At 73.8% G+C, this 54,443-nt stretch carries 56 protein-coding genes (1 of these 56 only partly in view); 34 read left to right on the forward strand and 22 right to left on the reverse strand.

All coding sequences use genetic code 11. The features are described from left to right. On the reverse strand, positions 1 to 784 hold the 5' portion of the coding sequence (gene ilvA, locus AMK24_RS02540; protein ID WP_073764515.1) for a threonine ammonia-lyase. The gene continues 446 nt to the left of window position 1, outside the view; the window shows 784 of its 1,230 coding nt (coding positions 1-784); it begins with the start codon at positions 782 to 784; the stop codon falls past the left edge of the window. A gap of 156 nt (positions 785 to 940) precedes the next feature. Between ilvA and AMK24_RS02545 the strand changes: the two genes are divergently transcribed. From AMK24_RS02545 to AMK24_RS02590, 10 genes are all read left to right on the forward strand, one after another. Beyond that, on the forward strand, positions 941 to 1,468 hold the full coding sequence (locus AMK24_RS02545; protein ID WP_073764517.1) for a MarR family winged helix-turn-helix transcriptional regulator: 528 nt from the start codon (positions 941 to 943) through the stop codon (positions 1,466 to 1,468). Between the two features lie 211 nt (positions 1,469 to 1,679). Next, on the forward strand, positions 1,680 to 2,531 hold the full coding sequence (locus AMK24_RS02550; RefSeq protein WP_073764519.1) for an STAS domain-containing protein: 852 nt from the start codon (positions 1,680 to 1,682) through the stop codon (positions 2,529 to 2,531). Beyond that, the gene (locus tag AMK24_RS02555) at positions 2,528 to 2,902 is read left to right on the forward strand and encodes an STAS domain-containing protein (RefSeq protein WP_073764521.1); all 375 of its coding nucleotides are present in this window, start codon (positions 2,528 to 2,530) and stop codon (positions 2,900 to 2,902) included. The genes AMK24_RS02550 and AMK24_RS02555 overlap by 4 nt, the downstream gene beginning before the upstream one ends. Continuing rightward, a complete protein-coding gene (locus tag AMK24_RS02560) occupies positions 2,899 to 3,321 on the forward strand; it encodes an ATP-binding protein (protein WP_073764523.1) in 423 nt (140 codons plus the stop codon). The genes AMK24_RS02555 and AMK24_RS02560 overlap by 4 nt, the downstream gene beginning before the upstream one ends. Positions 3,322 to 3,524: 203 nt before the next feature. Further along, positions 3,525 to 4,646, forward strand: a complete 1,122-nt coding sequence (locus AMK24_RS02565; protein WP_242434933.1) for an ATP-binding SpoIIE family protein phosphatase — start codon at positions 3,525 to 3,527, stop codon at positions 4,644 to 4,646. Then, complete coding sequence (locus AMK24_RS02570) at positions 4,643 to 6,031, forward strand: sensor histidine kinase (RefSeq protein WP_073764525.1); 1,389 nt, start codon at positions 4,643 to 4,645, stop codon at positions 6,029 to 6,031. The genes AMK24_RS02565 and AMK24_RS02570 overlap by 4 nt, the downstream gene beginning before the upstream one ends. Positions 6,032 to 6,033: 2 nt before the next feature. After that, the gene (locus AMK24_RS02575) at positions 6,034 to 7,644 is read left to right on the forward strand and encodes a fused response regulator/phosphatase (RefSeq protein ID WP_073764527.1); all 1,611 of its coding nucleotides are present in this window, start codon (positions 6,034 to 6,036) and stop codon (positions 7,642 to 7,644) included. Positions 7,645 to 7,752: 108 nt separating this feature from the next. Beyond that, the gene (locus AMK24_RS02580; RefSeq protein ID WP_073765615.1) at positions 7,753 to 8,286 is read left to right on the forward strand and encodes a sigma factor-like helix-turn-helix DNA-binding protein; all 534 of its coding nucleotides are present in this window, start codon (positions 7,753 to 7,755) and stop codon (positions 8,284 to 8,286) included. Then, on the forward strand, positions 8,283 to 8,540 hold the full coding sequence (locus AMK24_RS02585; protein WP_073764529.1) for a hypothetical protein: 258 nt from the start codon (positions 8,283 to 8,285) through the stop codon (positions 8,538 to 8,540). Before AMK24_RS02580 ends, AMK24_RS02585 begins: the two co-directional genes overlap by 4 nt. A 70-nt stretch (positions 8,541 to 8,610) precedes the next feature. Next, complete coding sequence (locus AMK24_RS02590) at positions 8,611 to 8,802, forward strand: DUF1059 domain-containing protein (RefSeq protein WP_073764531.1); 192 nt, start codon at positions 8,611 to 8,613, stop codon at positions 8,800 to 8,802. Positions 8,803 to 8,872: 70 nt separating this feature from the next. Here the strand turns inward: AMK24_RS02590 and AMK24_RS02595 are convergent, their stop codons facing one another. Further along, entirely contained in the window at positions 8,873 to 10,018 is a 1,146-nt protein-coding gene (locus AMK24_RS02595) for a cystathionine gamma-synthase (RefSeq protein ID WP_073764533.1), read from the reverse strand. Between the two features lie 233 nt (positions 10,019 to 10,251). Here AMK24_RS02595 and AMK24_RS02600 point away from each other — a divergent pair, with 233 nt between their 5' ends. Beyond that, on the forward strand, positions 10,252 to 11,355 hold the full coding sequence (locus AMK24_RS02600; protein WP_073764535.1) for a hypothetical protein: 1,104 nt from the start codon (positions 10,252 to 10,254) through the stop codon (positions 11,353 to 11,355). Positions 11,356 to 11,451: 96 nt separating this feature from the next. Further along, positions 11,452 to 12,117 (forward strand): peptide-methionine (S)-S-oxide reductase MsrA, encoded by a 666-nt coding sequence (gene msrA, locus AMK24_RS02605; RefSeq protein WP_073764537.1) that lies wholly within the window; start codon positions 11,452 to 11,454, stop codon positions 12,115 to 12,117. Here the strand turns inward: msrA and AMK24_RS02610 are convergent. Next, on the reverse strand, positions 12,054 to 12,863 hold the full coding sequence (locus AMK24_RS02610) for a TetR/AcrR family transcriptional regulator (RefSeq protein ID WP_079190397.1): 810 nt from the start codon (positions 12,861 to 12,863) through the stop codon (positions 12,054 to 12,056). The genes msrA and AMK24_RS02610 overlap by 64 nt on opposite strands. Positions 12,864 to 13,041: 178 nt before the next feature. Between AMK24_RS02610 and AMK24_RS02615 the strand changes: the two genes are divergently transcribed. Continuing rightward, positions 13,042 to 13,956 (forward strand): alpha/beta fold hydrolase, encoded by a 915-nt coding sequence (locus AMK24_RS02615; RefSeq protein WP_073764539.1) that lies wholly within the window; start codon positions 13,042 to 13,044, stop codon positions 13,954 to 13,956. Between the two features lie 9 nt (positions 13,957 to 13,965). On the opposite strand, the gene AMK24_RS02620 is transcribed toward AMK24_RS02615, so the two are convergent. Beyond that, complete coding sequence (locus AMK24_RS02620; RefSeq protein ID WP_073764541.1) at positions 13,966 to 14,388, reverse strand: helix-turn-helix domain-containing protein; 423 nt, start codon at positions 14,386 to 14,388, stop codon at positions 13,966 to 13,968. A 257-nt stretch (positions 14,389 to 14,645) separates the two neighbouring features. Beyond that, entirely contained in the window at positions 14,646 to 16,031 is a 1,386-nt protein-coding gene (gdhA, locus tag AMK24_RS02625; RefSeq protein ID WP_073764543.1) for an NADP-specific glutamate dehydrogenase, read from the reverse strand. A gap of 785 nt (positions 16,032 to 16,816) precedes the next feature. On the opposite strand from gdhA, the gene AMK24_RS02630 reads away from it, so the two are divergent. Beyond that, on the forward strand, positions 16,817 to 17,266 hold the full coding sequence (locus AMK24_RS02630) for an RDD family protein (protein ID WP_073764545.1): 450 nt from the start codon (positions 16,817 to 16,819) through the stop codon (positions 17,264 to 17,266). 40 nt (positions 17,267 to 17,306) lie between these two features. On the opposite strand, the gene AMK24_RS02635 is transcribed toward AMK24_RS02630, so the two are convergent. The 4 genes from AMK24_RS02635 to AMK24_RS02650 form a co-directional block, all read right to left on the reverse strand. Continuing rightward, complete coding sequence (locus AMK24_RS02635; protein ID WP_242434892.1) at positions 17,307 to 17,615, reverse strand: hypothetical protein; 309 nt, start codon at positions 17,613 to 17,615, stop codon at positions 17,307 to 17,309. A 149-nt stretch (positions 17,616 to 17,764) separates the two neighbouring features. After that, on the reverse strand, positions 17,765 to 18,145 hold the full coding sequence (locus AMK24_RS02640; protein WP_073764547.1) for a DUF1330 domain-containing protein: 381 nt from the start codon (positions 18,143 to 18,145) through the stop codon (positions 17,765 to 17,767). A 218-nt stretch (positions 18,146 to 18,363) separates the two neighbouring features. Next, a complete protein-coding gene (locus tag AMK24_RS02645; protein ID WP_073764548.1) occupies positions 18,364 to 19,626 on the reverse strand; it encodes a L,D-transpeptidase in 1,263 nt (420 codons plus the stop codon). A gap of 236 nt (positions 19,627 to 19,862) precedes the next feature. Further along, the gene (locus AMK24_RS02650) at positions 19,863 to 20,312 is read right to left on the reverse strand and encodes a hypothetical protein (protein ID WP_242434893.1); all 450 of its coding nucleotides are present in this window, start codon (positions 20,310 to 20,312) and stop codon (positions 19,863 to 19,865) included. A gap of 107 nt (positions 20,313 to 20,419) precedes the next feature. Between AMK24_RS02650 and AMK24_RS02655 the strand changes: the two genes are divergently transcribed. Next, a complete protein-coding gene (locus AMK24_RS02655; RefSeq protein WP_073764550.1) occupies positions 20,420 to 20,716 on the forward strand; it encodes a hypothetical protein in 297 nt (98 codons plus the stop codon). A 71-nt stretch (positions 20,717 to 20,787) separates the two neighbouring features. Here the strand turns inward: AMK24_RS02655 and hutH are convergent, their stop codons facing one another. The 5 genes from hutH to AMK24_RS02680 form a co-directional block, all read right to left on the reverse strand. Then, positions 20,788 to 22,338 carry a histidine ammonia-lyase gene (gene hutH, locus AMK24_RS02660; RefSeq protein WP_073764552.1) on the reverse strand — a complete coding sequence of 517 codons (1,551 nt, stop codon included), beginning with the start codon at positions 22,336 to 22,338 and terminating at the stop codon, positions 20,788 to 20,790. A 247-nt stretch (positions 22,339 to 22,585) separates the two neighbouring features. Further along, entirely contained in the window at positions 22,586 to 23,740 is a 1,155-nt protein-coding gene (locus AMK24_RS02665; RefSeq protein WP_073764554.1) for a GGDEF domain-containing protein, read from the reverse strand. 104 nt (positions 23,741 to 23,844) lie between these two features. Further along, positions 23,845 to 24,657, reverse strand: a complete 813-nt coding sequence (locus tag AMK24_RS02670; protein ID WP_073764556.1) for an enoyl-CoA hydratase/isomerase family protein — start codon at positions 24,655 to 24,657, stop codon at positions 23,845 to 23,847. A gap of 189 nt (positions 24,658 to 24,846) precedes the next feature. After that, entirely contained in the window at positions 24,847 to 26,046 is a 1,200-nt protein-coding gene (locus AMK24_RS02675; protein ID WP_073764558.1) for an adenylate/guanylate cyclase domain-containing protein, read from the reverse strand. A 223-nt stretch (positions 26,047 to 26,269) separates the two neighbouring features. Next, positions 26,270 to 27,139, reverse strand: coding sequence for a biotin--[acetyl-CoA-carboxylase] ligase (locus AMK24_RS02680; RefSeq protein WP_073764560.1), 870 nt, complete (start codon positions 27,137 to 27,139; stop codon positions 26,270 to 26,272). 235 nt (positions 27,140 to 27,374) lie between these two features. Here AMK24_RS02680 and AMK24_RS02685 point away from each other — a divergent pair, with 235 nt between their 5' ends. The 4 genes from AMK24_RS02685 (at position 27,375) to AMK24_RS02695 (ending at position 30,080) form a co-directional block, all read left to right on the forward strand. Next, positions 27,375 to 28,955, forward strand: a complete 1,581-nt coding sequence (locus AMK24_RS02685; protein WP_073764562.1) for an acyl-CoA carboxylase subunit beta — start codon at positions 27,375 to 27,377, stop codon at positions 28,953 to 28,955. Positions 28,956 to 29,012: 57 nt separating this feature from the next. Next, positions 29,013 to 29,219, forward strand: a complete 207-nt coding sequence (locus AMK24_RS02690; protein WP_073764564.1) for an acyl-CoA carboxylase subunit epsilon — start codon at positions 29,013 to 29,015, stop codon at positions 29,217 to 29,219. Positions 29,220 to 29,313: 94 nt separating this feature from the next. Next, positions 29,314 to 29,442, forward strand: coding sequence for a morphogenic membrane protein MmpB (mmpB, locus tag AMK24_RS35115; protein ID WP_267488448.1), 129 nt, complete (start codon positions 29,314 to 29,316; stop codon positions 29,440 to 29,442). 26 nt (positions 29,443 to 29,468) lie between these two features. After that, positions 29,469 to 30,080 carry a Maf family protein gene (locus AMK24_RS02695; protein ID WP_079190398.1) on the forward strand — a complete coding sequence of 204 codons (612 nt, stop codon included), beginning with the start codon at positions 29,469 to 29,471 and terminating at the stop codon, positions 30,078 to 30,080. Positions 30,081 to 30,124: 44 nt separating this feature from the next. Here AMK24_RS02695 and AMK24_RS02700 read toward each other — a convergent pair whose 3' ends face one another. Further along, positions 30,125 to 30,562: a hypothetical protein gene (locus AMK24_RS02700; RefSeq protein WP_073764568.1), complete on the reverse strand. Its 438-nt coding sequence runs from the start codon at positions 30,560 to 30,562 to the stop codon at positions 30,125 to 30,127. A gap of 353 nt (positions 30,563 to 30,915) precedes the next feature. Here AMK24_RS02700 and AMK24_RS02705 point away from each other — a divergent pair, with 353 nt between their 5' ends. The 3 genes from AMK24_RS02705 (at position 30,916) to AMK24_RS02715 (ending at position 35,112) form a co-directional block, all read left to right on the forward strand. Further along, entirely contained in the window at positions 30,916 to 32,670 is a 1,755-nt protein-coding gene (locus AMK24_RS02705) for an acetyl/propionyl/methylcrotonyl-CoA carboxylase subunit alpha (RefSeq protein WP_073764570.1), read from the forward strand. 259 nt (positions 32,671 to 32,929) lie between these two features. Then, entirely contained in the window at positions 32,930 to 33,472 is a 543-nt protein-coding gene (locus tag AMK24_RS02710) for a TetR/AcrR family transcriptional regulator (RefSeq protein ID WP_443333903.1), read from the forward strand. A gap of 221 nt (positions 33,473 to 33,693) precedes the next feature. After that, positions 33,694 to 35,112, forward strand: coding sequence for a hypothetical protein (locus tag AMK24_RS02715; RefSeq protein ID WP_206780343.1), 1,419 nt, complete (start codon positions 33,694 to 33,696; stop codon positions 35,110 to 35,112). Between the two features lie 19 nt (positions 35,113 to 35,131). Here AMK24_RS02715 and AMK24_RS02720 read toward each other — a convergent pair whose 3' ends face one another. Together AMK24_RS02720 and AMK24_RS02725 are read right to left on the reverse strand one after the other, a co-directional pair. Further along, the gene (locus AMK24_RS02720; protein ID WP_073764576.1) at positions 35,132 to 36,103 is read right to left on the reverse strand and encodes a DeoR/GlpR family DNA-binding transcription regulator; all 972 of its coding nucleotides are present in this window, start codon (positions 36,101 to 36,103) and stop codon (positions 35,132 to 35,134) included. 186 nt (positions 36,104 to 36,289) lie between these two features. Then, a complete protein-coding gene (locus AMK24_RS02725; RefSeq protein WP_073764578.1) occupies positions 36,290 to 37,729 on the reverse strand; it encodes an NAD(P)H-quinone dehydrogenase in 1,440 nt (479 codons plus the stop codon). 296 nt (positions 37,730 to 38,025) lie between these two features. On the opposite strand from AMK24_RS02725, the gene AMK24_RS02730 reads away from it, so the two are divergent. The 3 genes from AMK24_RS02730 (at position 38,026) to AMK24_RS02740 (ending at position 41,514) form a co-directional block, all read left to right on the forward strand. Continuing rightward, positions 38,026 to 38,463 (forward strand): gamma-glutamylcyclotransferase, encoded by a 438-nt coding sequence (locus tag AMK24_RS02730; RefSeq protein ID WP_073764580.1) that lies wholly within the window; start codon positions 38,026 to 38,028, stop codon positions 38,461 to 38,463. A 268-nt stretch (positions 38,464 to 38,731) separates the two neighbouring features. After that, entirely contained in the window at positions 38,732 to 39,556 is an 825-nt protein-coding gene (locus AMK24_RS02735) for a purine-nucleoside phosphorylase (protein WP_073764582.1), read from the forward strand. Positions 39,557 to 39,873: 317 nt separating this feature from the next. Then, positions 39,874 to 41,514 carry a phospho-sugar mutase gene (locus AMK24_RS02740; protein ID WP_073764584.1) on the forward strand — a complete coding sequence of 547 codons (1,641 nt, stop codon included), beginning with the start codon at positions 39,874 to 39,876 and terminating at the stop codon, positions 41,512 to 41,514. A gap of 113 nt (positions 41,515 to 41,627) precedes the next feature. On the opposite strand, the gene AMK24_RS02745 is transcribed toward AMK24_RS02740, so the two are convergent. Then, positions 41,628 to 42,266, reverse strand: coding sequence for a PH domain-containing protein (locus tag AMK24_RS02745; RefSeq protein ID WP_073764586.1), 639 nt, complete (start codon positions 42,264 to 42,266; stop codon positions 41,628 to 41,630). Positions 42,267 to 42,491: 225 nt separating this feature from the next. On the opposite strand from AMK24_RS02745, the gene deoC reads away from it, so the two are divergent. The 3 genes from deoC to AMK24_RS02760 are packed head-to-tail and all read left to right on the forward strand — an operon-like array spanning position 42,492 to position 45,866. After that, positions 42,492 to 43,478: a deoxyribose-phosphate aldolase gene (gene deoC, locus AMK24_RS02750; protein ID WP_079190435.1), complete on the forward strand. Its 987-nt coding sequence runs from the start codon at positions 42,492 to 42,494 to the stop codon at positions 43,476 to 43,478. Positions 43,479 to 43,483: 5 nt separating this feature from the next. Then, positions 43,484 to 44,920 (forward strand): aldehyde dehydrogenase family protein, encoded by a 1,437-nt coding sequence (locus AMK24_RS02755; protein ID WP_073764588.1) that lies wholly within the window; start codon positions 43,484 to 43,486, stop codon positions 44,918 to 44,920. Further along, positions 44,913 to 45,866, forward strand: coding sequence for an aldehyde dehydrogenase family protein (locus AMK24_RS02760; RefSeq protein ID WP_073764590.1), 954 nt, complete (start codon positions 44,913 to 44,915; stop codon positions 45,864 to 45,866). The genes AMK24_RS02755 and AMK24_RS02760 overlap by 8 nt, the downstream gene beginning before the upstream one ends. Positions 45,867 to 45,979: 113 nt before the next feature. Here AMK24_RS02760 and AMK24_RS02765 read toward each other — a convergent pair whose 3' ends face one another. Continuing rightward, complete coding sequence (locus AMK24_RS02765; protein ID WP_073764592.1) at positions 45,980 to 46,399, reverse strand: hypothetical protein; 420 nt, start codon at positions 46,397 to 46,399, stop codon at positions 45,980 to 45,982. 62 nt (positions 46,400 to 46,461) lie between these two features. Between AMK24_RS02765 and AMK24_RS02770 the strand changes: the two genes are divergently transcribed. Further along, positions 46,462 to 47,172: a uridine kinase family protein gene (locus AMK24_RS02770; protein ID WP_073764594.1), complete on the forward strand. Its 711-nt coding sequence runs from the start codon at positions 46,462 to 46,464 to the stop codon at positions 47,170 to 47,172. A 287-nt stretch (positions 47,173 to 47,459) separates the two neighbouring features. Here the strand turns inward: AMK24_RS02770 and AMK24_RS02775 are convergent, their stop codons facing one another. Then, on the reverse strand, positions 47,460 to 48,236 hold the full coding sequence (locus tag AMK24_RS02775; RefSeq protein WP_073764596.1) for a SigE family RNA polymerase sigma factor: 777 nt from the start codon (positions 48,234 to 48,236) through the stop codon (positions 47,460 to 47,462). 181 nt (positions 48,237 to 48,417) lie between these two features. On the opposite strand from AMK24_RS02775, the gene afsQ1 reads away from it, so the two are divergent. From afsQ1 to AMK24_RS02800, 5 genes are all read left to right on the forward strand, one after another. Next, a complete protein-coding gene (gene afsQ1 / locus AMK24_RS02780) occupies positions 48,418 to 49,095 on the forward strand; it encodes a two-component system response regulator AfsQ1 (protein WP_006127084.1) in 678 nt (225 codons plus the stop codon). A gap of 53 nt (positions 49,096 to 49,148) precedes the next feature. Further along, positions 49,149 to 50,621 (forward strand): sensor histidine kinase, encoded by a 1,473-nt coding sequence (locus tag AMK24_RS02785; protein WP_242434936.1) that lies wholly within the window; start codon positions 49,149 to 49,151, stop codon positions 50,619 to 50,621. Then, positions 50,618 to 51,301 carry a hypothetical protein gene (locus AMK24_RS02790; protein ID WP_073764600.1) on the forward strand — a complete coding sequence of 228 codons (684 nt, stop codon included), beginning with the start codon at positions 50,618 to 50,620 and terminating at the stop codon, positions 51,299 to 51,301. The genes AMK24_RS02785 and AMK24_RS02790 overlap by 4 nt, the downstream gene beginning before the upstream one ends. A 261-nt stretch (positions 51,302 to 51,562) precedes the next feature. After that, entirely contained in the window at positions 51,563 to 52,135 is a 573-nt protein-coding gene (locus tag AMK24_RS02795) for a VanZ family protein (RefSeq protein WP_073764602.1), read from the forward strand. Positions 52,136 to 52,228: 93 nt separating this feature from the next. Next, positions 52,229 to 52,435 (forward strand): PspC domain-containing protein, encoded by a 207-nt coding sequence (locus tag AMK24_RS02800; protein ID WP_073764604.1) that lies wholly within the window; start codon positions 52,229 to 52,231, stop codon positions 52,433 to 52,435. Between the two features lie 135 nt (positions 52,436 to 52,570). Here AMK24_RS02800 and AMK24_RS02805 read toward each other — a convergent pair whose 3' ends face one another. Both AMK24_RS02805 and AMK24_RS02810 read right to left on the reverse strand, forming a co-directional pair. After that, entirely contained in the window at positions 52,571 to 52,867 is a 297-nt protein-coding gene (locus AMK24_RS02805) for a hypothetical protein (RefSeq protein ID WP_073764606.1), read from the reverse strand. 135 nt (positions 52,868 to 53,002) lie between these two features. Then, positions 53,003 to 54,157 (reverse strand): adenosine deaminase, encoded by a 1,155-nt coding sequence (locus AMK24_RS02810; protein WP_073764608.1) that lies wholly within the window; start codon positions 54,155 to 54,157, stop codon positions 53,003 to 53,005. Positions 54,158 to 54,443 lie beyond the last annotated feature (286 nt).

The following is a 54,443-nucleotide window of genomic DNA, read 5'->3' on the forward strand; positions in this document are numbered from 1 at the left end:
GGACCTCGTCGACCAGCTCCTGGATCAGCGGGAACGGTACGTCTCCGGGGCGGCCCACCTTGATGCCGTCGGCCATCGTGGCCGGGGAGTCGAGCGCGACGGGGTGTCCGGCGGCCAGTGAGGGCGGGTAGCAGGCGGCGCCCTCGGCCTGGACGCCGACGATCCGCACGTCGGGGCGCAGGGCCTTCACCGCGACGGCGACGCCCGCGGCGAACCCGCCGCCGCCGATGCCGACGACGATCGTGCGGACCTCGGGGCACTGCTCCAGGATCTCCAGTCCGACGGTGCCCTGGCCGGCGATGATGTCGGGGTGGTCGAAGGGGTGGATGAAGACCGCGCCGGTCTCCTCCGCGTACCGCTGGGCCGCTTCCAGGGTCTCGTCGACGACCTGGCCGCGCAGCCGCACCTCGGCCCCGTACTCCCGGGTCGCGGCGACCTTGGGCAGGGGCGCTCCGACCGGCATGAAGACCGTGGAGCGGACCCCGAGGAGGGAGGAGGCGAGCGCGACGCCCTGGGCGTGGTTCCCGGCGCTGGCGGCGACGACTCCGGCCGCCCGCTCCACCGGGGTGAGGCCGGAGATCCGGACGTAGGCGCCGCGCAGTTTGAAGGAGCCGGTGCGCTGGAGGTTCTCGCACTTGAGGTGGACCGGGGCGCCGACCAGGTCGGTCAGGTGGCGGCTGCCCTCCAGGGCGGTCGTCCGCGCCACCCCGGACAGCATTTTCTGCGCGCCCCTGACGTCGTCGAGAATCAGGGCCGGGTGGCGGGCGGTCGCGCGGAAGTCCATACCGCAAGTCTTGCAGCTCCGAGGGGGCACGGCGGACTGGTTCCATGGCGGCCTGCGGCGATGTCCGCAGGTTTGTGCGGCACTGGTACGCGTTGCCCCGGGGCCGCGTACTCTGTCCCCCACCCATCCGACTCCGCACGAAGAGAGCCCCCGGCCATGCCCCCACAGGACATGACGACTGCTGCGTCTCCTTCCGGGGGCGCCGTCCCCGAACACCCGGGCCCCGAGGGCCTGCTGGACTCGCTCCAGCACCAGGTGGCGGTCTTCGCCCGCCGTGCCGAGCAGACCCGTCTCGGCGGGGTCGGCCAGGTGCGCAACTCGATGGACCGGGCCGCGTACCTGCTGCTGAACCGGCTCGACCGGGAAGGGCCGATGGGCGTCAAGGCGCTGGCGGCCGGGATGGGCATCGACTCCTCGACGGTGACCCGGCAGGTCGCGCCGCTCGTCGACACCGGGCTGGTCAAGCGCACCTCGCACCCGGAGGACGGCCGGGCCGTCGTGCTCCAACTCTCGCCGCGCGGCCAGGCCCGCCTCGACGAGGTGCGGGCCTCGCGGCGCGAGCTGATGTCCCGGGTGACGGACGGCTGGACCGAGGAGGAGCGGAACACGTTCTGCGCCCTGCTCACCCGCTTCAACGGATCGCTCGCCGCCCGCCAGGCCGCGCACCAGCCGCCGGCGGACTGAACCGGGCGCGGGCGGCGTACGCACCGTCGGCACTGGTCGCTTACGCGCCGCTCGCGCGGGTCGCGTACGCGCCGCCCGGCAGCCGCCTCGCCCCTTCTGTCACACCCGTCACACCCGCCACCGGCCCCTGCCCGCTCTGCGCGGCGGGGGCCTTGCCGTACGCTTCCCGAAGTTGCCCGACGATAACTTTTTATAGGTAAAGGGGCGGGACGTGGCACAACAGGATGACCCGAAGGGTGCGGTGGAGCTGCTCTCCACCGACCAGGAGCGGGTGGCCGCGGAATGGATCGACGGCGTCAGCAGATCGCTCCAGGGCCGCATCAGCAAGGCCGAGGTCGACCGCGAGCTGCGTGAACTGTACGGCGCGCTCGTGGACGCACTGCGGGCGGGGGGTGAGGACACCCGGGGTGACGGCTTCTCCGAGGTGCGGGCGCTGCTGACCGAGCTGTCGCGCAACCGGGCCCGGCAGGGTTTCACCCCCAGCGAGACCGCGATCAGCGTGCTGGCGCTGAAGCAGGCCCTGGAGCCCGCGCTGCGCGGCGGCTCCGCCGAGGACACCATCGCGTACCTGCGGCTGGCCCGGGTCCTGGACGATCTGGCGCTGCTCACGATCGAGGCGTACACCCGTACCCGCGAGGAGATCATCAGCTCGCAGGCGTCCCAGCTGATGGAGCTGTCGACCCCCGTGGTCAAGCTCTGGGACGGGGTCATCGCCGTGCCGCTGGTGGGCACCCTGGACTCGGCGCGCACCCAGGTCGTGATGGAGAAGCTGCTCCAGGCGCTGGTGGACACCGGCTCCGAGCAGGCCATCATCGACATCACCGGGGTTCCCGCCGTCGACACCCAGGTCGCCCAGCACCTGCTCAAGACGGTCGTGGCGGCGCGGCTGATGGGCGCGGAGTGCACGGTCTCCGGCATCCGCCCGCAGATCGCGCAGACCATCGTGGCCCTGGGCATCGAGTTCGGCGACATCGTGACCAAGGGATCCCTCGCCGACGCCCTCCAGCACGCGCTGCGCCGGTCCGGCGTGGACCTCGTCTCCCGCCAGGACGCCGGCCGATGACCGAACGCGTACCGGTCCTGCGGATCGGCGACATCCTGCTGGTCTCGATCCAGGTGGATCTGGAGGACCAGACGGTCCTGGACCTCCAGGAGGACCTGGCGGAGCAGATCGTCGCCCGGTCGGCGCGCGGGGTCGTCATCGACATCACGGCGGTCGAGATCGTCGACTCCTTCGTCGGCCGCATGCTGGCCACGATCGCCTCCATCTCGCGCCTGCTGGACGCCGAGACCATCGTGGTCGGCATGCGTCCGGCCGTGGCCATCACCCTCGTCGAGCTGGGCCTCTCCCTGGGCGGTGTACGGACGGCGCTCGACCTGGAGAAGGGACTCGCGCTGCTGCGTCGCTCCGCGACCGGTGCGGAACTGACATGACCGCCCCCTGGGCCCCGGAGGCCCCGCCGCAGACGCAGCCGATCACCCAGAACGACGACGTCGTACGGTCCCGCCAGCAGGTCCGCACCTTGGCGCAGCAGTGCGGGCTGTCCCTGGTGGAGCAGACGAAATTCATCACGGCCGCCAGCGAGCTCGCCCGCAACACCCTGGTGTACGGCGGCGGCGGCGAGATGCGGGCCGGTCTGGTGGAGCGGCACGGGCGGCGCGGGGTCGCCGCGGTCTTCGCGGACTCCGGACCCGGTATCCCCGACATCGATCTGGCCCTGACCGACGGCTGGACCTCCGGCGGCGGCCTGGGCCTCGGGCTGAGCGGGGCGCGTCGGCTGGTCGACGAGTTCTTCCTGGACACCGAGGTGGACCGCGGCACCACGGTCACCATCGTCAAGTGGGCGCGATGAACGAGCCGCAGCGCCATCCGGACACGGCTTCCGAGTCGCAGCGCAGCCCGGGCCCGGCCTCCGGGCCGGAGCGCGACGCCGGGACCGCGACCGGAGCGGAGCGCCCTGCCGAAGCCGCATCCGGGCCGGACCGGGCCGGGGCCGTGAACGGGCCCGTCGTGATCGACTGCGAGGACGTGGCCTGGTTCCGGGACGCCGCCGAGATGCCTTCGGCGGCCCGGGGCGCGGCCGCCACCCTGGCCCGGCGGATCGGGCTGGACGGCTACCGGTCCTCCGAGGTCGCCCTGGCGGTCACCGAGGCCGCGACCAACCTCCAGCGGCACGCACGCGACGGGGCGCTGCTGCTGCGCGTCCTGCGGACGCCGGACCGGGCGGGCGTCGAGTTCGTCACCGTGGACACCGGCCCCGGCATCGCCGACGTCGAGGCCGCCCTGTCGGACGGGGTCTCCTCGGCCGGAACCCTCGGCATCGGGCTGGGCGCGGTCGCCCGGCTCGCCGACGCCTTCGACATCCACTCCCTGCCGGGCAAGGGCACCGTCATGGCCGCGCAGTTCTGGGCCCGCAAGGCCGGGGGCGAGCCCACCGGCGGGGCGCCCTCGGTCGCCTCCGGTCTGACCCGGCCCATCAGCGGGGAGACGAGCTGCGGCGACGCCTGGGCCGTACGCCTGGACGTGGGCGGCCCTGAAGCGCCCCGCTCCCCGTCCTCCGGCGCCGGCCGCGGTGGTACGTACGGGGCGCACTCCCCCGGCCTCTTCGGCAGCGGCCCCTCCACTCCCGGAACGCGTTCCTCCGCAGACTCCGGCCGGTCCTCGGCCTCCTCCGAGCCGGCCGTCCTGGTCATGCTCTGCGACGGCCTGGGCCACGGCCCCCTCGCCGCGCTCGCCGCCGAGGCCGCCGTGACGGCGTTCCGCCGGAGCCCCGCCCGCCACCCCGAGCCCCTGCTGCGGGACATCCACGGCGCGCTGCGCGGTACGCGCGGCGGAGCGGTCGCGGTGGCCAGGATCGAGCCGGCCCGGGGACGCGTCCTGTACTGCGGCATCGGCAACGTGAGCGGGGTCCTCCTCGGCCCCGACTCCCGCAACGGCCTGCTGTCGGCGCCGGGCATCGTCGGCTCGCAGATGCGCAGCCTGCGGACGTTCGAGCTGCCGTGGAAGCCCGGCGGCGCCCTGATCATGCACTCCGACGGGCTGACCGAGCGGTGGAACGCCGACGCCATGCCCGGACTGCTCCGGCACTCCCCGGCCGTGATGGCCGGGCAGCTGCTGCGCGAGGCCGGGGTCCGCCGCGACGACGCCGGCATCGTAGTCGTCAAGGGGGACTGGTGAGCCTCGGGGCCCCGGAACCGGCCGTCCTCGCGGCGTACGACCTGACCACGCCGCAGGACGTCTTCGCCCTGCGGCGGATCGGGCAGAGCGCGGCAAAGGCCCTCGGCATGGACCGCCAGGACCAGGTGCGCATCGCCACCGCGCTGAGCGAGCTGGGCCGCGACCGGTTGGGCTGCCGGGGGCTGACCGTCTCCTTCGCCCTGCCGCCGGGCCCGGAGCGCGTCCTCGCCGTCGTCTTCGGGTGGACGGGCGGTGCGGCGAAGGCGGCCCCCGACCTCGAACCGGCCTCCCGGCTCCTGCACCGCGTACGCCACGAGACCGGCGGCGGGCGGGAGCGGATCGTCGCCGAGCACCCGCTGCCGACGAGCTGGGTGGACAGTACGGACGCCCGGCGCGGGATCGTCGACGCGCTGCGCCGCCACACCTCGCCGACCCTCGCCGACGATCTGCGGGAGCAGACCCGCGACCTGATCACCGCCCTGGAGGAGACCCGGGCCCAGCGCGAGGAGATGCGCCGGCTCAACGAGGAGCTGGAGGAGACCAACCGCGGGGTCCTCGCCCTCTACACCGAGCTGTCGCAGGAGCTGGAGGAGACGAACAGCGGGGTCGTCGCCCTCCACGCCGAGCTGGAGGAGAAGTCGGCCCGGCTGCGCGAGACCAGCGAGGCCAAGACCCGGTTCTGGCGCAACATCAGCCATGAGCTGCGCACCCCGGTCAACGCGGTGGTGGCGCTGACCCGGCTGCTGCTGGCCCCGGGCTCCGCCCCGCTCACCGACGAACAGCGGCGGCAGCTCTCGCTGATCGACGCCTCCGGGCAGTCCCTGCTCTCGCTGGTCGGCGATCTGCTGGACGTGGCCAAGGCGGAGGCGGGTCAGTTGGAGATCAACGCCGCGCCGACCGATCTGCGGGCGCTGCTGGCCCAGTTGGGCGCGGTGATGCGGAACACGGGGGCGTCCGACGTCGCCCTGCTGATGCCGGAGCCCTCGGCGCTGCCGGTGGCCGTGACCGACGAGGCCCTGCTGACGCGCATCCTGCGCAATCTGCTGTCCAACGCCCTGAAGTTCACCGAGAAGGGCGAGGTCTCACTGGAGTTCCGGGTGGACGCGCCATGGATGGCCTTCACCGTCACGGACACCGGGGTGGGCATCCCCGAGGACGAACTGCCCAAGGTCTTCGAGGAGTTCTACCAGGTACGCGGACCGCTCCAGCGGGCCCACCGGGGCACCGGGCTCGGACTCCCCTACGCCCGGACCCTCACCGAACTCCTCGGCGGCACGCTGCGGCTGTCGAGCACCCCCGGAGCGGGCACCCGGGTGGAGGTCGAGCTTCCCTTCACGCCCGTACGCCCCACGTCCGCACCCGGCGCCCCGGAGAACACCCCGTGACCATGACCGTGCAGAGCGACAGCGCGCCGGGAACCGTCCTGGTGATCGACGACGACGAGACCAACCGCTACATCCTCACGAGCTGGCTCACGCGCGCCGGGCACACGGTGCTGGGCGCGGCCGACGGCTCCGCGGGGCTGGCCCTGCTGGAGGAGGCGGGCCGCTCGCTGCCGGAGGTGGCCGTCATCGACGTGCAGCTCCCCGACATGTCGGGCTTCGAGGTCTGCGAGCGGATCAAGACCGACCCGCGCACCACCTTCCTGCCGGTGGTCCACGTCTCGGCCGTCGCGGTCAACGCCGAGGACCACACGGAGGGGCTGAGCCGGGGCGCGGACGCCTATCTGGACCAGCCGATCGACCCGGACGAGTTCCTGGCGACGGTGACGGCCGCCCTGCGCTACACCCGGGCCCGCCGCCGGGCGGAGCGTCTGACCCTGCGGCTGGCCGCGCTCAACCGGGCCACCCTGGACGTCTACCGGGCCGTCGGCTTCGCCGACTTCTGCGCGGCGGCGACCGGCGGAGCGGCCTCGCTCATGTCCGGGCCGGCCACCGCGATCCTCCTCAGCCCCGACGGCCGGCCGGTGCACAGCCACGCGGCCGGCCCGGAGGCCGAACCGGCCACCCTGCCCGCGCTGGCGGAGCCGCTGGACCGGCTGGCCTCCCCGGCCCTCGGCGGCTCCACCGGCACCGAGGTCGTCACGGTCTCGCGGGAGCGCTGGAAGGCGCTGCTGCCGCTCGACCCGATCGACGACGACGTCGTCGTGGTGGTGACCCGGACGAAGCGCGACCGGCCGCCCGTCTGCGTCGCCGTCCCGGCCGCCGCGGCCCGTACCTCCGACGAACGCGATCTGCTCCAGCAGTTGGTGAACGCCTGCGCGCTGGCGCTGGAGGGGCTGCGCACCTTCAACGAGGAGCACGCCCTCGCGCTGGCCCTCCAGCGCACGTTCCTGCCGGACCGGCTGCCCGACGCCCCCGGCACGACGCTCGCCGTCCGCTACCGGCCGGCCTCCGACCACGCGGAGATCGGCGGCGACTTCTACGAGGCGCTGCAGACCCCGGCCGGGCTGCTGCTGGCTATCGGCGACGTGGCCGGGCACTCGCTGGTCGCGGCGACCGTCATGGGCGAGATCCGGCACGCGCTGCGCGCCTACGCCCTGGAGGGGCACCCGCCGCACCACGTCCTGGAGCGGCTGGACGCCCTGCTCTCGTACACCCGGCCGGGCCTCACCGTGACGCTCTGCCTGGTGCTGGTGGAGCCGGACGGGGGCCGGGTCCACATCGCCAACGCCGGTCACATCCCGCCGCTGCTGCTGGGCCCCGGTGGCGGGGGCGTCTACCTCGCCGACCACGGTCCGCTGCTGGGGCTGCGGCTCCCGCACCCCCCGGCCCACGCCCACCCCGTCGCCCCGGGCGCCCGGCTCCTGCTGATCACCGACGGGCTGGTGGAGGTGCGCAACCAGGACCTCGACCACAGCCTGACCGCGTTCCTCGACGCGGCGGTCTCCGGTCCCCGGGAGCTGGAGGACCTCTGCGACTTCCTCCTGGACTCGTTCGGCGAGGGCAAGGAGGACGACATCGCGCTGCTCGCGCTGCACCTGGACGAGACGGGTTAGGGCGCGGCCCTTCGACGGCGCCCCGCCGCAGGCGCGGGGCGCACGGCGTACGAACCGGTCGCGTCGCCCCTCTTGACCGCGCCCGGGGGACGGCGCTGCGATGTGGTGGTGAGCGATCGGGTTGAGCACCGCGACCGGCTCCGCGCCCTGGAGTTCGAGGCTTTCGTGGCGGGCGCGGGCGGCCGTCTGCTGCACACGGCGACGCTGCTCACCGGCGAACCGCCGCGGCCGTCCGGCGCGTATCCGCGGGCCGAGCGGCTGCTGCGCGCGGCGCTGGCGCGGACGTACGCGGACTGGGACCGGCTGCACGGCGGCGACCCCTACGACCTGGCCCGCCGGGAGCTGGTCCTCCGCTTCGCCCGGGAGGCCCGGCGCCATCAGCGGCCGCGCGGCGGGCTGCTGGAGCGGCTGTCCCCCCTCGAACGGCTGGTGCTGGTCCTGCGGATGTACGAGGAGGCCGGCGAGGAGCAGACGGCGGCGCTCCTGGGGCTGCCGGGCGACCGGGTCCGCGCGGTGTGCGCCCGCGCGGTGGCGGCGCTGCGGTCGGCCGGGCGGGGACGGGGCGCGGCGTCCGCAGCCGGGGGCGGCACGGAACGCCCCGCCCCCCGCGGTACGGCCCCGGGCCCCCGGGAGACGGCGTGAGCGAGGACCGCCGGGATCCGCGCGAGGAGCGGGTCCGCCGGATGCTGGACGGCCCGCACCCGGTGCTGCCGCCGGACCTGGCGGCACGGGCGGTCCGGCAGGGCGGCCGGCGGCTGCGGTGGCGCCGGGCGGTGGAGCGGACGGCGGCCTGGTCGCTGGCGGCGGTGCTCGTCGCGGTCCTCGTCTGGGCCGGTGTCGAACAGCCGTGGGCGACCGAGCCCGCCCAGGTGACTCCCCCGCTGGAGGGCTGGTGAGCCGTCGAGGCCCCGGGGCGGGCGGCCTACGCTGGAGGAGAAGGTCGTCGTACGAGCCGAGGAGGCCGTGGTGACCAGGAAGATCGCGGACTGCCGCAAGTATCCGAGCGAGACGGACTGCACGCTCACCATCGCCGGTGAGGAGAACGAGGTCGTCCGGGCCGCGAGCGAGCACGCGGCGTCGGTCCATGGACACCAGGACGGTCCCGAGCTGCGCGAACAGGTCAGGGGCATGCTGGAGGACGAGAGGGTGGGCGTCTGAACGTGGGAAGGGGCGTCCGCCGCGACCGACGGTCGCGGCGGACGCCCCTCCTGCGTGGGTTCCCCGGGGGTCAGCCCAGCGCCTGGGTGAGGTCGGCGAGCAGGTCGTCGCCGTTCTCGATGCCGACGGAGAGGCGGACCAGGTCGGCCGGGACCTCCAGCGGGGAGCCCGCGGCGGAGGCGTGCGTCATCCGGCCCGGGTGCTCCAGCAGGGACTCCACCCCGCCGAGGGACTCGCCGAGCGTGAACAGCTTCGCCCGGTTGCAGACCTCGACCGCCGCCTCCTCGCCGCCGGCGACGCGGAAGGAGACCATCCCGCCGAACGCCCTCATCTGCTTGGCGGCGACCTCGTGGCCGGGGTGCTCGGGCAGCCCCGGGTAGAGGACCCGGGAGACCTTGGGGTGCCGGGTCAGCAGGTCGGCGACCTTGGTCGCGTTCTCGGTGTGCCGGTCCATGCGGACGGCGAGCGTCTTGATGCCGCGCAGCACCAGCCAGGCGTCGAACGGTCCGGCGACCGCGCCCATGGCGTTCTGGTGGTACGCCAGCTCCTCGGCCAGCTCCGGGTCGTCGACGATCAGCGCGCCGCCGACGACGTCGGAGTGGCCGCCCATGTACTTGGTCGTGGAGTGCACGACGACGTCCGCGCCGAGCGCGAGGGGCTGCTGGAGGTAGGGCGAGGCGAACGTGTTGTCGACGACGAGGCGCGCCCCGGCCTCCCGGGCGACCTGGGCCACGGCGGCGATGTCGGTGATGCCGAGCAGCGGGTTGGACGGGGTCTCCACCCAGACCGCCTTGGTGCGCGGGGTGAGCGCGGCCCGTACGGCGGCCACGTCCGAGGTGTCGGCCACCGAGAACTCCACGCCCCACCGCGAGGCGACCTTCGCGAACAGCCGGAACGTGCCGCCGTACGCGTCGTTCGGGATGACCACGTGGTCGCCGGGGGTCAGCAGCGTCCGCAGGAGGCAGTCCTCGGCGGCGAGGCCGGAGGCGAAGGCGAGACCGCGACGGCCGCCTTCGAGGGCCGCGAGGTTCTCCTCCAGGGCGGTACGGGTGGGGTTGGCGCTCCGGCTGTACTCGTAGCCGGAGCGCAGTCCGCCGACGCCGTCCTGTTTGTACGTGGACACCTGGTAGATCGGCGGGACCACCGCACCGGTGAGGGGGTCGGCGGTGTTCCCCGCGTGGATGGCGAGGGTCTCGAAGCTGTGCTGGTCGCTCATGGCCCCGAGCGTAGTTCGTCGGGAGGGGGTGTCCGCCGATTCCGCGTGGATCGGGGGGTGGCGTCCCGTGCGGTGCGCCGCGGGGGGCCGGGGAGCCTCGCAGCGGAGCTCCTGGCAGGGCTTCTCGGCGCCGCCGCGAAGGGCCGCGCCGGGCGCCGCCCGTCCACGCGGGGCGGCCGGGCGCTCCCCCGGGGCGCTTACCGGCCACTCGCCGTTCCGGGGACAATGGGTCCATGGAGATTCTGTTGTTCCTGCTCGCGATGTGCATGCTCGCCGCCGTGATCGGCCCGTGGGTGATGCGCCGCCGGGGCGGTATCCGCCAGGTGGCCCCCGGTTCGCCGGACGCGGCCGACCCGGACGCGTACGGCTTCGCCCGCCAGGAGGAGCTGGACGTCCGGATGCCGGGCCCCGACCAGGACCTCCTCGACGTGCTCGCCGTGGTCCAGGGCACCCAGCAGTGGCGGGCGGCCTCCCAGCTGCTGGCGGGGACGCCGAAGGAGGGCGAGGTGCGCTGGCAGCGGGTGCAGGCGTTCGCGGGCGCGGCCTCGCTGGAGCTGGCGCAGCGGCCCGGGGTCGGCGGGGCGTGGCTGCGGGCCTGGCGTGCGGAGTCCCCGAAGGACGCGGGCGGCGCGGCGGTGCACGCGGAGTTCCTGGTGCAGCAGGCGTGGCGGTCGTCCGCGGCGGGGAGCGACGACTTCCGGATCATCCTGGAGGAGGCCCGTACGGTCTGCGGCGAGGCGGCCCTGCTGGCGCCGGGCGACCCCGTCCCGTACATCGTGGAGCTGGCGGTGGCCCGGGGCCTGGGCTACACCCCGGAGCAGTTCGACCGGCTCTGGGCCAAGATCATCGACCGAGCCCCCGCCCACATGGGGGCGCACATCGCGGCGCTGCACTACCACTGCGAGAAGTGGCACGGCTCGCGCAAGGACGCGGAGGCGTTCGCGACGGCCGCCGCCGCCCGCGCCCCGCAGGGCTCGCTGCTCGCCGCGCTGCCGCTGTTCGCGCTGTACGAGCATCTGCCGGAGGTCAACCTCGTGCAGGGCTTCTACCGCAGCCAGGTGGTGACCAAGGCGGTCGGGGGCGCGATGTTCGCGGTGCACGCGGCCCGCCCGGACGACCCGATGACGGCGCACGTGCGCCATCTGCTGGTGCTGTTCCTGGTGCACATGGAGCGCTGGTCGGAGGCGATGCACCAGCTGGTGCGCATCGACGGCCACGTGGGCGCGCTGCCGTGGACGGCGGAGCCGGATCCGGCGGCGCAGTACGCGGTCTACCGGGCGCTGGCGGTCGCGGGGTACGAGGCGAACGGCGGCAGTCCGGCGACGCTGCCGCACTGAGGCGCCGGGGGGCGACTCCCACGCTTCCGCTGCGGAATCCCGGCGGCCGCTCCCGTGTTGTACGTACCGAACCCCGACCCCGGAGGAGCCCCCCGCATGTTCCTGAACCGTCGCACCCCCGAGCTCCCCACCCCGGAGCAGGCCCTGCGCGGCCGTCCCGTCCCCGAGTTCACCGTCCCCTCCCGCCACACCGTCCTCGGCAACCCCCTGGTGGGCCCTTACCCGGAGGGGCTGGAGGTGGCGGACTTCGCGCTGGGCTGCTTCTGGGGCGCGGAGCGGAAGTTCTGGCAGACCGAGGGCGTGTGGACGACGCTCGTCGGCTACCAGGGCGGTTACACGGAGAACCCCACGTACGAGGAGACGTGCTCGGGCCTGACCGGGCACACGGAGGCGGTCCGCGTGGTCTTCGACCCGTCCGTCGTCACGTACGAGGAGCTGCTGAAGCTGTTCTGGGAGTCGCACGACCCGACCCAGGGCTTCCGCCAGGGCAACGACGTGGGCACCCAGTACCGCTCCGCGATCCACACCCACTCCCCCGCCCAGGCGGCGGCCGCCGAGGCGTCCCGCGAGGCGTACCAGAAGGTCCTGACGGCCTCGGGCCACCGGGAGATCACCACGGAGATCCTGCCCGCCCAGGACCGCCCGTTCTGGCCGGCGGAGGCGTACCACCAGCAGTACCTGGACAAGAACCCGGGCGGCTACTGCGGCATCGGCGGCACGGGCGTCTCCTGCCCGATCGGCGTGGCCCCGGCCGGGGGCTGATCCCCCGGGCGCCCCTGCGCCCCCTCTTCCGGCTCGGCCACCGCGTCGGCGCCCAGCACGGCCGGGAGCAGCCGCCGCAGCAGGCGTACGAACAGGGCGTCCCGATCGGCGGGAGAGGGCTGCGGCGGTGCGCCCGCCGCGGTGAGGGCGGCGAGCAGGTGCGGGTGGCGGCCCTCGGCGGCGGCCTCTGCCAGCCGGGCCGCCCGGGCGGAGGGGTCGGCGCCCGCCGGCAGGCCCTCGCGGCGGGCGAAGAGGGCGGCCAGGGCGCCGAGAAGGCCGATGGCCTCCAGTTTCCGGGCGGCGGACCCGGGGGCGGGGGCCAGGACGGCGAGCGCGTGGTCGAGGTAGTCGATCGCGTGCGGGCCCAGCGCCTCGCCCCGCCGGTCGTTCAGGTCGGCGAGCCACGGGTGCCGGACGTGTGCGGCCCGGGACTGGAGGGCCAGGCCGACGAGGCCCTCCAGCCAGTCGCCGCCGAGGGGCCCGGAGAGGTCCAGCTCGGCCGCGACCGCGTCCGCCATGAGGTCCAGCAGCTCGTCCCGGCTCCCCACGTAGCGGTAGAGCGAGGCGGGCCCCGTGCCCAGCCGCTGTGCGAGCGCGCGCATCGACACGGCCGCCAGCCCCTCCTCGTCCGCGAGAGCGACGGCGGCCGCGGTCAGTTGGGCGCGGCTGCGCTCGGGCGCGGGCCCGCGCGCCCCCCGCTCCGGACGTGACCAGACGGTCGCCGGCCGGGGCTCTCGATCGGCCATGGTCCGCCACCTTCCCTTCGGGGCCCCGTGGGGGTCCGGGTTCCGGCTGTAGTCTAATACTGCGAACATCGATCGCAGTATGAGTCCGCCGTAGGGGGTCGCCGCGTCCGACGGGCGCGCCGCCCACCGTGTTCCGACCGCCGTGGCCGATCACGGCTTCCCGCCGAAGGAGTCCGCCATGACCTGGACCGAACGCCGCTTCGCCCGCAACGGTGCGGTCGAGATCGCCCACGACCGGCTCCGGGAAGGCGCGGACGGCGAGCCGCTGCTCCTGGTGATGGGCCTCGCCGTCTCCCGGCACTGGTGGCCCGGGGAGCTGTGCACCGCCTTCGCCGACGCCGGGTTCGCCGTCGCCCGCTACGACCAGCGGGACGCGGGCGAGTCCACCCGGCTGCCGAAGCGCACCGTCCGGGGCAACCCCTTCGCCGCCCTGGCCGCCGGGCGGGGCGCCGCCTACGCGGCCGAGGACATGGCCGACGACGCGGTCGCCGTCATGGACGCGCTCGGCTGGGAGTCGGCGCACCTCTTCGGGCACTCGCTGGGCGGGGTCGTCGCCCAGCGCGTCGCCCTGCGCCACCCGGGCCGGGTGCGCACGCTCACCTCGTCCGCGGCGCTGCCCAGCGACGTCGGCGGGGTGGGCGCCTTTCGCCATCTGCGGCTCGGCACGCTCGCGAAGTTCGCCCGGATCAAGCCCGCCCGGGACCGGGAGGCGCGGATCGCGGCGGGGATCGCGGTGGCGCGGATCTGCGCGTCGCCCGGCTACCCGTTCGACGAGGCGGGGACGCTGGAGCGGATCGCCGCCGACGTGGACACCGGCATCGCGGACCCGGACGCCCAGTCCCGCCAGATCGGCGCGACTTGGCACGGCCCCTCCCTGGCCGCGCTGCGCGTGCCCGCACTGGTGCTGCACGGCACGGACGACCCGTTGCTCCGGCCCTCCGCCGGCCGGGCCACCGCCGCGGCGATCCCCGGCGCGCGGCTCGTCCTCCAGCCGGGCGTCGGCCACGACATCCCCCGCGAGCGGCACACCGCCGTCGCCGCCGAGGTGCGTGCGCTCGCGGACCGCGCCGCCCGGCCGGGCGGCCTCGCGTGAGGCCCCCGGTCAGGCCGCCAGCAGCACGCCGCCCATCGGACCCGCCGGGGCCCCGGACCGGTGTCCGCCCGACGCCCCGAGGGACCGGGTCCGGGTCCGGGCCGCGGTGAGCCGGACCAGCCGCTCCCCGGCCAGCGCCAGCACGTCGGCGAGCGTCAGGCCGAGCGCCTGGGCGGCGGCGGCCAGCACCTCGGAGGAGGCTTCCTTGCGGCCCCGCTCCACCTCGGAGAGGTAGGCCATGGAGATCCGGGAGGCGTCGGACACGTCCTTCAACGTCCGCCCCTGGGCCTTGCGTTCGCCGCGCAGCACCTGCCCCACGAGGTCCCGCCACAGCGGCTCCCGGGGCGGGGCGCCGCTCGGGCCCGGGGCGGCCGCCGTCGGGAGCGGGCGCAGGGGGATCACGCGGGCCTGGTTCGTCGCTCGGATGCTCACCGTCCCAGCCTAGGAGCGCGGCACCGTCCACGCACGGGCCCGGCGTTGCGCTCCGGGCGGATCTGCTGTCGGCGAAGTTCCGCGACAGGGGGCGGCGTTGGGGAACGGGGCGGGTCCAGCGGGGGGGGGCGGCCGGGCGGGCGTGCCGGGGCGTCACCCTCGCGCACCGGCCCCCTCCCCCGCGCGGGGGAGACCGCACGGGCGGCCCCGCCCCCGCGGGGCGGGGGTCGCCGGGGAGGCGCCTCCCCGGCCCGCGGTCAGATCAGCCCCTGCGCCAGCATCGCGTCCGCGACCAGCTCGAAGCCCGCGATGTTCGCGCCGACCACGTAGTTGCCGGGGCTTCCGTAGCGCTCGGCGGTCGTGTGGCAGGAGTCGTGGATGTGCCGCATGATCTCCGCGAGGCGCTCCTCCGTGTGGGCGAAGGTCCACGAGTCCCGGGAGGCGTTCTGCTGCATCTCCAGCGCGCTCGTCGCGACCCCGCCCGCGTTGGCCGCCTTGCCGGGGGCGAAGGCGACGCCCGCCTCCTGGAAGACGCGGACCGCCTCCGGGGTGGTGGGCATGTTGGCGCCCTCGGCGACCGCCTTGACCCCGTTGCGGACGAGGGCCAGCGCGTCGGGCTCGTGGAGTTCGTTCTGCGTGGCGCAGGGCAGGGCGACGTCGACCGGGACCGACCACACCCCCGTACCGGGGACGAACCGGGCGTGGGCGCCGCGCCGCTCCGCGTACTCCGAGATCCGGCCTCGGCCGGTCTCCTTGATCTCCTTCAGGAGGGCGAGGTCGACGCCCTTCTCGTCGACGACGTAGCCGCTGGAGTCCGAGCAGGTCACCACGGTCGCGCCGAGCTGCTGGGCCTTCTCGACGGCGTAGATCGCCACGTTGCCGGAACCGGAGACGGCGACGGTCTGGCCCTCCAGGGACTCGCCGCGGCTGCGCAGCATCTCCTGGGTGAACAGGACCGTGCCGTAACCGGTGGCCTCGGTACGGGCCTGGGCCCCTCCCCAGCCGAGGCCCTTGCCCGTGAGGACGCCGGACTCGTAGCGGTTGGTGATCCGCTTGTACTGGCCGAAGAGGTAGCCGATCTCGCGTCCGCCCACGCCGATGTCACCGGCCGGGACGTCGGTGTACTCGCCCAGGTGGCGGTGGAGTTCGGTCATGAAGGACTGGCAGAACCGCATGATCTCGGCGTCGGACCGGCCCTTGGGGTCGAAGTCCGAGCCGCCCTTGCCGCCGCCGATGGGCATGCCGGTGAGGGCGTTCTTGAAGATCTGCTCGAAGCCGAGGAACTTCACGATGCCGAGGTTGACCGAGGGGTGGAAGCGCAGGCCGCCCTTGTAGGGGCCGAGCAGGCTGGAGAACTCCACCCGGAAGCCGCGGTTGACGTGGATGTCGCCGGAGTCGTCCGACCACGGCACCCGGAAGATCAGCTGGCGCTCGGGCTCGCATATCCGCTCGATGACGCGCGCGTCGACGAACTCCGGACGGCGGGCCAGCACCGGCCCGAGCGTCTCCAGGACCTCGCGGACCGCCTGGTGGAACTCCCGTTCGCCCTGGTTGCGGCGCAGGATCTCGGCGTAGAGCGGCTCGATGAGGTGGGCCGCGTCAGGCGTGCGGGCGGAGTCGGGCGAGTGGGGGATGACCGGCATCTGATCAAGACCTTCCGTGGTCGGCTCGTGCGCTTCGGCGCCCCCGTCCCGGAGCGCCGCCGGTCCGCTTCCCCCGCCGGAGCCCCGCGGACCCCCGGGTCGGGAGGTCGTGGGGCCGTCGCCCGGCCGGGCGACGCGCTGGACCGTCGTACGGACCGATTCTCCAGGGATGCCCGATGATCTTCGAGGACCATCCACATGATGGCCATGATCAGCCGTTTTGCTCAGCGCCCGGACCCTCGCGCCGAACCCCTCGCCGGCCCCGCGCCGCTGTTCCGGGCGGCGCGCGCGGCTCGGGGCCGTCTCCCGGCAGCACGAGGCGCAGTGACGAAGATCACATGTCGGGGCGGCCCGGGAAAGGTCCCTGGGCGACGCGTGGGGCGCCCCTCCGGCACCCGGCGAGCCGCGGGAGGAAGATCGGCGGCGGCCCGGGCGGCCTCTCCGGGAGGCGAGGCGGGGCGTCCGCGAGGGAACGGGGAGATCCACGCCGAGGTACCGGGGTTACCCGTCGGGAACAGGGACACCCCGGCCGGTGATCCGTCATGATGGCCCCCATGTCGAAGCCACGGGGGCGTCGGAGGAGGCGGCCTCCTGATCAGGCGCGGGCGTCCGGGGCCGGGGGCGGCGCCGAGCGGCCCCGCCGGGGTCCGGCGCCCCGGCCGCCCTCCGAGGACCCGCCGTACGGGTACCCGCCCGCCCGGGCGTCCTTCCCGGCGTACGCCCGCTCCTCCCCGCACCCCGTGCGGGGCCTCCGGGAGCCGCGCGTCCCCAAGGACGCCGGGGACATGCGGCGCTGTCTGGCGGTGGGCCTGGACTGCTACCTGTGCCTGCTGGCCGTCGGGCTCCTGGTGCGGTCCTGCGTGGGCTCCGGCGGCACGGGCCGGGCGGTCGCCCTGCTGGCCGTCCAGTTGATCGCGCTGTCGTTCGCCAACCAGGTGCTGCTGACGATGGCCGTCCGGGCGAGCGCCGGAAAGCTGATCATGGGGGTCCGGGTGATCCGGCTGCCCGACGCCGGGCGGCCGGGCTTCCGTCCGCTGGTGCTGCGCTGGCTGTACGGACTGCTCTGGCTGCCGAGCCTGCCCTGGCGCCGCCTCAGGACTCCGGCGGCGGTCCGGCCCCCGGAGCGCACCCGCAAAGGCCCCGCCGAGCCGCACGGGGACCTGGCGGGGGTCCGCCAGGTCCGCCGCAGCGACCTGCGGTCCTACCGGGCGGCGGTGCGGGGGCGTACGGGGTGAGCCGGTTTCCGGCGTCCCCCGGGCCGGACGGGGGGCGTCCTCAGCGCCAGTCGCCGGTCGCCCAGGCCACCAGGCGGGGGCGGGGCGTGTACGGGTCGCACACGACGACCGCGTCGGTGGAGACGAAGTCGTGGGTGACGACCTGTCCGATGTCGCGGGCCGCCCGGGTGAGGCCGCCGGAGAGGTCGCCGGGTTCCCCGATCGTGACCGGGGCGGTGGAGGCGGCCGGCGGCTCCTCCTCTTCGCAGCCGACGTGGGGAAGGGGCTGGCCCAGGTACCAGCCGCCGGCGAAGACGGCGTACAGGACGGCGGTCGCGCCCAGGCGGCGCGGGGTTATCCAGTGAGGCACGTGCGGGAGTGTTCCACGACCCGGTTCCGGCGGGCGCTCCGGCTCCCCCGAGGCGCCGGCCGGGCCCGACGCGCCGTCCCGCCCGGACCGCCCGCCCGCGTGTGCCCGGGACGCGCGGCCCGACGGCCGGCCCGGGCCCCGGCACCTCCTCAGGAGCCGCCGCGCTCCTCCTGCCCGGCCGCGCGGTCCCGCGCGTTCCGCATCGCCGCCGCCGTGGCCGCGGCGTCGTACTCCGGGCCGACGCCCGGCACGATCACCACGTCGCCGACGAGGTGCCGGGTGCGCTGCGGAAGGATCTCCTGGTAGGCGGGGGACGCGTACCAGGCGCGGGCCTCCTCGACGCCGGGGAAGGCGACGACGACCAACCCGCCCGGCCACACCCCCTCCACCACCTCCACCTCGGAGCCGTGCACCAGGAAGCGGGCTCCGTAGGGCGTCATGGTGGCCTGGATGCGCTCGATGTAGCTCAGCACCTCGTCGTGGACGGGGCTGTCGGTGGGGCGCAGGTGGGCGATGGCGTACGCGGTCATGGGCCGGTCCTCCGGGCGCTCGGGGCGGGGCTTCGGTACACCCGTGATGCTGCCGGGCGGGGCGGAGGCCGTCGATTACCCGCGAGGTCATGGGGACGTGCCCGCGCACGCCGAAGGCGGCGGCCCCGGAGTGTTCCGGGGCCGCCGCCTTCGGGCGGGGACGGGGGTGGTGCGGAGAAGGGGGCGGGCCTGCGGGGGGGGTCAGGTCCGGGGGCGGATCAGGCCTGGGAGCCGGCCGTCCACTCGGCCCAGCTCATGTTCCAGCCGTTGAGGCCGTTGTCCGGGGTGATGGTCTTGTCCGGGGAGTTCTTGACGATGACCACGTCGCCGATGAGCGAGTTGTCGTAGAACCAGGCGCCGGGGGCGTTGGGGTCGTTCGCGCCCTTCACGTCGGCGAGGCCCACGCAGCCGTGGCTGGTGTTGGCGTTGCCGAAGATGCCCTTGCCCCAGTAGTTGCCGTGGATGAAGGTGCCCGAGGTGGACAGGCGCATGGCGTGCGGCACGTCCTTGATGTCGTACTCGCCCTTGCCGTCGTCATCGGTGAAGCCGACGGTGGCGCCGTTCATCCGGGTCTCCTTGTGCTTCTCGGAGATCACCATCTGCCCGTTGTACGTGGGGTTCTCGGGGGAGCCCGCGGAGATCGGGATCGTCTTGATCGTCTTGCCGTCGCGGGTGACCGTCATCTGCTTGGTCTTCGCGTCGACGGTGGAGACCTGGTTGCGGCCGATCTTGAAGGTCACGGTCTTCTGCTGGACGCCGAAGACGCCGTCCGCGCCCTCGACGCCGTCGAGGGCCAGCTTCAGGGTGACGGTGGAGCCGCCCTTCCAGTAGTCCTGCGGGCGGAAGTCCAGGCGCTGGGCGCTGAACCAGTGGCCGACGACCTCCTGGCCGCTGCTGGAGTTCACCGTGATGCCGGCCTGGACGGCCTTCTTGTCGGTGATCTCCTTGTTGAAGTTGATCGAGACGGGCATCCCGACGCCGACGGTGGAGCCGTCCTCGGGGGTGAAGTTCCCGATGAAGCTGTTGTCGGGCGAGACGGTGGTGAAGGAACTGTTCTCGTGGGCCTTGCGGCCCTTCGCGTCCTCCGCCGTGGCGTCGATCTTGTACGTGGTGGAGCGCTCCAGCTGGGCGGAGGGCTTCCAGCTCGTGCCGTCGGCGGAGAGCGCGCCCTCGACCGCGGTGCCGTCCTCCGTGGTCATGACGACCTCGGTCAGCTTGCCCTTGGCGACGGTGACCTGGGCCGCGTTGTTGATGCTGGCGTTGGTCGCGCCGTTCTTCGGCTTGATCGTTATCTGCGCCTCGGAGGCGTCCTCGGCCGCGGCCTTGTCCACCTCCTGCTGCGACGACTCCGAGCTGCCGGTGCTGGTCTTGCCGCCGTCGTCGTCGTTACAGGCCGAAAGCACCAGCACGCCACCGAGCAGTGCGGACACGGCCACCAGGCCCCTGCGCCGCTTGCTGTCCGTCATCACACGCTTCTCCATCGTCGCCGATTTCCCCAAAAACCCCGGACGGGAACGCCGGGCGGCCATTCCCCGTCAATGTTCCAAGAACACCCGGAAAGGGCGCTCCGTTCCACATCCACGACGGATGTGGGGAACACCACTCATCGACGCGTCCCCGGAAGCGGCGGTTCCCGCTGCCGGGAGCCGGTTTCCTCCGCCTCACGGTGCGGCCCCGGCCCGCCGGTGGGCGGGCCGGGGCCGGGTGTTCCCCCACGTCACGCCGGCTGCGCGGGGCCACCGTCCCGGTCGTCGTTCCTCCCATTGTGCGCGACCGTGTCGCCGTACCCCTCCTCTTCGTCCCCGTCCTCCGGCAGGAACAGGCCCTCCTCGCCGTCGTCCGCGTCGTCCCAGTCCTCCGCGTCGGGGTCGTACTCGATGCTCTCGCTGCTCCAGGACGCTTGGGCCAGTTCGACCCCGGGCACCTCGCTGACCAGGTCGAAGGGGTCGACCAGCGAGGCGAGCGCCTCTGCTCCGTCTGCCCGGACCGTGGCCTCGGCATGCATCCGCTCCTCGGCGGTATCGCCTCCGGCGGCCCCCGCGACGGGCTCCCCGTACTCGGCGGCGATGGATTCGAGGGCGGTACCGGTCAGGGCGTCGAGGTCGGTGACCTCCAACACCATCTCCACGCGAAGCCGAACAAACCTGGATGTCTCATCTGTGCTCATGGCCGGAGCGTACGGCCCTGCGAGGCCGCGACTTTCCACCGACCCGCTGCTTTGCTTAGCATCGGCCCACGGGGCTAACTCATGGTTGTCGCAAGGGGATCGAATCTGTGTCCGTCACTCGTCGCACGCTGCTGACCGCCACCGCCTCCGGCACGCTGCTGGCCGCTCTCTGGTTCGTCCCCTCGGCCAACGCGACCGGTGAGAACGCCGTCCAGGACGCCCCGGCCGCCACGTCCCGGCAGGCCGCCGGGGAGGCGGACGCCGCCTCCGGGATGCGCCTCGCCGACACCGGGCCGGGCCTGGACACCACCCCGTATCTCATCGGCGGTACGGCCCTGTTGGGCATCGGCGCGGGCTTCGTCACGTACTCGGTACGCCGGTCCGGGGCGCACCCGGCCCACTGAGGGCTGTCCCGGCACACGAAAGGGTTCCCGCGCCACGTGGTGCGGGAACCCTTCCGCGTACGCGAGGTCTCTCAGGCCAGCGGGCCGGTGACCGACTCCACGGCCGCGACCAGGAGCCCTTCCCGGACGAAGGCGTCGGCGGCGGCCAGGTCCGGCGCGAGGAAGCGGTCCGGCCCCGGGCCCTCGGCCCCGGCGGACCGCAGCGCGGCCACGGCGGCCTGCGAGGCGGGGGCGGGGACGAGCCCTTCGGCGGCCCGCAGTTCGACCGCGCGGGTCGCGGCGTACAGCTCGACGGCGACGATCCGGGTCAGGTTGTCCACGGCGGTGCGGAGCTTGCGCGCGGCGGACCAGCCCATGGAGACGTGGTCCTCCTGCATCGCGGAGGACGGGATGGAGTCGGCGGAGGCGGGGACCGCGAGCCGCTTCATCTCGCTGACCAGGGCGGCCTGGGTGTACTGGGCGATCATCAGGCCCGAGTCGACCCCGGCGTCGTCCGCGAGGAACGGCGGCAGCCCGTGCGAGCGGTTCTTGTCGAGCAGCCGGTCGGTGCGGCGTTCGCAGATCGAGCCGAGGTCGGCGGCGACGATGGCGAGGAAGTCCAGGACGTACGCGACGGGCGCGCCGTGGAAGTTGCCGTTGGACTCCACCCGGCCGTCGGGGAGGACCACCGGATTGTCGACGGAGGAGGCCAGTTCACGCCCGGCGACGACGGCCGCGTGGTCGAGGGTGTCGCGGCCCGCGCCGTTGACCTGGGGGGCGCAACGCACCGAGTAGGCGTCCTGGACCCGCGGCGCGTCGTCCTGGTGATGGCCCGTCAGTCCGGAACCGGCCAGCACCCGCAGCATGTTGGCCGCGCTGACGCCCTGGCCGGGGTGCGGGCGGATGGCGTGCAGCTCGGGGGCGAGGACCTTGTCCGTGCCGAGCAGCGCCTCCAGGGAGAGGGCGGCGGTGATGTCGGCCGAGGTGTAGAGGTTCTTCAGGTCGGCGAGGGCCATGACCAGCATGCCGAGCATGCCGTCCGTGCCGTTGAGGAGGGCCAGGCCCTCCTTCTCCCGCAGTTCGACCGGGGTGATGCCGTGGGCGGCGAGGAGTTCGCCCGCCGGCCGGACCGTGCCGTCGGGGCCCTCCGCGTCGCCCTCGCCCATCAGGGTGAGCGCGCAGTGCGAGAGCGGCGCGAGGTCGCCGGAGCAGCCGAGGGAGCCGTACTCGTGGACGACGGGGGTGATGCCCGCGTTCAGCACGTCGGCCATGGTCTGCGCGACCTCGGGGCGTACGCCGGTGTGACCGGAGGCGACGGTCTTCAGCCGGAGGAACATCAGCGCGCGCACGACCTCGCGCTCGACGCGGGGGCCCATGCCCGCCGCGTGCGAGCGGACGATGTTGCGCTGGAGCTGCGCCCGCAGTTCGGTGCTGATGTGGCGGCTGGCGAGGGCGCCGAAGCCGGTGGAGACGCCGTAGACCGGCTCGGGCTTGGCGGCGAGCGCGTCCACGATGAGGCGGGCGGCGGCCAGGGCGTCCACGGCGGCGGCGGAGAGTTCGACCCGGGCGTCGTGGCGGGCCACGGCGACGACGTCCTCGGCGGTGGTTCCGGACGTCCCCACCACGACAGTGTGCATATCCATATTCAGCAGCCTACGGATTGAAACCCTTCATGTCACTAGTGGTGCGGCGCAGGACCCCTTACCCACAGGGCCCTTACCTGCGGGGCGCCTTACGTGCGGGGTGCCTTACGTGCGGGGTGCCTGGCGGCGCGGGCCACCGGCCCTCCCGCCGCTCGCACCGCCGCGACGTCCGGGGCCCCGCGCCTCCGGGGCTCCGCGCCTCCGGGGCTCCGCGTCTCCGGGGCTCCAGGCGTCCCGCGTCCGCGCCTCACGGGCGGCTGCCGCGCAGCCTGCGCCGGTCGTGGGCGGGCTGCGGCGGGGAGTCCGCGAGCCGGACGACCTCGCCGTCCCGCCCGGCCACCACCGGCCCCGGGGAGCGGGCCGCCTTGGCCCGGTACTGCGCCGCGTCCGCGAGCCGGAACAGCCGGCGGGCCGACCGGACCGGGCCGATCGGGTCGCCGGTCGACGCGACCCCGCAGGCCACCCCCTCGCCCAGCTCGATCACCGCGGCCCGGTCGCACAGCTCGGTGGCCGCGCCCACCACGGCGTCCGCCGTCGGCCCGGCCGCCAGCAGGCAGAACTCGTCGCCGCCCAGCCGCGCCGCCAGCGCCTCCGGGAGCATCGCCCCGCACAGCGACAGCACCGAGCCGAAACGTTCTAGCAGACGGTCGCCGACGGCGTGGCCGAGGGTGTCGTTGACCGCCTTGAGGCCGTTCAGGTCGCAGACGACGAGGCTGACCACCGTGCCGTCGAGGCGGTGCCGCTCGACGGCCTCGTCGAGCCGGATGTCGACCGCGCGCCGGTTGGCCAGACCGGTCAACGGGTCGGTGAAGGCCAGTTTGCGCACCTCTTCGAGCCGTTCGGTCTGGGCGATCCCGGAGGCCACGACGGCGGCGAGCACGGTCGCGAAGTCCGCGTCGGCCCGGTCGAACACGGGCCGGCCGGCCGGGCGTGCCACGTACAGCTCGCCCCACGCCCGGCCGTGCAGCACGATCGGCGCGACCACGCAGCAGCCCCGGCCGCGCCGCCGCAGGGCTGCGACCCGCTGGTGGCAGTACGGGCGGGCGCCGCGGGCGGGACCGCCCGCACCGGGCTGCCCGTCCGCGGTCTCCACCCAGGCGTCGGGCTCGCCGCCGCCCGCCCAGCGCTCGTGCAGGAACTCGGTGATCTCCGGGAACTGGTGGACCGGGTACGCCTCCTCCTCGGGGAACTCCTCCTCCCCCTCGGCCCGTTGCCCCGCGTTCACCAGCACCCGCAGCCGGCCCCGCTCCCGCTCCCACACCGAGAGCGCGGCGAAACTGCCGTGCAGCGCCTCGCAGGCGCCCAGCGCGGCCGCCCGCCACGATTCCCGCGGCGTGTAGGCCGCGGCCATGGTCTGCGCCAGCGAAACCACGGCCCGCAGCCGTTCGTCGTCACCACCCATTTCTACAGCTTAGGTAGATTTGTTCTCTTTTGATCAGTTTGATGCGTCACCCATATCAACCGTTTCGCCACGAAATGATCACCCTCGGTGACGCACGCCCGTCGTCACTCACCGGGCCATTCCGGGCGCCGCTTCTCGTTGAACGCGGCCACCCCTTCCGCCCGGTCCCCGGAGAAGGCGACGGACCGCCAGGCCGCGTCCTCCACCTCCAGGCCGGCCCGCAGGTCCAGCCCCTGCCCCAGCCGGAGCGCCCGCTTGGCCGCGCGCAGGCCGACCGGTGAGTTGGCGGCGATCCGGCCGCCCAGCGCGAGGGCCTCCTCGCGGTCCCGGCCGGCCTCGACCAGCTCGTCGACCAGCCCCAGTCCACGCGCCTCGGCGGCCTCGACGCGACGGGCGCTGAACACCAGCTCGGCGGCGCGCGCCGCCCCCACCCGGCGCGGCAGCAACTGCGTTCCCCCGCCGCCCGGGATGACGCCCACGGACACCTCGGGCAGCCCGACCACGGCGGTGGTGTCGGCGACGATCACGTCGCAGGCCAGGGCGAGTTCGAAGCCGCCGCCGAGGGCGAAGCCGTGCACGGCGGCGATCACCGGCATCGGCAGCTCCAGGACCCCGGTGTAGGCGGCGCGGGCGGTGGGCCGCTGGCGGACGAGTTCCGCGTCGGTGAAGGAGTTGCGCTCCTTGAGGTCCGCGCCGACGCAGAAGGCCCGTTCGTGACTGGAGGTCAGCACGGTGGCCCGGACGTCCCGGTCGGCGCCGAGCGCGTCGCAGGCGGCGGCGATGGAGCGGGCCATGTCGGTGGAGACGGCGTTCATCGCCTTCGGCCGGTCCAGGACCAGCTCGGCGACGTGGTCCTGCCCCGCGTGCCGCCGTACGACGACGAACTCCCCGTACCGCTGCTCGGACGTGACGGTCATGGCTGCACCCCTGTCGGTCGACGGCGCCGGCGGTCGACGACCTCCGGCCGACGCCGCCCGCTGCCGTTAACGAGCGTTATCCGGCAGGAATCCTAGACAGGGCGGCCCGGCCGCCGACAGGGCGAGGCCGTAACGGCTGCGGGACGGCGTGGGGCCGGGGCGGATTCCCGCCACCCGGGAGGGACGGTCTCAGGAACCGGTCCGGCCGCGCCGGGCCAGCAGCCACGGCTCCACCACGCCGAGTCCGCGCACGGGCCGCTGCCACATCGGCTGGAGCCCGAAGCGGTAGGACGGCAGCGGCGGCTCCTCCGCCGGCTCGCGGCCCTCCTTCTCGGCGAGCCGGGCCCGCTCGGCGGCGGCCGCCGCGGCCTCGGCGGCCTGCGCCTCGGACTCCGGGGCGTCGCCGTGGCGGACCAGCTCCGCGGCGAACGCCCCGTCCACCAGGACGGCGTCCTTCGGAGCTATCGAGGTCAGCCGGCTGGCGAGGTTCACCGTGGTGCCGAAGACATCGCCCATCCGGGTGGTGACCGTGCCGAAGGCGATGCCGACGCGCAGGGCGGGCATCGTCTCGTCCTGGCCCATCGCCTCGATCAGCCGGAGCGCTATCTCGGCGGCCGTGCCCGCGTCGTCGGCGGCGAAGAGGACCTCGTCGCCGAGGGTCTTGATGAGCCGCCCGCCGTGCGCGGCGACCAGGTCGGCGGCGGTCGTCTCGAAGGACTCGACCAGCTCGCCCAGCTCCTCCTCCTCCAGCCGCCGGGTCAGCCGGGTGAAGCCCACCAGGTCCGCGAAGCCGACCGCGAGCCGCCGGTCGACCATCTCCTCGTCGTCCGCCGCCTGCACGACCCGCCCGGTGGCGGCGGCGAGCTGGCGCCGCCACACGTAGACGAGGAACTCCTGGAGCTCGGGGAGCAACAGCTCGACCAGCGGATACGTGACCTCGGTACGGGTCATGCCCGGCTCGGGCGGTTCGGTCAGGCCCTCCAGGAACGAGTCGATCTGCCACTCGGCCAGCCGGGCGGTGGTCTGGCCGGTGGAGCGGGCGACCTGGATCGCCATCGGCTCGCTGAGCAGCCCCGCCTCGACGAGACCGGCCAGCCGCCGCAGGGCGAGCACGTCGGCCTCGGTGAGCGCCTTGGCCTGCCCGATGTCCGCGAACCCCATGGCCCGCCAGAACCGGGAGGCCAGATCCATGGAGACCCCGGCGGTGCGGGCCGCCTGGAAGGGCGTGTACTGCCGGTCGGCCCCCAGGATCAGCGCTTCGAGGCGGATGGCGAGGGGGTCGTCGGTCGGTTCCACCGTGTGGTCGACCTCGTGGTGGGGCGTGGCGTGGACCGAGGAGTCCGTCCCGGGCTCCTCGCCCGCGCCGGACGTCGTGTCGCCGACGGTCACCAGCCGCCTCCTGCCCGTTCCCTGCGCACTTCCCTGCCGATCTCTCTTCGGATCGCCTCAACGATACGGCAGGTGTGCCCTGGCTCACGTCCTTGGCCGCCCGTCCCCGGTGCGTCGCGCGTGACATCCGTGACATCGGGGCGTACGCGTTGTCCGGCCCGCGCGCCCCCTGCGCCGCTCCCCCGCACCGCCCCGGCTTCCGCGCTCCCGCGCCGCGCCCCCGTCAGGTCAGGCCGCCCGCCACGCCCCGCAGGTGGACGATGTCGCCGGCCGAGACCGGCTGCTGGAGCCCGTCCTCGGTGGAGAGGACGAGCCGGCCGTCCCCGTCGATCGCGACCGCCTCGCCGACCAGGGCGCCACCGCCCGGCAGCTCGGCCCGCACGGTCCGGTCGAGGGTCGCGCACCCCGCCGCGTACGCGGCCTGCAACCCGCTCGCGGCCGCGTCCCCACCGGTCTCCCGCCACGCCCCGTACCAGTGCTCCAGCGAGCGCAGGACGGCGCGCAGCAGCGTCTCGCGGTCGGTGGAGACGGCTCCGGCGAGCACGAGCGACCCGGCGGTGGGGGCGGGCAGCTCGTCGGCGCGCAGCGAGACGTTGATCCCCATGCCGACGACGATGCCGTCCCCGGCGAACTCGGCGAGGATGCCGCCCGTCTTGCGCTCCTCGCCGGCCACGGAGACCAGCAGGTCGTTGGGCCACTTCAGCGACATGTCGACCCCGGCGGACTTCGCGAGCCCGGTGGCGGCGGCCACCCCGGCCAGCAGCGGCACCCACCCCCACCGCTCCACGGGGACGTCGCCGGGCTCCAGGTACACCGAGAGGAACAGTCCGGAGCGGGGCGGGGCCGTCCAGGTCCGCTCCAGCCGTCCGCGCCCGGCGGTCTGCTCCTCGGCGATCAGCACCGTGCCTCCGGCGACCGTCCCGGCGCGGGCCCGCCCGGCGAGGTCGGTGTTGGTGGAGCCGGTGGACTCCACGACCTCCAGCGACGTCCACAACGCGTCGGGCCGCAGCAGTCCGCGGCGCAGCGCGGGCACGTTCAGGGGCGGCCGGTCGAGGTCCGACCAGCGGTTGTGTGGCGCATCCGGGGGTGTCATGCAACCCAGCCTAGGTGTGGCAAAGGACGCACTGCCTTTCCGGAGGCGCGCCGTTACCCTACGAGTCAGTAGCCAAGCGGCGCACGGCGGCGGAGGCCGCGGCGCGATCGCGTGACGAAGCAGAGCCGCACAACCGAGTTACGAGCCAGTAGCCGCAGAGCCGGACAGACGACCGCCCGTCCCCCGTGACCGCCACCGGTCGTCGTCCCCGTGACCAGGCAGGGAGCCGCCCCCGATGTCCGAGCCGCAGATCGACATCCACACCACCGCGGGCAAGCTCGCGGACCTGACGCGCCGCATTGACGAGGCGACGCACGCGGGGTCGGCCCGCGCGGTCGAGAAGCAGCACGCCAAGGGCAAGCTGACGGCCCGTGAGCGGGTCGAGCTGCTGCTGGACGAAGGCTCCTTCGTCGAGCTCGACGAGTTCGCCCGGCACCGCTCGACCAACTTCGGCATCGAGAAGAACCGCCCGTACGGGGACGGCGTCGTCACCGGTTACGGCACGGTCGACGGCCGGCCGGTCTGCGTGTACTCGCAGGACTTCACCATCTTCGGCGGGTCGCTCGGCGAGGTCTACGGCGAGAAGATCGTCAAGGTCATGGACTTCGCGCTGAAGACCGGCTGCCCGGTCATCGGCATCAACGACGGCGGGGGCGCGCGCATCCAGGAGGGCGTGGTGGCGCTCGGCCTGTTCGCCGAGATCTTCCGGCGCAACGTGCACGCCTCGGGGGTGATCCCGCAGATCTCGCTGATCGTCGGCCCGTGCGCGGGCGGTGCGGTCTACTCCCCCGCCATCACCGACTTCACGGTGATGGTCGACCAGACCTCGCACATGTTCATCACCGGGCCCGACGTCATCAAGACGGTCACCGGCGAGGACGTCGGCTTCGAGGAGCTGGGCGGAGCCCGTACGCACAACACCACCTCCGGGGTGGCGCACCACATGGCGGGCGACGAGAAGGACGCCATCGAGTACGTCAAGTCCCTGCTGTCGTACCTGCCGTCGAACAACCTCTCCGAGGCCCCGGCCTTCCCGGAGGAGGCGGACCTCGCCACCACCGACGAGGACCGCGAGCTGGACACGCTCATCCCGGACTCGGCGAACCAGCCGTACGACATGCACACCGCGATCGAACACGTGCTGGACGACGGCGAGTTCCTGGAGACCCAGGCCCTGTTCGCGCCGAACGTCATCACCGGCTTCGGCCGGGTCGAGGGGCACCCGGTCGGCATCGTCGCCAACCAGCCGATGCAGTTCGCCGGCTGCCTCGACATCAACGCCAGCGAGAAGGCGGCCCGCTTCGTCCGCACCTGCGACGCGTTCAACGTCCCCGTCATCACCTTCGTGGACGTGCCGGGCTTCCTGCCGGGCGTGGACCAGGAGTACGGCGGCATCATCCGGCGCGGCGCGAAGCTGATCTACGCGTACGCGGAGGCGACCGTCCCGCTGATCACCGTCATCACCCGCAAGGCGTTCGGCGGCGCGTACGACGTGATGGGCTCCAAGCACCTGGGCGCCGACCTGAACCTCGCCTGGCCCACCGCGCAGATCGCCGTCATGGGGGCGCAGGGCGCGGTGAACATCCTGCACCGGCGCGCCATCGCCGCCGCCGAGGACCCGGACGCGACCCGCGCCGAGCTGATGGCGGACTACGAGGACGCGCTGCTCAACCCGTACGTGGCGGCCGAGCGCGGTTACGTGGACGCGGTGATCATGCCGTCCGACACCCGGGCCCACATCGTCAAGGGGCTGCGTCAGCTCCGTACGAAGCGGGAATCCCTGCCCCCGAAGAAGCACGGCAACATCCCGCTGTAGGGCGCCGGACGCGCCCGGTCCATCCGTTCCAGCCGCCTTTCCCAGAGAGGTCCGCCCATGATCAAGGTCGTGCGGGGCAACCCCACCCCTGAGGAGCTGGCCGCCGCCGTGGCGGTGGTCCAAGCGCGCGCCGCCGCCGCGTCCGCCGTGTCGTCCGGGCCGCCGCTGCCGCCCGAGCAGTGGTCCGACCCGGGCCGCATCGCCCGCTCCGGAGGCCCGCGGCCGGGCCCCCGGGCCTGGGCGCGGACGTACTGGCCGGGCTAGGACGTGTTCCCGAGGCCGTCCCCGGTCCGCCGGGGGCGGCTTTGAGTACCCGTACTCAGGCGGAGGGGCGGGGCGGGGCCGCAGGATCGGAAGCATGCTGTGGTCCGACCCCGAGAACAAGCCGCCGAAGGAACTGCGCGACGCCCAGGCCATGATGCGCAGAGCCGGCGTCCTGCTGGCGCTGGCGATGCTGGTGGCGATGTTCGTGCTCGGCGTCCACTGACCCGCCGGGGACGGGGCCCTTCTACGATGGCGCGTATGACTGATCAGCGCCGTCTCGTGCTCGCCTCCGCCTCCCCCGCCCGCCTCGGCCTGCTGCGCCAGGCGGGATTCGCGCCCGAGGTGATCGTCAGCGGGGTGGACGAGGACGCCCTGAGCGCGCCGACCCCCGCCGAGCTGGCCCTCGTCCTGGCGCGGGCCAAGGCCGCCGCGGTCGCGGAGCGCCCCGAGGCGGCGGGCGCCCTGGTGATCGGCTGCGACTCGGTGCTGGAGCTGGACGGCGAGGCGCTGGGCAAGCCGGCCGACGCCGAGGAGGCCACCGCCCGCTGGAAGGCGATGCGCGGCCGGTCGGGCGTCCTGCGGACCGGGCACAGCGTGATCGACACCGCCTCGGGCCGTACCGCGTCGGAGACGGCGTCCACGGTCGTACGGTTCGGGGAGCCGACCGACGCCGAGGTCGCCGCCTACGTGGCCTCGGGCGAACCGCTCCACGTGGCGGGGGCCTTCACCCTGGACGGCCGCTCGGCGCCGTTCGTCGACTCCATCGAGGGCGACCACGGCAACGTCATCGGCCTCTCGCTGCCGCTGCTGCGCCGCCTGCTGGGCGAACTGGACGTCTCGGTCACGGAGCTGTGGGTCTGAGACCCCGGCGGCCCGGGGCCCGGGCCGCCGGCGGGAGGGGCGGTTCAGACCGCCGCCGGGGCCGGCCGCTCGCCCGGGCCGTCCTCGGCCGGGGCCTCGGGCCCGTACGCCAGCAGGGTGAGGACCAGCAGGGCCAGCACCAGCATCAGGAACGCGAAGGCGTCCCAGCCGACCAGGCCGACGGTGACCGCGCCGAGGACGCCGTGCACGACCGCGCAGCCGATCAGGACGATCCGCCCGAAGCGCCCCGGGGAGCGGTCGCGGGCCCCGGCCGCCAGGGCGATCAGCCCGCACAGGGCCAGCAGCAGCCCGGAGACTCCGCCCATCACCCAGGTCCCGGTGGACATGGCTCCCGGGTCCATACCGGCGAGGGACATGTTCTGGTTCTCCGCGACCGTGGCCAGGGCGGCGTTGACGAGCACGATGCCCACCGCCTCCCCGAACAGCACGAGCGCGGTCACGACCGCCACCGCTCTGCGCATCAGCGTCCCACCCCTGTTACCTCCGGTACGTGCGTAGCGCGGACCCTACTCATGGGTATTCCCGGCGACAAGGGGCCGGGTCCGCCCGCACGCCGGGCAAAGAATCCACCGGCCGTTCGTAGGGAGTCCACAAAGAATCGCCGTGAGGCGTTGACCTTCAGGACAGAGACCTGGACCACACCGGATGGTTACTGTGCGGTTGAGGATCGCGGCGTACCGTGGTGCCACAAGGGATTTCACTACTGGGGCAAGCCTCGGATCACACTCCGTGTGGGCAAGCTCACCATTGGGGACAGGTCGTACGGCCGTGTCGGTAGTCCCTAAACTCAGCTTGTTTCGAGGAGGGAGTCATCGTGCGCAAGGTGCTCATCGCCAACCGTGGCGAAATCGCCGTCCGCGTCGCTCGGGCGTGCCGGGACGCGGGGATCGCGAGTGTCGCGGTCTACGCCGAGCCGGACCGCGACGCGCTGCATGTCCGGGCCGCTGACGAGGCGTTCGCGCTGGGCGGTGACACCCCGGCCGCCAGCTACCTGGACATGGCCAAGGTGCTGCGGGCCGCCGCGGACTCCGGGGCGGACGCGATCCACCCCGGCTACGGATTCCTGTCGGAGAACGCGGAGTTCGCCCAGGCCGTCCTGGACGCCGGACTGACCTGGATCGGCCCCCCGCCGCAGGCGATCCGCGACCTCGGCGACAAGGTCGCCGCCCGGCACATCGCCCAGCGCGCGGGCGCGCCCCTGGTGGCGGGCACCCCGGACCCGGTCTCCGGCTCCGACGAGGTCGTCGCCTTCGCCGAGCAGAACGGCCTGCCGATCGCGATCAAGGCCGCCTTCGGCGGCGGCGGGCGCGGGCTGAAGGTGGCCCGCACCCTGGAGGAGATCCCCGAGCTGTACGACTCCGCGGTCCGCGAGGCGGTCGCCGCCTTCGGCCGGGGCGAGTGCTTCGTCGAGCGCTACCTCGACAAGCCCCGCCACGTGGAGACCCAGTGCCTGGCCGACTCCCACGGCAACGTGGTCGTCGTCTCCACCCGTGACTGCTCGCTCCAGCGCCGCCACCAGAAGCTGGTGGAGGAGGCCCCGGCCCCCTTCCTGACCCAGGCGCAGAACGACGAGCTGTACGCGGCCTCGAAGGCGATCCTCAAGGAGGCCGGCTACGTCGGCGCCGGCACGGTCGAGTTCCTGGTCGGCCTGGACGGCACGATCTCCTTCCTGGAGGTCAACACCCGCCTCCAGGTCGAGCACCCCGTCACCGAAGAGGTCACGGGCATCGACCTCGTACGCGAGATGTTCCGCATCGCGGACGGCGAGGAGCTGGGGTACGGCGACCCGGCCGTGCGCGGGCACTCCTTCGAGTTCCGGATCAACGGCGAGGACCCGGGCCGCGGCTTCCTGCCCGCCCCCGGCACGGTCACCCTCTTCGCCCCGCCGACCGGCCCCGGCGTCCGCCTGGACGCGGGCGTCGAGTCGGGTTCGGTCATCGGCCCGGCGTGGGACTCCCTCCTCGCCAAGCTCATCGTGACCGGCGCGACCCGCGAGCAGGCGCTCCAGCGCGCCGCCCGCGCGCTGGCGGAGTTCCAGGTCGAGGGCATGGCCACCGCCATCCCCTTCCACCGGGCCGTCGTCGCCGACCCCGCCTTCACCGCGGACCCGTTCACCGTGCACACCCGGTGGATCGAGACCGAGTTCGTCAACGACATCAAGCCCTTCGCCGCGCCCGCCGACGCGGACGCGGAGGACGAGGCCGGGCGTGAGACCGTGGTCGTCGAGGTCGGCGGCAAGCGCCTGGAGGTCTCGCTGCCCTCCTCGCTGGGCATGAGCCTGGCCCGTACCGGCCTCGCCGCCGGCGCCAAGCCGAAGCGCCGCGCCGCGAAGAAGGCCGGTTCGGCCGCCTCCGGCGACTCCCTCGCCTCGCCCATGCAGGGCACCATCGTGAAGATCGCGGTGGAGGAGGGGCAGGAGGTCGCGGAGGGCGACCTCGTCGTCGTCCTGGAGGCCATGAAGATGGAGCAGCCGCTCAACGCGCACCGCTCCGGCACCATCAAGGGCCTCTCCGCCGAGGTCGGCGCCTCCGTCTCCTCGGGCGCCCTGATCTGCGAGATCAAGGACTGATCTCCGGCACGCCCCCTCAGGGCCCGGCCCGCGTCCTCACGACGTGGGCCGGGCCCTGTCGCGATCACGGCCCCGGGCCCCACGCGACCGCGGTGCCGAGCCCGTCGCCGCCGTGGCACCGGCCCTCCCCCGCAGTGGCATCCTGGAACCGACGACGGGTCCGAGAGGCCGCCGGTGCCCGAGGGGCGGTCCGAGGGCCGAGGGAGGGGTGGGAGCCATGACAGGGGCGATCCCGATGGAGACGAGCACGGCGCGGCCGATGCGCGCGGACGCGCGGCGGAACCACGACCGGCTGGTGGGCGAGGCGCGCAGGTCGTTCGCCGAACACGGTACGGACGCGTCGCTGGAGGACATCGCCCGGCGGGCGGGCGTGGGGATCGGCACCCTCTACCGGCACTTCCCGAACCGGGACGCCCTGATGAACGCGGTCTTCCAGGACGCCCTGCGCTCCCTGCTGGACCGCTCCCGCGAGCTGGCGGCGGCGGAGGCGCCGTGCCGGGCGCTGGTGGACTGGCTGGGCTCGATCGTCACTCATGCGGGTGAGTACCGCGGGCTGGCCCACGCCCTGATGTCCGCCTCCCGCGACGCGACCTCGCCGCTGACGCAGTGCCACCGACCGCTCCGCGAGGCGGGCGCGGGACTGCTGCGCCGGGCCCAGGAGAGCGGAGCCGTACGGGACGACGTCTCCATCGACGACCTGCTCCAGCTCACCAACGCGATCGCCCTGGCGGCCGAACAGTCGCCCGACGACCCGGAGTTGACGGAGCGACTGCTACGGCTGACGCTGCGCGGGCTGAAGTAGCCGCCGGACGGCCGTCCCGAGCCGCCTCCGGCGCGACGCTCCCGGGACGGCGCTCCAGCAGTGGGACCGCGTCCTGTCAGCGACTCGACTCCCTTCGATGGAGGGCGAGTCGGCCGCGGCGGCCGGCGGCTCCCGGACGCTGGACGCACGCGGCCCGGGGAGCCCGGAGTGCGTAGGCGGCCCCGCTTCTCCCGGAGCCGGCGTTGGGGTTGGATGACCGGATGCGGAGATCAACGGTCTGGACACGCGGGTGGGGGACGGCGGCGCTCATATGCGCGGCGGCGGTGGTCCTGCTTCCCGTCGTACGGTTCACCGCCACGACGCCGCGCCTCGACATGCTGGTCGCGATGGCGGCGGCACTCGTGTGCGGCCTGGGGTGGGTGGCGGCCACCTTCCGGGCGCCCGTACTGGAGCCGGGCTCACTCGACCCCGGAGTCGACGAGCAGCTCCCACCGATCCCCTCGGTGCTCCCCCGGCCCTTCCCCGTCCCGTTGGGCCCCGCGGTCGCCCTGGCGCTCGCCGTCACCGCCGTCGCCTCGGCCTCCCTGGTGGGACTGCGGCCGGACGGCGCCCAGGGCGCGGCGCTCGACGCGATCCAACGGGCGCAGCCGCGGGTGTCGACCGGGACCGTCGTCCAGGCCGGCGAAGGTGAGCCCACCGGGGTCGGCAAGGGCAGGCGCGGCGCCTACTACTTCGCCGATCTGCGGGTCGAACTGGCCGACGGCACGGTGCTCGCCGTGGACCGCGGGATCGTCGGCTCGTCGCCGGAGGAGGGCATGGACGTCCGGGTCCTGCACGCGCCGGGCCGCCCCGGGCTCGGCGGGTGGGTGGACGACGGCGTGGACATCTCGTCGTACCTCTCGCCCTGGTACGTGCCGCTGGAGGGCGGGACGCTGATGCCGTTCGCGGTTCTGCTGTTCGCGGCGTGCTGGGCGAGCGCCGGGCTCGTGAACTCGGAGCGCGTCTCCGCGTACGGTCCGCGCAGGCTGCTGACCGAGGACGCCGCGGCGGGGGAGGTCAACGCCGGATATGTGGACCGGCTGACCGCCGTCCACGAAGCGCACACCACGGTCGGCGGCCGGGCCGGCAGCACCAAGGTGGTCGACAGAGTCTGGTTGAGCGCCGACGTCGACGAGGTCAGGGGGCTCGAACTCCGTGTCGACGGCACCGACGTTCTCGCCCTGGCGACGGAGTTCGGCGAGACGACGGGCTGGCTGCTCTGGGCCCGGCGCTGGAACATGGTGAACGGCACGGACCCGGTTCCGATGGTCTTCGTCGCCCCCGACGGCCGGAGCTTCACCTGCTCCGTTCTCCGCTCCCACATGCGCCGTCTGACCGATGCCGCCCCGGTGACGTGGGAGGCGACCACCCCCGGCGCGGCGGCCCGGCCCTGGGAGGGCGTCTGCCGCACCTCCCCCGGCGTCCGGCTCACCGTGGTCGGGCTGTACGCGGTGGTCGGGGCGTCGCTGCTCCCGGCCCTGACCGGGAACGCCGGCCACCTCACCGGCTACCTCCCGCTCGCCCTCGCGTCCGCCGCCTCCGTCCTGACGGCCGTGCTCGTGGCTCCCGCCTGGCGCCGCACCCTGCCGCTTCCGGGCTGGGAGCGGCGGAGGACACGGGACGCACGCGTGCCCGCCTGACACGACGACCGGCCGTCGGCTACCGCCGGCGCAGGTCCGCCACCCGGGCGCGTTCGCCGGACGACGCCTGGTCGGACAGCGGGGTGGCGCTCCGCAGCTGCGGTCCCGGCCCCCCGTTCCGCGTCGTCGTACGCCGCTGCCCCGGCAACGGCATGTCGCGGCGCGGGCGGCGCTCTCCGGGGGGCCCGTCCCCGCCGGTCGCGTCCGTGTCCGAACCGGCCACCGTGATCTCCACACCCTGGTCGGCCAGGGCCTGGAGCTCGGCGGCGGCCCGCTCGTCGTGGAGCGGCGGCTCGTCGGTGACCAGACGGGTGATCAGCTCGGTGGGCACCGTCTGGAACATGGTGTCCGAGCCGAGCTTGGTGTGGTCCGCCAGGACGACCACCTCCGCGGCGGCCTGGACGAGGGCCCGGTCGACGCTGGCCGAGAGCATGTTGGAGGTGGACAGGCCACGCTCCGCGGTGAGGCCGCTCCCGGAGATGAACGCCCGGGAGACCCGCAGCCCCTGGAGGGACTGCTCGGCCCCGCTGCCCACCAGCGCGTAGTTGCTCCCGCGCAGGGTGCCGCCGGTCATGACGACTTCGACCCGGTTGGCATGGGCCAACGCCTGGGCCACCAGCAGCGAGTTGGTGACGACGGTCAGACCGGGGACGCGCGCGAGCCGGCGGGCCAGCTCCTGGGTGGTCGTACCGGCGCCGACCACGATGGCCTCGCCCTCGCCGACGAGGCCGGCGGCCAGGTCGGCGATCGCGGTCTTCTCCGCGGTGGAGAGATGGGATTTCTGCGGAAAGCCGGACTCCCGCGTGAAACCGCCCGGCAAGACCGCACCGCCGTGCCGGCGGTCGAGGAGTCCTTCTGCCTCCAGTGCCCGCACGTCCCGCCGTACGGTCACTTCGGAGGTCTGGACGACGCGGGCGAGCTCACGGAGCGATACCGCCCCGTTGGCGCGCACCATTTCGAGGATCAATTGACGACGTTCTGCAGCGAACACGGAACTGACAGTAACGTGCCCGTCGCTGGGTTTTCAGCAGTTTGCACCGAATAACAGAAGTTGTACTTCACAGGGGCCTCCCAGTGGTATAGGAGGCCCCTTGGTCGGTCAGGGGTGATCACGGACGGCTTCCAGCGCCGTCCGGGCTGCCTGGGGCTGCCGGGGATCGTCCGGTTCCCCGGCCCCTCAGCCCTCGCCGGTGAGCTTGCGGGTGTGCAACTGCCGGGCCACTTCGGCGATCGATCCGGACAGGGACGGGTACACGGTGAAGGCGTTCGCGATCTGTTCCACCGTCATGTTGTTGTCGACGGCGATCGAGATGGGGTGGATCAGCTCGCTGGCGCGCGGCGCGACGACGCAGCCGCCGACCACGATCCCCGTACCGGGGCGGCAGAAGATCTTGACGAAGCCGTCGCGGATGCCCTGCATCTTGGCGCGCGGGTTGCGCAGCAGCGGCAGCTTGACGACCCGCGCCTCGATCCTGCCCGCGTCGACGTCGGCCTGGCTGTAGCCGACGGTGGCGATCTCCGGGTCGGTGAAGACGTTGGCGGAGACCGCCTTCAGGTTCAGCGGGGCCACCGCGTCGCCGAGGAAGTGGTACATCGCGATCCGGCCCTGCATCGCGGCCACCGAGGCCAGCGCGAAGATCCCGGTGACGTCGCCGGCGGCGTAGACGCCGGGCGCGCTGGTGCGCGAGACCCGGTCGGTGAGGACGTGCCCGGAGTCCTTGAGCCGGACGCCGGCCTCCTCCAGGCCCATGCCCGCGGTGTTCGGGATCGCGCCGACCGCCATCAGGCAGTGCGAGCCGGTGATGACCCGGCCGTCCGCGAGGGCGACCTCGACCCGGTCGCCGACCCGCTTGGCGGACTGGGCGCGGGAGCGGGCCATGACGTTCATCCCGCGCCGCCGGAAGACGTCCTCCAGGACGGCGGCGGCGTCCGGGTCCTCGCCGGGCAGCACCCGGTCGCGGGAGGAGACGAGGGTGACGCGGGAGCCGAGCGCCTGGTAGGCCCCGGCGAACTCGGCGCCGGTGACGCCGGATCCGACGACGATGAGCTCCTCGGGCAGCTCGTCGAGGTCGTAGACCTGGGTCCAGTTCAGGATGCGCTCGCCGTCCGGCTTCGCGTCCGGGATCTCCCGGGGGTGGCCGCCGGTCGCTATCAGCACGGCGTCGGCGGTCAGCCGCTCCTCGGTGCCGTCCGCGGCGGTGACGACGACCTGGCGGGATCCGTCGGCGGCCTGGAGCCCGTCCAGCCGGCCCCGGCCGCGCATCACGCGGGCGCCGGCCCGGGTGACGGAGGCGGTGATGTCGTGGGACTGGGCGAGCGCGAGGCGCTTGACCCGGCGGTTGACCTTGCCGAGGTCCACGCCGACGACGCGGGCGGCCTGCTCCACGTGCGGGGTGTCGTCGGCGACGATGATGCCCAGCTCCTCGTAGGAGGAGTCGAAGGTGGTCATCACCTCGGCCGTCGCGATCAGGGTCTTCGACGGCACGCAGTCGGTGAGGACCGACGCTCCGCCGAGACCGTCGCAGTCGACGACGGTCACCTCCGCACCGAGCTGGGCGCCCACCAGGGCCGCCTCGTAGCCGCCGGGGCCGCCGCCGATGATCACGATCCGGGTCACGAAAAGTCCGCCTCGCGTTGGGTTGCCCCGCGGCCGCCCTGCCGCCCCGGCCGGGGGTCCGGGGGATCGCCCCGGGGGTCTGCAGTACGTACTCCATTGTCCCGCACGCGCCAAGGTGCTTCGCCCCGGGGCCCTCCATACGGGAAAGGAAGCGCCCACCACGCGGGACCGGACGGCCCGGAGGGCGGGCTCCCGGCGCCGGACGCGGGGGTGCGAACCGTCCTCGTACTGCCCCGACCGGGGCCTTCGTCACAGGAACCGCCTCTCCCGCGCCCGCCTCCCGTACCCTCGATCCCATGTCGCTCTACGCCGCGTACGCCGGCAACCTCGACGCGCGGCTGATGACCCGCCGCGCCCCGCATTCCCCGATGCGCAGCACCGGCTGGCTCAACGGCTGGCGGCTGACCTTCGGCGGGGAGCAGATGGGCTGGGAGGGCGCGCTGGCCACCGTGGTGGAGGCGCCGCGCTCCCAGGTCTTCGTCGCGCTGTACGACCTGGCCCCGATGGACGAGGACTCCATGGACCGCTGGGAGGGCGTCGGCCTGGACGTCTACCGGCGCATGCGCATCCGGGTGCACACCCTGGACGGCGAGGAGCCGGCCTGGATCTACGTGCTGAACGGGTACGAGGGCGGTCTGCCCTCGGCGCGCTACCTGGGGGAGATCGCGGACGCCGCGGAATCCGCCGGCGCGCCCCACGACTATGTGATGGAGCTCCGCAAGCGCCCCTGCTGAACCGGTGGGGCCTGTCGTCACCCTGCCGCCTGCCGTCGTCGTCCGGCAGGCGGCAGGCGGCAGGCGGCAGGCGGCAGGGGGACGACAGGCCCCGGGGGCCCGCGCCGAACCCTCTCCGTCCGCCCCGGTCGGGGGCTTCCGTCCCCGGTCGGCGCCGTGGCCGGTCCCCTGGCCCGCACCCCGGTCGTGCGAAAGTACGAAGACCTCCCCGGCCTCTTTGCGCCGGGGCATCTACGCGCGTAGGGATTCAGCGGTTACGCTCATCCGCGTGAACGCATCTGTTATTCCGGACAACATCCAGGGCGACCCGCAGGCCGCCGCCGCCGGGGCCGCCGCCCGCCTGCGCGAGCTGACCGGCGCCGAGACCCATGACGTCGCCCTGGTCATGGGCTCCGGCTGGGCCCCCGCGGGCGAAGCGCTCGGCGTCCCGGAGGCCGAGTTCCCCGTGACCGAGCTGCCCGGCTTCCCGGCGCCCGCCGTCGAGGGCCACGGCGGCACGGTCCGCTCGTACCGGATCGGCGAGAAGCGCGTGCTGGTCTTCCTCGGCCGCACGCACTTCTACGAGGGCCGGGGCGTCGCCGCCGTCGCCCACGGGGTCCGTACCGCGGTGGCCGCGGGCTGCCGGACCGTCGTCCTGACGAACGGCTGCGGCGGCCTGCGCGAGGGCATGCGTCCGGGGCAGCCGGTGCTGATCAGCGACCACATCAACCTGACGGCCGCCTCCCCGATCATCGGCGCCAACTTCGTCGACCTGACCGACCTGTACTCGCCGCGGCTGCGCGCGCTGTGCAAGGAGATCGACGAGACCCTGGAAGAGGGCGTGTACGTCCAGTTCCCCGGCCCGCACTACGAGACCCCGGCCGAGATCAACATGGTCCGGGTCATGGGCGGCGACCTGGTGGGCATGTCCACGGTCCTGGAGGCCATCGCGGCCCGCGAGGCGGGCGCGGAGGTGCTGGGCCTCTCCCTCGTCACCAACCTGGCGGCGGGCCTCTCCGGAGAACCCCTCAACCACGAGGAGGTCCTCCAGGCCGGCCGCGACTCGGCGACCCGGATGGGCGCGCTGCTGGCACGGGTGCTGGAACGCATCTAGAGCGGGTTTCGAAAGTCCCGCCTGCTCGGCGGCGTCCGGGCGGACGACGCTCCTTCCGCAACACGCCCCGGAGCGTGCCCCGCGGAGCCGGTCCCGGTCCGCCGGGCCCCCCGGGGCGTGCCCGGCGGACCGGGACCGGGCACTCCGCCCGGGGACGGTCCCACCGGGCGGACGGGCCGGGCGCCGCGCCCGCCCGCCCCGGCCCCTCCCCCGCCGCACCGCCACCGCCCCGTCCCCCGCCGACCCGCGCCGCCACCGGCCCGTACCCACCGCCCCGCACCACCGAAGACTTCCGCCCACCCCGAAAGGCGCTCCCCGTGCAGCACGATCTCATCGCACAGGCCAGGACCTGGCTGGCCGAGGACCCCGATCCCGAGACCCGCGACGAACTGGCCGCGCTGATCGGGGCGGGCGACACCCAGGAGCTGGCCGGCCGTTTCGCGGGCACGCTCCAGTTCGGCACCGCCGGCCTGCGCGGCGAGCTCGGGGCCGGGCCGATGCGGATGAACCGGTCCGTGGTGATCCGGGCGGCGGCGGGCCTCGCCGCCTACCTGAAGGCGCAGGGGCAGGAGGGCGGGCTCGTCGTCATCGGCTACGACGCCCGCTACAAGTCCGCCGACTTCGCGCGCGACACCGCGGCCGTGATGACCGGCGCGGGGCTCCGCGCCGCCGTGCTGCCGCGCCCGCTCCCCACCCCCGTCCTGGCCTACGCCATACGGCATCTGGGCGCGGTCGCCGGGGTGGAGGTCACCGCCAGCCACAACCCGCCGCGCGACAACGGCTACAAGGTCTACCTCGGCGACGGTTCGCAGATCGTGCCCCCCGCCGACGGCGAGATCGCGGCCGCCATCGCCGCGGTCGGCCCGCTGGCGGACGTCGTACGCCCCGAGGACGGCTGGGAGACGCTGGGCGAGGACGTCCTGGACGCCTACCTGGCCCGTACGGACGCGGTGCTGGCCGCCGGGAGCCCCCGTACGGCCCGGACCGTCTACACGGCGATGCACGGCGTCGGCGCCTCGGTGCTGACCGCGGCGTTCGAGCGGGCCGGCTTCCCCGCGCCGGTGCTCGTCGCCGAGCAGGCCGAGCCGGACCCGGCGTTCCCCACCGTGGCCTTCCCGAACCCGGAGGAGCCGGGCGCGATGGATCTCGCCTTCGCCACCGCGCGCCGGGCCGCGCCCGACCTGGTCATCGCCAACGACCCGGACGCGGACCGCTGCGCCGTCGCCGTGCCCGACGCCTCCGCAAAGGGCGGCTGGCGGATGCTGCGCGGCGACGAGGTGGGCGCGCTGCTCGCGGCGCACCTGGTGGAGCGGGGCGTCTCCGGCGTGTTCGCGGAGTCGATCGTGTCGTCGTCGCTGCTGGGCCGGATCGCGGAGCAGGCGGGCCTCGGGTACGAGGAGACGCTGACCGGGTTCAAGTGGATCGCCCGGGTGGAGGGTCTGCGGTACGGGTACGAGGAGGCGCTCGGCTACTGCGTCGACCCCGAGGGCGTGCGCGACAAGGACGGCATCACCGCCGCCCTGCTCGTCGCCGAGCTGGCTTCCGTGCTCAAGGAGCGGGGCCGTACGCTGCTCGACCTGCTGGACGACCTGGCGCTCGCCCACGGGCTGCACGCCACCGACCAGCTCTCGGTGCGGGTGGAGGACCTGACGGTCATCGCCGACGCCATGACCCGCCTCCGCGAACGGCCGCCGACCGCCCTCGCGGGCCTGGCGGTCACCTCGGCCGAGGACCTGACGCGGGGCACGGACCGGCTTCCGCCCACGGACGGGCTGCGTTACCACCTGGAGGGCGCCCGGGTGATCGTCCGCCCGAGCGGTACCGAGCCGAAGCTCAAGTGCTACCTGGAGGTCGTCGTCCCGGTGGCCGACGCGACCGGGCTGCCCGCCGCGCGGGCCCGGGGGGCGGAGCTGCTCGCCGCCATCAAGCGGGACCTGGCGGCGGCGGCCGGGATCTGAGACTGCGCGGAGCACGGACGGGGGCCGGTCCCGGCGGAGACTTCCGCCGGGACCGGCCCCCGTCCGTGGGCACGCCGGGAAGTCCCGGCCGCCGGTGGTTCCCGGAACCCTCGTCAGCCCACCGCCCACGCCACCGCGAGCACGACCGCCCCGGCGACGGCCGGGGCCATCACCTCGTACGCCCAGCGCACCGAGACCGCGGCAGCCCCCTCCGGAGTCGTCCCGCCCGCGCCCTCGGCCAGGTCCCGCAGGTCGCGGACGGTCTGGTCGGCGGAGGCGGTGCGGGCGGCGGAGTCGCGGACGTCGGCGCTGACCGACGTGCGGCCGTAGGGGTCGTCGTGCGCGGCGCGGGCCGCTGCGCGCGCCGCGCGCTTGCGGGCGCGCAGCGAGACGGGGATGGCCCAGAGCTGGTACTTCGTGCCGTCCTGGGCGAGCAGTTCGGAGGAGTAGGAGGCGCGCACGTCGGCGACCTCGGTCCAGGGGAGCAGGATCGTCCGGAACGGGTTGCGGACGCGGACGCGCTCGTCGTTCACGAAGACCGCGGGCCGCAGGGTGAAGGCCACGACCAGGGGTACCACGAGCAGCAGGGCCCCCGCCGCGAGCCACGGCACGCGGCCCCCGCCCCGGATCATGGCGTCGCCGGCCATCCAGGCGATCAGCAGGAGCAGCAGCACCCCGCAGACCAGCGCGGAGACGGACCGGTAGGTCCGGTCGGCGTGGGGCGGCTCTGCGGGGGGTGTGGGGCTCGTCATGGGGCGATTCTGCCTGACGGGCGCGGAAGGCGGTGGAGCGGCCGTCACGCGGCGGCGCCGCGGAGAGCCGGGGTGGGGCGCCGGGGTGCGGGCCCTGTCGGCGACCGCGTGCCGGACGTACCGGGCGGCGGCGCGCGGGAGGCGTTCCTGCCGGGTGCGGAACGCCCGGACGAGTCGGCCCCCTGTACAGGTTGCTACGCGCGTAGATATGCTCCTCTGGTGACCATGCCCACCACTGCTTCCTCCCCCAAGCCCTCAACGGCGTCCGAGCAGGGAGGTGCCCCCCTCTCCGACGCGACGGCGTCCGACAGCGCGCTGCGCCGCTTCCTGTTCGGGCTGCCCGGCGTCGACGCCGTCGGCCTCGAAGCGCGCGCCGCCGCCCTCGGAACCCGTTCGATCAAGACGACGGCCAAGGCGTACGCCATCGATCTCGCCATCTCGATGATCGACCTGACGACGCTGGAAGGCGCGGACACCCCGGGCAAGGTCCGGGCTCTCGCCGCCAAGGCCGTCAACCCCGACCCCACCGACCGCACGACCCCGCACACCGCGGCCGTCTGCGTCTACCCCGACATGGCGGCCACCGCCGCCGCCGCGCTGGCCGGTTCCGGTGTGAAGGTGGCGTCCGTGGCGACCGCCTTCCCGGCGGGCCGGGCGGCGCTGGACGTCAAGCTCGCGGACGTCCGCGACGCCGTGGCGGCCGGGGCGGACGAGATCGACATGGTGATCGACCGGGGGGCGTTCCTCTCCGGCCGGTTCCTGAAGGTCTACGAGGAGATCGCCGCCGTGAAGGCGGAGTGCGGCTCCGCCCGCCTCAAGGTGATCTTCGAGACCGGCGAGCTGTCCACGTACGACAACATCCGCCGGGCCTCCTGGATCGGGATGCTGGCGGGCGCGGACTTCATCAAGACCTCGACCGGCAAGGTGGCCGTCAACGCCACCCCCGCCAATACCCTCCTCATGCTGGAGGCCGTGCGCGACTTCCGGGCGGCCACCGGCGTGCAGATCGGCGTGAAGCCGGCCGGCGGCATCCGCTCCACCAAGGACGCGGTGAAGTTCCTGGTCCTGGTGAACGAGACCGCGGGCGAGGACTGGCTGGACCCGCACTGGTTCCGGTTCGGCGCGTCCAGCCTGCTCAACGACCTGCTGATGCAGCGCCAGAAGCTCAGCACCGGCCGTTACTCCGGCCCCGATTACGTGACGGTGGACTGATAACCATGGCATCCGCATTCGAGTACGCACCGGCGCCGGAGTCCCGTTCCGTCGTCGACATCGCCCCCTCCTACGGGCTGTTCATCGACGGGGAGTTCACCGAGGCCGCCGACGGCAAGGTCTTCAAGACCGTCTCGCCGAGCACGGAGGAGGTCCTCTCCGAGGTCGCGCGGGCGGGCGCGGCGGACGTGGACCGGGCCGTGAAGGCGGCCCGGAAGGCGTTCGGGAAGTGGTCGGCGCTGCCCGGCTCCGAGCGCGCCAAGTACCTGTTCCGGATCGCGCGGATCATCCAGGAGCGCAGCCGTGAGCTGGCCGTCCTGGAGACGCTCGACAACGGCAAGCCGATCAAGGAGACCCGCGACGCGGACCTCCCGCTGGTCGCCGCGCACTTCTTCTACTACGCGGGCTGGGCCGACAAGCTGGACCACGCCGGGTACGGGGCGAACCCGCGCCCGCTGGGCGTGGCCGGCCAGGTCATCCCGTGGAACTTCCCGCTGCTGATGCTCGCGTGGAAGATCGCCCCGGCGCTCGCCACGGGCAACACGGTGGTCCTCAAGCCCGCCGAGACGACGCCCCTCTCCGCCCTGTTCTTCGCGGACGTCTGCCGTCAGGCCGGGCTGCCGAAGGGCGTCGTCAACATCCTGACCGGGTACGGGGACGCGGGCGAGGCCCTGGTCACGCACCCGGACGTGGACAAGGTCGCCTTCACCGGCTCGACCGCGGTCGGCAAGGCCATCGCACGCTCCGTCGCGGGCACGGACAAGAAGGTCACCCTGGAGCTGGGCGGCAAGGGCGCGAACATCGTGTTCGACGACGCCCCGATCGACCAGGCCGTCGAGGGCATCGTGACCGGGATCTTCTTCAACCAGGGTCAGGTCTGCTGCGCGGGCTCCCGGCTGCTGGTGCAGGAGTCGGTCCGGGACGAGGTGCTGGACGCGCTGAAGCGGCGGCTGTCCACGCTGCGGCTGGGCGACCCGCTGGACAAGAACACCGACATCGGCGCGATCAACTCCGCCGAGCAGCTGGCCCGGATCACCGCCCTGGTGGAGACCGGCGAGGCGGAGGGCGCGGAGCGCTGGAGCGCCCCCTGCGAACTGCCGTCGTCCGGCTACTGGTTCGCCCCGACGCTCTTCACCGACGTCACCCAGGCGCACACCGTGGCCCGGGACGAGATCTTCGGCCCGGTGCTCTCGGTCCTCACCTTCCGCACCCCGGACGAGGCCGTCGCCAAGGCCAACAACACCCAGTACGGCCTCTCGGCGGGCATCTGGACGGAGAAGGGCTCCCGCATCCTCGCGGTGGCCGACAGGCTCCGGGCGGGCGTCGTGTGGGCCAACACGTTCAACAAGTTCGACCCCACGTCGCCGTTCGGCGGCTACAAGGAGTCGGGCTACGGCCGCGAAGGCGGCCGCCACGGCCTGGAGGCGTACCTCGATGTCTGACCGCGAACCGATCAACGGCTCCGCCGAGCGGCGGCTCGGCGTCTTCAAGACCTACAAGCTGTACGTCGGGGGCAAGTTCCCCCGCTCCGAGAGCGGCCGGGTGTACGAAGTGACCGACTCGAAGGGCGCGTGGCTGGCCAACGCGCCGAAGTCCTCCCGCAAGGACGCGCGTGACGCGGTCGTGGCGGCGCGCAAGGCGTTCGGCGGCTGGTCGGGCGCCACCGCGTACAACCGGGGCCAGGTCCTCTACCGCGTCGCGGAGATGCTGGAGGGCCGCCGGGAGCAGTTCGTCCGCGAGGTGGCCGCCTCCGAGGGGCTGTCGAAGTCCAAGGCGGGGGCCGTGGTGGACGCGGCGATCGACCGCTGGGTCTGGTACGCGGGCTGGACCGACAAGATCGGGCAGATCGCGGGCGGGGCCAACCCGGTGGCGGGCCCGTTCTTCAACCTCTCCTCCCCCGAGCCGACCGGCGTCGTCGCGGTCCTCGCCCCGCAGGGGTCCTCGCTCCTCGGCCTGGTGTCGGTGGTCGCCCCGGTGATCGCGACCGGCAACACGGCGGTCGTCGTCGCCTCGGCCGACGCGCCGCTGCCCGCGCTCTCGCTGGGCGAGGTGCTGGCCACCTCGGACGTCCCCGGCGGCGTGGTCAACATCCTGTCGGGCGTCACGGCGGAGATCGCCGCACCGCTCGCCGCCCACCAGGACGTCAACGCGATCGACCTGACCGGCGCGGACGCCGCGCTGGCGAAGGAGCTGGAGATCGCCGCGGCCGACAACCTGAAGCGCGTCCTGCGCCCCCGCCCCGTGGACGGGGACAGGGACGGGGACGGCGCGGACGGTTCCGAGGACTGGCTCGCCTCCCCCGGCACCCACCGCCTGACGGCCTTCCTGGAGACCAAGACGGTGTGGCACCCGACGGGCGCGCTGGGAGCCGCGGGCTCCTCGTACTGACCCGGTCGCACCCCGCGCCCGGACGGGGCCGCCCTCCCACCCCGGGGCGGCCCCGTCCGCCGTCTCGTACGGCGTGGGGCCCGGGGCCCTTCCGCCGTGCGGAGGGGGGCGGCTCAGCCGGTGAGGAGCCCGGTCACCCGGCCCACCACGGGCAGGTCGTTCAGTGAGCCGCCGCTGGTGACGGGGTCGGTGACGATCGCGGTGGTCACCGGCTTGAAGTCGGCGATCTGGGTGCCCACGGCGTTGTCCAACGGGTCCACCCCGGTGTTGGCCAGCGGGTCGAGCTGGAGGTCGGTGACCGGGGCGACGCTGCTGGCCAGGGAGGTGCCGAGCGCGCTGGTCACCGCCGGCGCCGCCGTCTCGCCGACCGCCTGGAGGGCGGAGACGCCCTGGTCCGGGGCCTCCGAGACGGTGGGCAGCTGCACGGCCCCGGCGGGGCCGGCGCCGGCCCCGAGGGCCGCTCCCAGGGCGGTGAGCGTCAGACCGGCGCGCAGCAGGGCGCGGCGTTCGGGCTTGCGTGCGTGAAGTCCCATGTTTTCCACCTGATCGAGCCTGGTCGGGTAATCGTCTGTGCGCGCAGAGTAGTTGAGGTGTGATGCTGGATACCAACGGATGGCCCGGGGGATCCCCTGCCCGGGTCAATGCCTCACACTTCTGTTCTGTGAGTTCCCAACCGATCCCGACCCGCGTCGTCCTGCTCGCCGGCCCCTCCGGCTCCGGCAAGTCCGTCCTGGCCGCCCGCACCGGCCTCCCGGTGCTGCGCCTGGACGACTTCTACAAGGAGGCGGGCGACCCGACGCTGCCGCGCGTCCCCGGCTCCCCGGACGTCGACTGGGACTCCGCCGGGTCCTGGGACGCGGACGCGGCGGTGGCCGCCATCGCCGAGCTGTGCCGGTGCGGCAGCACGGACGTCCCGGTGTACGACATCGCCACCAGCTCCCGTACGGGCCACGAGACCTTCCACATCGACCGGTCACCGCTGTTCGTGGCGGAGGGCATCTTCGCGGCGGACATCGTGCGGCGCTGCCAGGAGCTGGGCCTGCTGGCCGACGCGCTCTGCCTGCGCGGCCGCCCGACGACGACCTTCCGCCGCCGCCTGGTGCGGGACCTGCGCGAGGGCCGCAAGTCGGTCCCGTTCCTGCTGCGGCGGGGCTGGCGGCTGATGCGCGCGGAGCGGCGCATCGTGGCCCGCCAGACGGCGCTGGGAGCGCACCCCTGCGGCAAGGAGGAGGCGCTGGGCCGCTTCGCCGCGGCGGCGGCGGGCCGGTGCCGCCGGGCGAACGTGACGGCGCCGGTCCCGGAGTAGGCCGCCCGGCCCGCCGGTGCGGCGCGGCCGAGGATCCCGACGGGTCCGGCGCGGCAGGGGGTCGAACACGGCGGGGCCGTACGGCCCCCCAGCCCGTACGGCCCCGCAGTGTCTCCCCCGTGGCCCCCGCCTCCCCCGAAGCGGCGGGCCTCCTACCCCGTTGTCCCCCCGTGTCCCCCGTGTCCCCCGTGTCCCCCGTGTTCCCCGGGCCCCCTCGGTCCCCGTTTTTCCTGCTCCCCCGTATTTCCCCCGCGGCCCCCGCCTCCCCCGAGGCGGAGGGCCCGGCCTCAGGCCACCAGCTCGCCGAAGGACTCCTGCTCGTCACGTCCGAAGCTGAGGACCTGGTCCTCGCGCAGCCGGCGCAGGGAGCGCCAGATGCTCGACTTCACCGTGCCGACACTGATGTCGAGGATGGACGCGATCTCCGGGTCGGTGCGGCCCTCGTAGTACCGCAGGACCAGCATCGTGCGCTGGAGTTCGGGCAGCCGGGCCAGTGCCTGCCAGAGCACCGCCCGCAGCTCCGTGCCGCGCATCGCGTCCGTGTCGCCCACCGTCTCCGGCAGCTCCTCGGTCGGGTATTCGTTGAGCTTGCGCCTGCGCCAGGCGCTGATGTGCAGGTTGGTCATGGTGCGGCGCAGATAGCCGCCGACCGCGGCCTTGTCGCTGATCCGGTCCCACGCCCGGTACGTCGAGAAGAGGGCGCTCTGCAACAGGTCCTCAGCCTCGAACCGGTCTCCGGTCAGGTGGTAGGCGGTCGCGTACAGGGAGGCCCGCCGCTCCTGGACGTAGGCCGTGAACGCCGCTTCGGCGTCCGCGTTCTCCGTCCGGGCGCGGTCCCCCGCGGCCTTCCCGTACGCGTTCGACCCGCCGTCCCCCGCCGACGCGTCGACGACCGCCATGAACGCCGGCGTGCGCACCTGCTCCGCGAGCGGCTGGCGCTGACGCCCGACGCCGCGGACGCACCCCCGCGCGCCCCCGGCCGCGCCGGACTTCTCGCTGCTCCGGCCGACGTCGTGGAGACGCGTGACAACTGCGCTTGAGCTGGTGCTGTGCAGTGCGTTCATCTCGCGCCCCCTATCGGTGGAGTCCGTTCGTTCGTTGCTGACCACGAGCTTGCCGGGGCAGTTTCATGGCGCTGTCCCCCGACTGTCACAGACCTGTCACAGGGGAGGCCGAGGCCGTGCCCGGACGATCGGAGCGGACCGCAGGTCGAACTGGAGCGCCCCATGGGCCAGAATGACGCTCGTGCCTTTCCTGTTGCTGATCGAGGACGACGACGCCATCCGCACGGCCCTCGAACTCTCGCTGTCACGCCAGGGCCACCGTGTGGCCACCGCGGCGACGGGAGAGGACGGCCTGGAGCTGCTGCGCGAGCAGCGGCCCGACCTGGTCGTGCTGGATGTGATGCTGCCCGGGATCGACGGTTTCGAGGTGTGCCGGCGGATCCGCCGCACCGACCAGCTGCCGATCATTCTGCTGACCGCGCGCAGCGACGACATCGACGTCGTGGTGGGACTGGAGTCCGGCGCGGACGACTATGTGGTGAAACCCGTCCAGGGCCGGGTGCTGGACGCCCGCATCCGGGCGGTGCTGCGGCGCGGGGAGCGCGAGTCGACCGACTCGGCGACCTTCGGCAACGTGGTGATCGACCGCTCCGCCATGACCGTCACCAAGGACGGCGAGGACCTTCAGCTCACGCCGACCGAGCTGCGGCTCCTGCTGGAGCTGAGCCGCAGGCCCGGACAGGCCCTGTCCCGGCAGCAGTTGCTGCGCCTGGTGTGGGAGCACGACTACCTGGGCGACTCCCGTCTGGTGGACGCGTGCGTGCAGCGGCTGCGCGCGAAGGTGGAGGACGTGCCGTCCTCGCCGACCCTGATCCGTACCGTGCGGGGCGTGGGTTACCGGCTGGACTCGCCTCAGTGACCGCAACCGTCGGACGGTCCCTGCGGGCCGGGCTGCGCTGGACCAGTCTGCGGATGCGGCTGGTCGTGGTGTTCGCGCTGGTGGCGCTGGCCGCCGCGGTGTCCGCTTCGGGGATCGCGTACTGGCTCAACCGCGAGGCCGTGCTGACCCGTACCCAGGACGCCGCGCTCGACGACTTCCGGCGGCAGATGCAGGACACCGCGGCGGCGCTGCCGATCCGCCCCACCAAGGACGACCTCCAGCGGGCGGCCGGGGAGATGGCGGCCGGCAGCCCCGGTTACAACGTGCTGCTGGAGGCCGAGCGCGAGCGGGGCAAGCCGATCGTGGGCTATTCCGACCTGGACACCTTCACCCGCGCCCACGTCCCCGCCTCGCTGCAGGAGCAGGTGGCCCGCAAGCAGCCGCTGACGTCGAGCAACGACCACGAGTACCACCTGTTCTGGCAGCGCACGAGCATATCCGGCACCCCGTATCTGGTCGCCGGCGCGCGGGTCATCGGCGGCGGCCCGACGGGGTACATGCTCAAGTCCCTCGACCAGGAGCGGCAGGACCTCAACTCCCTGGCCTGGTCGCTGGGGATCGCCACCGCCCTCGCGCTGATCGGCTCGGCGCTGCTCGCCCAGGCCGCCGCGACGACCGTGCTGCGCCCGGTGCAGCGGCTCGGGGACGCGGCGCGCAAGCTCGGCGAGGGCAAGCTCGACACCCGGCTCGTGGTCTCCGGCACGGACGAACTCGCGGACCTCTCCCGTACGTTCAACAGGACGGCGAGCTCGCTGGAGAAGAAGGTCGCGGACATGAGCGCGCGGGAGGAGGCCAGCCGCAGGTTCGTCGCCGACATGTCGCACGAGCTGCGCACCCCGTTGACCGCGATCACCGCGGTGGCCGAGGTGCTGGAGGACGAGGCGGACACTCTCGATCCGATGATCGCGCCCGCCGTGCACCTGGTGGTCAGCGAGACCCGGCGGCTGAACGACCTGGTGGAGAACCTGATGGAGGTGACCCGCTTCGACGCGGGCACGGCCCGGCTGGTTCTGGACGACGTCGACGTGGCGGACCAGGTGACCGCGTGCATCGACGCGCGGGCCTGGCTGGACGCGGTGGACCTGGACGCGGAGCGCGGCATGATGGTCCGCCTCGATCCGCGCCGACTGGACGTGATCCTGGCCAACCTCATCGGCAACGCCCTCAAGCACGGGGGTTCGCCGGTGGGCGTACGGGCGCGGACCGAGGGCGAGGAGCTGCTCATCGAGGTCCGGGACCACGGGCCGGGCATCCCCGAGGACGTGCTGCCGCACGTCTTCGACCGGTTCTACAAGGCCAGCGCCTCCCGTCCGCGGTCGGAGGGCAGCGGGCTCGGCCTCTCCATCGCCATGGAGAACGCGCACATCCACGGCGGCGACATCACGGCGGCGAACTCCCCGGACGGCGGCGCCGTGTTCACCCTGAGGCTGCCGCGCGACGCCGAGAGGATCGCACGCGACGACGGACCGGGGGCGAAGACCCCCGACGAGAACGGGGCGACGTGAAGCACGGCGACATCGCGTACCCGGAGCGCGGCCCGCTCCGGCGGCGTACGGCGGCCGCTCCCTCCCGGCCGGCCGTGTTCCGGCGGCGCGGGGCGGCCTCGCTCGCGGCCGTGGCGGCGGTCGCGGCTCTGGTCTCCGGCTGCGGGATCCGTACGACCTCGGTGCCGGTGGACGCGGGCGCCGCGCCCTCCCGGGTGCCCTGCCGGCTGTCCGCGTCGGACGTCGCCACCCCGCCGCCGGGCGGTACGACCGCCAAGGTGTACCTGGTGTGCGCCTCCCAGCTGGTCACCGTGGAGCGTCCGGTGGCACGGCGCGCGGTCGGCGACGAGCCGGTGGCGGCGGCCCGGGCACTGCTCGCCGAGGTCCAGCGGGCGCCCGCGGCGGGCGAGCGGCGGGCCGGGTTCACCACCGCCGTACCGGTGGGCCTGCGGGTGGAGAAGGCCCGGGGCGACGACCTGGCGGGCACGGTGCGGTTGAGCAGCCAGCCGGAGGACCTGTCGGCGGAGGCGCTGGCGCAGCTGGTGTGCACGTACGCGGAGAACGAGGCGCTGGTCCGGGACGGTTCGGTGGTCCTGGGCGGCCCCGGGAACTACCCGCCGCGCGGCTACCTGTGCACCTCGCAGACGAAGGCCCGGCCGGGGGACCTGGCCACCACGCCGGACGCGGTCGGGCTGGGCTGAGGCGGGCGTCCGGGGAGGGTGCGGCCCCGCCGTCCTTCCAGGCCCGTCGCCCGGCCCCCGTCCTTCCGGCTCCCCGTCCTTCCGAGCCCGCCGTCCTTCCGGCCCTGCCGCCCGGCCCCAATCCTTCCGAACCCGCCGGGGCGGGGGCGTTCCGGGGCCCGCGTGCGTGCGGAACCGGTCCCGGGCCCGGACCCGTGGCGGCCGGCCGGCGCGGGTGGACCGCGACCGCGCGGAACCGATCCCGCCGGTCATGGCGTCTTGGTGGACGTGCGGCACAGTTCGGACGGCCAGACCGTCATCCACGTCCGCGCGGCGGGGGCCACTCTCCTGGCCGCGCATCTCCTGCTCGTCGGGTGGCTGACCCTGCGCCCGCTGGACGTCCCCTGGATCACGGCGGCGAACTTCGAGCCGTTCGCCGGGATCAGGGCGGACCTCGCGCTGGGACCGGTCGAGGCGGCCCGCCGGATCGGCGGTGCGCTGCTGCTGCTGGCGCCGCTCGGGGTGCTGCTCCCGATGGCCGGGGGCCGGATCATGGTCTCCCCGTGGCTCTCGCTGGTACGCACGACCGCCGCCGGGGCGCTGATCTCGCTCGCCATCGAGCTGGGTCAGACAGGGGTGCCCGGCCAGGTCGTCGACGTCGACTCGCTGCTGTTGAACACCGCCGGGGTCGTGCTCGCCCATCTGCTGGTCGTCCCGCTCTGCCGGGCGCGGCTGCGCCGCCGGGGCTTTCCCGGGGCACGGGACCTGTCGTACCACCGGCAGGAGACCCGACTCAGGGATGAGGCCCCTGGGGGGTCGACCCCGACGATTACCGGGGTCCGCCTCGCCCCGTAGAGCGATGTTTTGTCCCCTCCCGCAGCGGCACCATGGATACATCGGGGAGCGGGAGAAGCCGCTCCCGCCGCCACGTTCGCGAAGGAGCCCGTCATGGCCGCACTCGTCCGCCCCAGCGAAGGCCGCATGATCGGGGGAGTGTGCGCGGGCCTCGCCCGGCGTTTCGGCACCTCCACCGGCACGATGCGCGTCCTCTTCCTCGTCTCCTGCCTGCTGCCCGGTCCGCAGGTCCTGCTCTACCTGGCGCTGTGGGCGCTGCTGCCCTCGGAGAAGTCCGCGTCCTCCGCGACGGCCTGGTGACGCTCGGCTTCACGGGGACGATGGACGCACGGTGGGGCGCACAACCCTGATGCGGGGTGTGCGCCCCACCGGCATGCGCGGGGGCGCCGGAGAGCCGGTGTCCGGGCGGGTCGCCGGGGCCCGGCGCCCGGGGGATCAGCCGCCGAGCGGGATCCCGTTGGCGGAGAGGCCCTGGGTGGGCAGGCCGCCGAGCAGGCCGGTGACCGGGGCGGCCGCGTCGGTGGCGTCGCCGCCGAGCACCTTGCCGACGGTCTCCTGGACCGGCGCGTTCTGGGCCGACTTGGCGACGGTGTCGACGGCCATCGTCGAGACGGGGAGGATCCCGGCGGCGGCGTCGAGCGGCAGCGAGGCGGCGGAGGCGCTGCCGGCGGCGGCAGCGGCGAAAGCGGCGCCGAGAGCGGCGACACCGAGAGTCCTGGCAGACTTCTTCATGGAGGATTCACCCTTGGGGAAGGAGATGTGAGCGGCTCTGCAAGCTAGCCATCGCACCACCCTTTCCGCAAACATTCCGACACGCCGAAAAAGGGCCGGGACGCCATGTCCCGGCCCTTTCGACGTGCGGGAAAATCAGCCCGCAGAGGCAGCGGAACCGCTGGTCACAGAGGTCTGACGGAAAAGCCACTCGGACTTCAGCTCCGCATACCCGGGCTTGACGACGTCATTGATCATCGCGAGACGTTCGTCGAAAGGAATGAATGCTGATTTCATCGCATTGACGGTGAACCACTGCATGTCGTCGAGCGTGTATCCGAACGTCTCGGTCAGCCGCTCGAACTCCCGGCTCATGCTCGTACCGCTCATCAGCCGGTTGTCCGTGTTCACGGTGATCCGGAAGTGCAGCTTGCGCAGCAGCCCGATGGGGTGCTCGGCGTACGAGGGGGCCGCGCCGGTCTGGAGGTTGGAGGTCGGGCACATCTCCAGCGGGACGCGCTTGTCGCGCACGTAGGAGGCGAGGCGGCCCAGGGAGACCGAACCGTCCTCGGCGACCTCGATGTCGTCGATGATCCGCACCCCGTGGCCGAGCCGGTCGGCGCCGCACCACTGGAGCGCCTGCCAGATCGACGGCAGGCCGAACGCCTCGCCCGCGTGGATCGTGAAGTGGTTGTTCTCGCGCTTGAGGTACTCGAACGCGTCGAGGTGGCGGGTGGGCGGGAAGCCGGCCTCCGCGCCCGCGATGTCGAAGCCCACGACGCCCTGGTCGCGGTAGCCGTTGGCCAGTTCGGCGATCTCCAGTGCGCGGGCGGCGTGCCGCATGGCGGTGAGGAGGGCCCCGACCCGGATGCGGCGGCCGTTGGCGCGGGCGATGCGCTCGCCCTCGCGGAAGCCCTCGTTGACGGCCTCGACGACCTCTTCGAGGGTCAGGCCGCCCTCCAGGTGCTGCTCGGGGGCGTAACGGATCTCGGCGTAGACGACGCCGTCCTCGGCGAGGTCCTCGGCGCACTCGGCGGCCACCCGGAACAGCGCCTCACGGGTCTGCATGACGGCGCAGGTGTGCGCGAACGTCTCCAGGTAGCGCTCCAGCGAGCCGGAGTCGGCGGCCTCGCGGAACCAGACGCCGAGCTTGTCGGGCTCGGTCTCGGGCAGGGAGTCGTAACCCTGCGCGCGGGCCAGCTCCACGATGGTGCCCGGGCGCAGGCCGCCGTCGAGGTGGTCGTGGAGCAGCACCTTGGGGGCGCGCCGGATCTGGTCGGAATCAGGGACGTTCGGGGTCTGGCTCGTCATCTTGGCACTCTAGCGCCTACGCGCGTAGAGCGCCTGGTGTCGATGCGTAACAGTGACCGCGAAGTCGGGTGGAGTACACCTCTCCTTCTGACACTGTTCTGTCATGGCACAGCGCGCCCTCCCCCTGCCCGAGGCCGGGGACGTCCTGCCGGTCGGGCCGGACGGGGTCCGGCGCCGCACGGTGGAGAAGGGGGCCGGATGGGGACTTTCCTGCTCAAGGGGGGCCGGGAGCCAGGGGAAGGAGCCGGGGCGGGTGACGGCGGCGGGGGCCGAGGGCCCGGCAGGA

It is taken from the genome of Streptomyces sp. CB02366 (assembly GCF_001905905.1).
Classification (GTDB): domain Bacteria; phylum Actinomycetota; class Actinomycetes; order Streptomycetales; family Streptomycetaceae; genus Streptomyces.

What these genes read in the sequence shown, in the direction of transcription:
- AMK24_RS02680 (WP_073764560.1), bottom strand. Translation starts at nt 27,139, where the DNA reads ATGACACCCCCGGATGCGCCACACAACCGCTGGTCGGACCTCGACCGG.
- AMK24_RS02785 (WP_242434936.1), top strand. Translation starts at nt 49,149, where the DNA reads ATGCGGCTGGTCGTGGTGTTCGCGCTGGTGGCGCTGGCCGCCGCGGTG.
- AMK24_RS02685 (WP_073764562.1), top strand. Translation starts at nt 27,375, where the DNA reads ATGTCCGAGCCGCAGATCGACATCCACACCACCGCGGGCAAGCTCGCG.
- AMK24_RS02810 (WP_073764608.1), bottom strand. Translation starts at nt 54,157, where the DNA reads ATGACGAGCCAGACCCCGAACGTCCCTGATTCCGACCAGATCCGGCGC.
- deoC (WP_079190435.1), top strand. Translation starts at nt 42,492, where the DNA reads ATGCCCACCACTGCTTCCTCCCCCAAGCCCTCAACGGCGTCCGAGCAG.
- AMK24_RS02695 (WP_079190398.1), top strand. Translation starts at nt 29,469, where the DNA reads ATGGCGCGTATGACTGATCAGCGCCGTCTCGTGCTCGCCTCCGCCTCC.
- AMK24_RS02715 (WP_206780343.1), top strand. Translation starts at nt 33,694, where the DNA reads ATGCGGAGATCAACGGTCTGGACACGCGGGTGGGGGACGGCGGCGCTC.
- AMK24_RS02665 (WP_073764554.1), bottom strand. Translation starts at nt 23,740, where the DNA reads ATGGGTGGTGACGACGAACGGCTGCGGGCCGTGGTTTCGCTGGCGCAG.
- AMK24_RS02775 (WP_073764596.1), bottom strand. Translation starts at nt 48,236, where the DNA reads ATGAACGCACTGCACAGCACCAGCTCAAGCGCAGTTGTCACGCGTCTC.
- AMK24_RS02575 (WP_073764527.1), top strand. Translation starts at nt 6,034, where the DNA reads ATGACCGTGCAGAGCGACAGCGCGCCGGGAACCGTCCTGGTGATCGAC.
- AMK24_RS02650 (WP_242434893.1), bottom strand. Translation starts at nt 20,312, where the DNA reads ATGAGCACAGATGAGACATCCAGGTTTGTTCGGCTTCGCGTGGAGATG.
- AMK24_RS02555 (WP_073764521.1), top strand. Translation starts at nt 2,528, where the DNA reads ATGACCGAACGCGTACCGGTCCTGCGGATCGGCGACATCCTGCTGGTC.
- AMK24_RS02630 (WP_073764545.1), top strand. Translation starts at nt 16,817, where the DNA reads ATGCGGCGCTGTCTGGCGGTGGGCCTGGACTGCTACCTGTGCCTGCTG.
- AMK24_RS02800 (WP_073764604.1), top strand. Translation starts at nt 52,229, where the DNA reads ATGGCCGCACTCGTCCGCCCCAGCGAAGGCCGCATGATCGGGGGAGTG.
- AMK24_RS02615 (WP_073764539.1), top strand. Translation starts at nt 13,042, where the DNA reads ATGACCTGGACCGAACGCCGCTTCGCCCGCAACGGTGCGGTCGAGATC.
- msrA (WP_073764537.1), top strand. Translation starts at nt 11,452, where the DNA reads ATGTTCCTGAACCGTCGCACCCCCGAGCTCCCCACCCCGGAGCAGGCC.
- AMK24_RS02805 (WP_073764606.1), bottom strand. Translation starts at nt 52,867, where the DNA reads ATGAAGAAGTCTGCCAGGACTCTCGGTGTCGCCGCTCTCGGCGCCGCT.
- hutH (WP_073764552.1), bottom strand. Translation starts at nt 22,338, where the DNA reads ATGGATATGCACACTGTCGTGGTGGGGACGTCCGGAACCACCGCCGAG.
- AMK24_RS02595 (WP_073764533.1), bottom strand. Translation starts at nt 10,018, where the DNA reads ATGAGCGACCAGCACAGCTTCGAGACCCTCGCCATCCACGCGGGGAAC.
- mmpB (WP_267488448.1), top strand. Translation starts at nt 29,314, where the DNA reads ATGCTGTGGTCCGACCCCGAGAACAAGCCGCCGAAGGAACTGCGCGAC.
- AMK24_RS02690 (WP_073764564.1), top strand. Translation starts at nt 29,013, where the DNA reads ATGATCAAGGTCGTGCGGGGCAACCCCACCCCTGAGGAGCTGGCCGCC.
- AMK24_RS02745 (WP_073764586.1), bottom strand. Translation starts at nt 42,266, where the DNA reads ATGACGAGCCCCACACCCCCCGCAGAGCCGCCCCACGCCGACCGGACC.
- AMK24_RS02560 (WP_073764523.1), top strand. Translation starts at nt 2,899, where the DNA reads ATGACCGCCCCCTGGGCCCCGGAGGCCCCGCCGCAGACGCAGCCGATC.
- AMK24_RS02645 (WP_073764548.1), bottom strand. Translation starts at nt 19,626, where the DNA reads ATGGAGAAGCGTGTGATGACGGACAGCAAGCGGCGCAGGGGCCTGGTG.
- AMK24_RS02710 (WP_443333903.1), top strand. Translation starts at nt 32,930, where the DNA reads ATGCGCGCGGACGCGCGGCGGAACCACGACCGGCTGGTGGGCGAGGCG.
- AMK24_RS02640 (WP_073764547.1), bottom strand. Translation starts at nt 18,145, where the DNA reads ATGACCGCGTACGCCATCGCCCACCTGCGCCCCACCGACAGCCCCGTC.
- AMK24_RS02565 (WP_242434933.1), top strand. Translation starts at nt 3,525, where the DNA reads ATGCCTTCGGCGGCCCGGGGCGCGGCCGCCACCCTGGCCCGGCGGATC.
- AMK24_RS02545 (WP_073764517.1), top strand. Translation starts at nt 941, where the DNA reads ATGCCCCCACAGGACATGACGACTGCTGCGTCTCCTTCCGGGGGCGCC.
- AMK24_RS02670 (WP_073764556.1), bottom strand. Translation starts at nt 24,657, where the DNA reads ATGACCGTCACGTCCGAGCAGCGGTACGGGGAGTTCGTCGTCGTACGG.
- AMK24_RS02770 (WP_073764594.1), top strand. Translation starts at nt 46,462, where the DNA reads ATGCTGGATACCAACGGATGGCCCGGGGGATCCCCTGCCCGGGTCAAT.
- AMK24_RS02755 (WP_073764588.1), top strand. Translation starts at nt 43,484, where the DNA reads ATGGCATCCGCATTCGAGTACGCACCGGCGCCGGAGTCCCGTTCCGTC.
- AMK24_RS02610 (WP_079190397.1), bottom strand. Translation starts at nt 12,863, where the DNA reads ATGGCCGATCGAGAGCCCCGGCCGGCGACCGTCTGGTCACGTCCGGAG.
- AMK24_RS02730 (WP_073764580.1), top strand. Translation starts at nt 38,026, where the DNA reads ATGTCGCTCTACGCCGCGTACGCCGGCAACCTCGACGCGCGGCTGATG.
- AMK24_RS02600 (WP_073764535.1), top strand. Translation starts at nt 10,252, where the DNA reads ATGGAGATTCTGTTGTTCCTGCTCGCGATGTGCATGCTCGCCGCCGTG.
- gdhA (WP_073764543.1), bottom strand. Translation starts at nt 16,031, where the DNA reads ATGCCGGTCATCCCCCACTCGCCCGACTCCGCCCGCACGCCTGACGCG.
- AMK24_RS02760 (WP_073764590.1), top strand. Translation starts at nt 44,913, where the DNA reads ATGTCTGACCGCGAACCGATCAACGGCTCCGCCGAGCGGCGGCTCGGC.
- AMK24_RS02765 (WP_073764592.1), bottom strand. Translation starts at nt 46,399, where the DNA reads ATGGGACTTCACGCACGCAAGCCCGAACGCCGCGCCCTGCTGCGCGCC.
- AMK24_RS02700 (WP_073764568.1), bottom strand. Translation starts at nt 30,562, where the DNA reads ATGCGCAGAGCGGTGGCGGTCGTGACCGCGCTCGTGCTGTTCGGGGAG.